This window comes from Massilia cellulosiltytica, assembly GCF_047325105.1.
Taxonomy (GTDB): Bacteria; Pseudomonadota; Gammaproteobacteria; order Burkholderiales; family Burkholderiaceae_D; genus Telluria; species Telluria orientalis.
This window is the reverse complement of the sequence record NZ_CP168562.1, coordinates 5489645-5547315: the sequence shown is the minus strand read 5'-3', so window position 1 is coordinate 5547315 and position 57671 is coordinate 5489645. Positions and strand designations below refer to the sequence as shown.

Genomic DNA, 57671 nt, shown 5'->3' with positions numbered 1-57671 from the left:
GGTCGACGCATTGCCGTCGGCGTTGCCGAACTGGTTGCGCGCGCCGACGAAGGTCGTGAGTGCGGTGGCGCCGGACGTGGCACGGCTGAGGGTGCGGAACAGGTCGGCCACGTACAAGGTGCCGTCGGGATCGACGACCACGCCGCGCGGCACCAGCTGGCTCGTGCCGTAGATGGACGCGACGGCGCCCGTTTCGAGCGTCGTGGCGCGGCCCGGATTCGCGATCGGGATGCGCCGCGTGTCGACGCCCGACGTGACGTACAGGTTGCCGTTGTTGTCGGCGGCGATCCCGGCCGGCATGTTCTGCGGGTCGATGCCGAAATTGCCGAACGAGAGCCGGGTCACGGTGGTGACGGTGCCGTCCGAGGTGATCTTGCGGATCGTCGTGCCGTCCAGGACGTACAGGTCGCCGCTGCCGTCGATCGTGACGGCGGTGGGTTGCGTGAAGCGGGCGCGGTTGCCCTTGCCGTCGGTCGTGCCGCTGGAACCTGCCACGCCGGCGAACGTGCTGACCGTGCCGTCCGGCGCGATCTTGCGGATGGCGGCGTTGCCCTCGTCCGCCACGTACACGTTGCCGTTCGTGTCGACCGCCAGGCCGCGCGGCGTGTTGAACCGGGCGGCCGTGCCTTTCCTGTCCACCGTGCCGCCGGTGGCGGCGTCGCCGGCCAGCACGCTGATGCCCGCGCTCGGGCCGGAATCGCCGTCCTTGCCGTCGTCCGTCTCGCGCTTCGGGCCGCCGGGTCCGCATGCGCACAGCAGCGCCGCGATGCCGGCGCACAGGAGGCGCACGCGCAGGCGGGCAGGGACAGCGGATGGGGTCGTCATGGCTACATCTCCAGGTCAGCAGTGAGCCCGCATGCTAGCACGCGCGCACCGTGGCGAATCTCTGCGATTCTCACGTGCGACCAGGAGGCCGGGCGAAAGTTCAGGCGCCGATCCAGGGCAGGCCGGCCTTGCACCAGCCGCCGACCGTCTTGCGGTGGCCTTCCGGATCGCGATCGCCCTCGAAGCCTTCGAGGATGTCGAACGCATTCTGGTAGCCCAGTTCCGTGGCGGTGCGCGCGGCGTGGCGCGAACGCACGCCGGAACGGCACAGGAACAGCACGACGTCGTCCGGGGTCGCCACGTTTTGCAACTGCGTCGCGAAATCCGGGTTCGGCGCACCACCGGGGTACAACGTCCATTGCACGGCGCCGTGCTGGGTTTCCGGGATCGCGGGGCGGCCGACCCAGTCGCGCTCCGCATTCGTGCGCACGTCGACCAGTTTTACCCTGGGGTCGGCTTGCAGGAGTTCGAACGCTTCCCGGGGCGTGACGGCGCCCGCGTACGGCTGGCCGGGCGTACGGGCCCTGGCGTCTGCGAGGATCTCGTCGGTCGTAGTCATGTCATCAATTCCTTGTAGGGTGGTTGCGCACCGTCGCGGGTCGTTGCTAAGCTAGGGCTCGCACTTTTGGTGCATCGCGCATCAGTTTGGTGCATACTCGAAAAATTGCACTTGTTTGGTGCGTATGGACGAGCTTGCGCCAAGATCGTGCACGTTGAAGGTGTCATTGATTTTAAGGGGCAAATTGAGCGGCCTCAAAGTAATCATTATTTATTTGTTCATGGAAAAATGCTGGCATAATTTCTGCTTAGAAGGTTATGCGCCTGTCGCATGCCCGGTTGGCATCGACACCCCTTTTTGACTTAGGAGATACTGGAATGGCAAGGACCGCCGCAGATGTAATGCAGATGCTGAAGGACAACGAAGTCAAGTTCGTTGATTTGCGTTTCGCCGATACCCGCGGCAAGGAACAGCACGTGACCGTTCCCATCTCGCACTTCGACGAAGACAAGTTCGAATCCGGCCACGCATTCGACGGCTCGTCGATCGCCGGCTGGAAAGGCATCGAAGCATCGGACATGCTGCTGATCCCTGACCCGAACACCGCGAACATCGACCCGTTCTTTGAAGAGACCACCGTGTTCATGCAGTGCGACGTGATCGAACCGTCGGACGGCAAGGGCTACGACCGTGACCCGCGTTCCATCGCCAAGCGCGCCGAAGCGTACCTGAAATCGTCGGGCATCGGCGACACCGCCTACTTCGGTCCGGAACCGGAATTCTTCATTTTCGACTCCGTCCGCTGGAAGATCGACATGTCGGGCTGCTTCGTCAAGATCGATTCGGAAGAAGCTTCCTGGTCGACCGACAAGGAATTCGAAGGCGGCAACAGCGGCCACCGTCCGACCGTCAAGGGCGGCTACTTCCCGGTCCCGCCGGTCGACAGCTTCCAGGACATGCGTTCGGAAATCTCGCTGATCCTCGAATCGATGGGCATCCCGGTCGAAGTGCACCACCATGAAGTGGCGGGCGCGGGCCAGATGGAGCTGGGCACCAAGTTCTCGACCCTGGTCGAGCGCGCCGACTGGACCCAGAACCTGAAGTACGTGATCTGGAACGTGGCCCACAGCTACGGCAAGACCGCCACCTTCATGCCGAAGCCGATGAACGGCGACAACGGCTCGGGCATGCACGTCCACCAGTCGATCTGGAAAGACGGCAAGAACCTGTTCGCGGGCGACGGCTATGCCGGCCTGTCGGAAACCGCGCTGTTCTACATCGGCGGCATCATCAAGCACGCCAAGGCCCTGAACGCCATCACCAACCCGGGTACGAACTCGTACAAGCGCCTGGTGCCGGGCTATGAAGCGCCGGTCAAGCTGGCTTACTCGGCCAAGAACCGTTCGGCATCGATCCGCATCCCGCACGTGGCGAATCCGAAAGGCCGCCGCATCGAGACCCGCTTCCCGGACCCGCTGGCCAACGTCTACCTGTGCTTCGCAGCCCTGCTGATGGCCGGCCTGGACGGTATCCAGAACAAGATCCACCCGGGCGAAGCCGCGACGAAGGACCTGTACCACCTGCCGCCGGAAGAAGACAAGCTGATCCCGACGGTCTGCTCGTCGCTGGAAGAAGCACTGGACGCCCTGAACAAGGACCGCGAGTTCCTGACCCGCGGCGGCGTGTTCAGCGATTCCATGCTCGACGCGTACATCGACCTGAAGATGAACGAAGTCCAGCGTCTGCGCATGACCCCGCACCCGGCCGAATTCGACATGTACTACTCGTCGTAATTCGTTGGCATCACCCGGTGTCGCATTGGAAACGATCGACACCGGAGTGTATCCACACGGTAACGAAAACGCGGGGAAAGCCAGCCGGCTGCCTCGCGTTTTTTACTGGATGGGGTATAGTCGGAAGCTTCCCAACCATGCATCCAGACCGACCTGATGCGAATGACAAGCTGCTTTCTCCTGCGTCTGTTGTTGCTCGCAGGACTTGCCGCGCACGAGGCGCGGGCCGATTCCGTCATCTACAAATGCGTCGACCAGAACGGCCGGGTGGAATTCACCGACATTAATAAACCGGGCTGCAAGGTGCTCGACCTGCCGGGCTATGTCGCGTCCACGCCCGCACCGGCGCCGCGCGCCGCGCCCGCGGTGACGATGCGCCAGGGGGCAGGGCGCCCCGCGGCGGCGAGTCCGAATCCCGCCGGCTTCCCGCGGGTGGACACGGCCACGCAGAAGGCGCGCGACGACGACCGCCGCACGATCCTCGAGGACGAATTGCGTGCCGAGGAGCGCAAGCTGGCGGACCTGAAGCGCGACTATAACAACGGCGAGCCGGAACGCCAGGGCAACGAAAAGAATTACGCGAAGTACCAGGAACGCGTGGCCCAGATGCGCGACAACATCGGCCGCAGCGAAAAGAACGTGGAAGCGCTCAAGCGCGAGATCGCCAACATCAAATGACATGAACGGGACATCGGCCCAACTCCTCCAGCACGACCGTTTCGCAGGCCTCGACATGCTCGCCTCCGCCGTGCTGGTGGCGGATGCCGGTGGGCTGGTTCGCTACGCCAACCCGGCTGCCGAGCACCTGCTCGACATGTCCGCCAAATCGCTGTCGCGCCAGAAGCTGGTCGGGCTGTTCACGAACGGCGACGAACTGGGCGTCCTGTGCGAACAGGCGATCGCCCACAAGTATGCCGACCTGCGCCAGGACCTGACGCTGTTCCGCCCCGCGCGCGACCCGCTGCACGTGCACAGCATCGTCAGCGCGGCGGGCGAGGCCGAGGTCGTCGTCGAGCTGCGCGAGAACGTCCAGCAACTGAAGACCGACCGCGAGGAGCGCCTGCTCGACCAGAGCCTGGCCAACAAGGAACTCATCCGCAATCTCGCCCACGAGATCAAGAACCCGCTGGGCGGCATCCGCGGTGCGGCCCAGCTGCTGGAGCTCGAACTGCCGGCCGTGCACCTGAGTTCGCTGCGCGAATATACGCAGGTGATCATCAAGGAGGCCGACCGGCTGCAGACGCTCGTCGACCGCCTGCTGGCGCCGCACCGCCGCCCGCACATCGTGGGCGACGTCAACATCCACGAAGTGTGCGAGCGCGTGCGCAGCCTCGTGCTGGCCGAATTCCCGTCGGGCCTCGCGATCCGGCGCGACTACGACGCGTCGATTCCCGAGTTCCGCGGCGACAAGGAACAACTGATCCAGGCCGTCCTGAACATCGTCCACAACGCCGCCCAGGCCCTGCGCGCGCGCATCGCGGCAGGCGACGCCGAGATCGTCCTGCGCACCCGCGTTGCGCGCCAGGTGACCCTGGCGAAGGTCCGTTACGGCCTGGCATTAGACTTGCATATCATCGACAACGGACCGGGCATCGCCCCCGATATCCGCGACCGCATCTTCTACCCGCTCGTCTCCGGGCGCGAAGGCGGCAGCGGTCTCGGGCTGACCTTGGCACAGACCTTCGTGCAACAGCACCTGGGCCTGGTCGAGTGCGAGAGCCGGCCTGGATTGACGGATTTCCGCATCCTGATTCCCCTGCCATAAGCGGGTGAAGACGAGGGGCATGTCCGGCAATCCCCCTTGAACCTTCGCGGGAAGTAGAACTACATGAAACCAATCTGGATTGTCGACGACGATGCATCGATCCGCTGGGTGCTGGAAAAGGCCCTGGCGCGCGAGAACCTCGCCACCCGGAGTTTTGCCAGCGGCCGCGAAGCGCTGGCGGCATTCGAAACGGACACGCCGCAGGTGCTGGTGTCCGACATCCGCATGCCGGGCGAATCGGGCCTGGACCTGCTGGCGGCCGTCAAGGAGCGCCATCCCGGCCTGCCGGTCATCGTCATCACCGCCTTTTCCGACCTCGACTCCGCCGTTGCCTCGTTCCAGGGCGGCGCCTTCGAATACCTGGCCAAGCCGTTCGACATCGACAAGGCCGTCGCCCTGATCCGCCGCGCGCTCGAGGAGAGCCTGCGCGAGGCCAGCGTCGACATTGCGCCGTCCGAAACCCCCGAGATCCTGGGCCAGGCGCCCGCGATGCAGGAAGTCTTCCGCGCCATCGGCCGCCTGTCGCAGTCGAACGTGACGGTGCTCATCACCGGCGAGTCGGGCACCGGCAAGGAACTCGTCGCGCGCGCCCTGCACAAGCACAGCCCGCGCGCGCAGCAGCCGTTCATCGCGCTCAACACGGCCGCGATCCCGAAAGACCTGCTGGAATCCGAACTGTTCGGCCACGAGCGCGGCGCGTTCACCGGCGCGCAGGCGATGCGGCGCGGCCGCTTCGAGCAGGCCGAGAACGGCACGCTGTTCCTCGACGAGATCGGCGACATGCCGTTCGACCTGCAGACGCGTTTGCTGCGCGTGCTGTCCGACGGCCATTTTTATCGCGTGGGCGGCCACCAGCCCGTGAAGGCCAACGTACGCGTGATCGCCGCCACGCACCAGAACCTGGAACAGCGCGTGCGCGACGGCCTGTTCCGCGAAGACTTGTATCACCGCCTGAACGTGATCCGCCTGCGCCTGCCCAGCCTGCGCGAGCGGCGCGAAGACATCCCCATTCTGGTGCGCCACTTCCTGGTGCAGAGTGCACGCCAATTGGGCGTCGAGACCAAGCGCATGAGCGACGACGCGCTGCGCTTCCTCACCGGCCTGGAGCTCCCCGGCAACGTGCGCCAGCTGGAAAACCTGTGCAACTGGATCACGGTGATGGCGCCGGGCCAGACCGTCGAAGTCAAGGACCTGCCGCGCGACCTGACCCAGGCGCAACCCGTGCCGGCCGGCGGCAACGGGTTCGCCGTCGGCATCAGTTCGGGCGTGGGCACGGTCTCGCTGGCGTCGCCGTCTTCCAGCAGCGCGCACCACGCCGAACCGGGCGCGCTGCCGAACGGCGCCGACGGCTGGATCGGCCTGCTGGAACTGCAGGCCGCGCGCATGCTGTCGGATGGACAGGTCGAGGTGATGGACGTGCTGGGCCGCCAGTTCGAATCCGCACTGATCCGCACGGCGCTGAAGCACACGCACGGCCGCAAGAACGACGCGGCGATCCGGCTCGGGATCGGGCGCAATACCATCACGCGCAAGATTGCCGAGCTCGGCATCGATGGGGCAAAGGACGAATAAGGTCCGGGGGACCTTATTCGAAAACGCGTAAGGTCCGGGGGACCTTATTCGAAAACGCATACGGTAGCGCCCATGGTGTAAGCTCTGTCATCCTAGCAACAACGTTTCGATGACATGCTGATCAACTGTGTCGCCTACCAGGAAGGCAAGAAGCTGTCCGACATCCCCGTCGAGGACATCAGCGACTACCTCTGCAAACCCGGCTGCTTCGTCTGGGTTGCGCTGCGCGACGCCACCGACGCCGAAATGGCGCAGATGAAGGAAGAGTTCAGCCTGCACGAACTGGCCGTGGAAGATGCCGCGCGCGGCCACCAGCGCCCCAAGATCGAGGAATACGGCGACTGCCTGTTCACCGTCGTGCACATGCTCGACCTCGTCGATGGCGACCACGTTGCCACCGGCGAGCTGGCGATCTTCGCCGGCGCGAACTACGTCCTGTCCGTCCGGCGCGATTCCGCCAAGGGCTTTTTGGGCGTGCGTGCGCGCGCCGAGCGCGAACCGCATCTGCTGAAGATGGGTTCGGCCTTCGTCATGTACGCGCTGATGGACGCCGTCGTCGACCGCTACTTCCCCGTCGTCGACATGCTCGAATCCGAACTCGAAACCGTCGAGGACCGCATCTTCACGCACGGCGCCCAGCGCGAGAACGTCGAGCGCCTGTACCAATTGAAGCGCAAGGGGCTCGTGCTGCGCCACGCCGTGTTCCCGCTCCTGGAAGCGATCGGCCGGCTGCACGGCGGCCGCGTCCCGCCGCTCGTGCAGGGCACCGAGGATTATTTCCGCGACGTGCACGATCACCTGATCCGCATCGCCGGGCGCCTCGACGCGATCCGCGACACGATCAGCACCGCGATCCAGGTGAACCTGTCGATGGTCTCGATCGACGAGAGCGAAGTGAACAAACGCCTGGCCGCGTGGGCCGCGATCTTCGCCGTGTTCACGGCGTTCGCGGGCGTGTGGGGCATGAATTTCAAGTACATGCCCGAGCTGGAATGGAAGTGGGGCTATCCGATGGCGCTCGCCGTCATGGTCGGCGTGTGCGCCTATCTTTATCGGCTCTTCAAGAAGGCCGGCTGGCTATAAAAAAAAGCCCGGTGCGCGCTGCACCGGGCTTTCGATTTGCTGTTCGACTACGTGCTTAGAACGTGTAGTTCACGCGCGCGTAGAAGGTGCGGCCCAGCGGATCCGTGTAACGCGGATCGTAGCCGGCCTGGAACGTGTAGTCCTGGTACGACAGCGGCGGATCCTTGTCCAGCAGGTTGCGCACGCCGACGGTCAGGCCCAGGCCCTTCTTCTGCTGCCATGCGCCGAACAGGTCGAACGTCGTGTAGGAAGCGACATGGTTGGTCGGATCCTGGTCGATGTAGCCGCTCTTGTAGCGGGCGGTCAGGCCGGCCGACCAGGCGTCGCGGTTCCACACCACGTTGTTGGTCGACTGCCAGCGGAACACCGGACCCGTGCCCGAGTACACGCCGACGTTCTGGTGCCACTCGCCGCCTTCCGTGTTCTGGTACTCGTACCTGTGAACGTAGGTCGTGTTCGACGCGAACGAGAACGTGCCGTAGCCGTGGCTGCGCACGCGGTAGTTGGCCGACAGGTCGAGACCGTTGGTGATGATGCCGCCCAGGTTCTCGTTCAGGCGCTCGATGTAGCCGCAGGTCGCCGGGTTCGGGCACTGCGAACCGTCCACCGACAGTTCGCCGGCCGGGTTGCGGTGGTACCGGGTGCCGTACTTGACGTTGTCGGCGAAGATGTCGTCCAGGCTCAGCACGCCGATCTGGTGGTCCAGCTTCAGGGCCCAGAAGTCGACGCCGACGCTCAGGCCTTTCAGCGGCTCGATCATGATGCCCAGCGTGGCGTTCTTCGACTTCTCGGGCTGCAGCGCGGGGTTGCCGCCACCCAGCACCTGGAACTGCTGGCCGCAGTTCGCGGCGCGCGAGTGGCCAGGCAGCGGGGTGCCGCCCGGGCAGTTGACGGGGTCGTCATACGTGCCGGCGCTGTTGGTGAAGGTCTGGGCCGAGTGGATGTCGTACAGCGACGGGGCGCGGAAGCCGGTCGAGTACGAACCGCGCACCAGCACGGCCTGCGTCGGCTGCCAGCGGAACGACACTTTCGGATTCGTCGTGTTGCCGAAGTCGCTGTATTTGTCGTAGCGGACCGAGCCCGTCACGTCCAGGGTCTTGAGGATCGGCACGTTCAGTTCGCCGTAGACGGCGTACGTGTGACGCGAGCCCGAGTTGAGCGTGTTCGGGTCGATACCGGTCGAGGCGACGACCTTCTCGGCGAACTCGGTATTCGCGGCGCTCGTGAACTTGTCGTACGTCGTTTGCGCGCCCAGCGCCACGGCGGCGCCGCGGCCGGCGTTCAGCCAGTCGCCCAGCTCGCGGCTGGCGTGGAAGTCGAGGCCCGTGGTCTGGCCGCGCGCGGTCTGGATGGTGCCCGACAGTGCGGCCGAGTTCAGCAGCGCGGTACCGGCGGCGGACTGTTCGCCGAACGGGTTGATGACGCCGTCCAGGACGCCCTGGGTGATGAGGCCGCCATCGCTGTAGCCGAACAGCTGCTCCTGCACACGGTTCTCGTTCCACGTGACGGCGCCGTCATAGTCCCAGCCGGCCACGTTGCCGTTGAGCGAGACGACCAGGCGTTGCTGGCGGTTCGTGTTCTTGTCCTGGCGCACGCCGTTCGGGATGTCGCGCCATTTCACGTGCGCGAAGCCCGGCTTCACGCCAGCCGGCATGAACGGTTCGGTGTAGGTCGGGTCCAGGCCGGCCGGGTAGTACGGGTTGGCCGTGCCGTCCGGACGCAGGCGGTTCATGTACAGGCCGCCATACGGGACCTGGGCGATCGTGGTGCCCACGACGCTCTGGCTCGTCAGGTACTCGACGCCCAGTTCGTGCTGGCCCAGCTTCAGGGTGCCGCGGATCAGGCCGGAGTCGCGGATGTTGCGCGGGATGTAGTCGACGAACGACGAGGTCGTCATGATGCAGCCGGAACCGCCGTCCGGGATCGTGTGCACGCCGGTCGCGCAGCCCGGGCCGGCCGGGTTGACGCTGTCGCCGCCCTGGTAGTAGTTGGCCGGGAAGGTCGACGTCGACAGGCCGCCCGGGTAGCGGGTGTTGTACGAGCGGTCGGTACCGGTGAGCGGGTACTGTTCCTGGTGGTCGATCACGGCCGAGATGTTCCAGCCCTGCGTATCCAGGTCACCCCAGCCCAGCGCGACGTTCGCGTTGATCGAACGGCCGCCGCCATGCGACGGGACGTCTTCGCCGAAGGTGGCGCTGCCGCCCTGGTAATTTTTCTTCGTGATGAAGTTGATCACGCCGCCCACGGCGTCGGAGCCGTACAGCGACGATGCGCCGTCGCGCAGCACTTCGACGCGCTCGAGCGCGGCGAACGGGATCATGTTCAGGTCCGGTGCCGAGCTGTCGTAGGCGTTGTTCGCCAGGCGGCGGCCGTTCAGCAGCACCAGGGTCTTGTTCTGGCCGATGCCGCGCAGGTTGGCGAACGATGCGCCACCCGTGCTGGAGCCGACCGACTGGCTGGTGCCTTGCTGGGCTTGCGAGACGCTCAGGTTCGACATCACCTGTTCGATGGTGGTGAGACCTTCCTTCTTCAGGTCTTCGACACGAAGCACGGTAACGGGCACGGCCGTTTCCGCATCGATACGCTTGATCGCCGAGCCGGTGATTTCCACACGCGCGATCGGCGCCTGTTGCACTTCCTGGGTTTGTGCCAGGGCGGTGCCGGCAAAACCGAAGCCGGCTGCCAGCGTCGTGCCGGAGAATACGAGGCGCAGGGTCCGCGCCATGGTTTTTTCTGTGAGCATCTCTTGGTTCCTGTTTTTGTAGGTTACAAGTTTGAAATAGTGGATCGCCAATATTTCAAGAACAGTAAACATACACCACAGAAACTAAAATTCGCGCAAATTTGTTGTGTAATTACGTCAAAAACAGACAGATTTGCATTAGCGCTTGTAAAAACCTGAAACAATATTTCTTTGTGAAATTAAATGTGTATTTACGACATGTTAATGTAAATACGTCTCAATTAGAGGAAATGTGTTGTTTCGGCCATGCGGGCGGGCGCCGGCCGTGCGACCGGCGCCGGATGAGGCAGTGAGAAATCAGCCGACCATGGCCAGTGCGACGGCCTCCGCGACGCGGATGCCATCGATCGCAGCCGACATGATGCCGCCTGCGTAGCCGGCCCCTTCGCCCGCCGGATACAGGCCTGCCGTGTTCAGGCTCTGCAGGTTGTCGTCGTGGCGCTTGATGCGGATCGGCGACGACGTGCGGGTCTCGACGCCGGTCAGCACGGCGTCTTCCTTGTAGTAACCCTTGATCTGCTTGTCGAATGCGACGAAGGCTTCGCGCAGCGCGACGGTGGCATAGTCGGGCAGGGCCGGGGCGAGGTCGGTCAGGTGCACGGCCGGCTTGAACGATGGCGTCACACTGCCGAATTCTTTCGACGGCACGCCGCGCACGAAGTCGCCCATCAACTGGCCCGGGGCATCGTAATTGCTGCCGCCCAGCACGAAGGCGCGCGATTCCAGTTCGCGCTGGAAGGCGATGCCGGCCAGCGGATGGCCCGGATAGTCGGCCGGGGTGATGCCGACGACGATCGCGCTGTTGGCATTGCGCTCGGCACGGGAATACTGGCTCATGCCGTTCGTGACGACGCGGCCTTCCTCGGACGAGGCGGCCACGACGGTACCGCCCGGGCACATGCAGAAGCTGTACACGCTGCGGCCGTTGGTGGCGTGGTGGACGATCTTGTAGTCGGCCGCGCCGAGGATCTCGTTGCCGGCGTTCGGGCCGAAGCGGCAGACGTCGATCAGCGATTGCGGGTGCTCGACGCGGAAGCCGATCGAGAACGGTTTTGCTTCGACATACACGCCGCGCTCGTACAGCATCTCGAACGTGTCGCGTGCGCTGTGGCCGACGGCCATCACGAGGTGGCGGGTCGGGATGGTCTCGCCCGTGTGCAGCTTGACGCCCACGACCTGGCGCGCATTGCCTTCACCCTCGATCAGCACGTCTTCCACACGCGTCTGGAAGCGGATTTCCCCGCCCAGCGCGAGGATTTCCGCGCGCATCTGTTCCACCATCTTCACCAGACGGAACGTGCCGATGTGCGGCTTGCTGACGTACAGGATTTCTTCCGGCGCGCCCGACTTCACGAATTCGTTCAGGACCTTGCGGCCATAGTGTTTCGGATCCTTGACCTGGCTGTACAGCTTGCCGTCCGAGAAGGTGCCGGCGCCGCCTTCGCCGAACTGCACGTTCGACTCCGTGTTCAGCTTGCGCTTGCGCCAGAAGCCGAAGGTGTCGACGGTACGCTCGCGCACGATCTTGCCGCGTTCCAGCACGAGCGGCTTGAAGCCCATCTGGGCCAGGATCAGCGCCACGAACAGTCCGCACGGGCCCATGCCCACGATCACCGGCCGCGGCGTGCCCGGTGCGGGCAGGGCCGTCGTCACGAACTTGTAGCCGGTGTCGGGCGCCGGGACGATGTGCGGATCGCGCGCCAGCCGGGCCAGCACGGCCGCCTCGTCGCGGACTTCCACGTCGAGGGCGTAGATCAGGACGATGGCGGTCTTCTTGCGCGCGTCGTAGCTGCGCTTGAAGACCGTGAAATCGATCAGGTCTCCGCTGTCGATGCCAAGCCGGCCGACGATGGCGTCGCGCAGGGCGTGGTCGGGGTGATTCAGGGGCAGTTTGAGTTCGTTAATTCGCAGCATGATGAATGGTGGGCCGGCGCGCGGCGGCGCCGGACGGGCGCCGTGCCGGCGGGGGCAGATCGGTACAGGCGCCAGTATAAGGCATCGGCCACCTGGGCCGGCAGGAAAGGATTGCCACGGTTTGTGTTGTAGGCAAGCAACCGACGTTGGTTTCCCCCATGCATGGTGGCAACCTGAACATCCAGTGTCAGAGGCCGCGTTTCCAGTCGAAATGCGTAACGTTCGGAATTTTCCTGTTGCGGTGCGTCGAGGATATACGGCATCGAAATCAGACTATATGCATGTCAAGTTCTTGCGACTCACTTCAATAGTGCAATATTTGTTCAAAACAAAACCCTTTATGGTGCTGCGGCGCACCAGCAAAAAGCGTGAATTCTTCGGTGTTTTAAATGTGTTGTTTCTACACATTTCGGCAATTGTGTTTTATTGACACTTTTGCTTTTGCTATGGTTTTATCGACAAATCAGTAACGTTTGATATCTAGGAAACGTTAATTGAGAGGGTTCGTCCTACAGGGCGAATGATGAAAAAACACATCGATTAGTGTGGTAGTCACCAGTAGTTCAAACGCACCAGGCCAAAAGCCTTTGCAGGCAACGGGGTGCAAGTTGGGGGCGGCGCAGATTGGCCGCCCCCGCGTGTAAGCGCCGTGTCTGCATTTGGTGAACGTAAGAAACCACTTTGAGAGATACGAGAAGGAGAAGTATTCATGACGTTTAAATTGAAGTCGATGCCATTGGCGATTTCGTGCGTACTGGCCAGCGGTGCTTTGCTGGCAGCACCGGCAATGGCTCAGACGCAAGATGCAGTCAGCGCCCCAACCCCGCAACGCGTGGTGGTCACCGGTTCGCTGATCAGCCGTACCGACACCGAAACCCCGACCCCCGTGCAGGTGTTGACGGCCGCGGACATCCAGAAAAGCGGCAAGACCTCCGTCGCCGAACTGCTGAACGACCTCGCCGCCAACGGCCAGGGCACGCTCGGCACCGGCTTCTCCGGCGCATTCGCGAACGGCGCTTCCGGCATTTCGCTGCGCGGCCTGACGGTCGGCGCGACCCTGGTGCTGGTCGACGGCCACCGCCTCGCCCCGTATCCGCTGTCGGACGACGCCCAGCGCGCCTTCGTCGACGTCTCCTCGATTCCCTTCGATGCCATCGACAGCATCGAAGTCCTGAAAAGCGGCGCTTCGTCGCTGTACGGTTCCGACGCCATCGCCGGCGTCGTCAACATCAAGCTGAAGAAAAACCTGAACGGCACCCGTCTGGCCGCCGAATCCGGCAACACCCAGCACGGCGGCGGCAAGACGCACCGCGCATCGATCAGCACCGGTATCGGCGACCTGGACAACGACGGCTACAACGCCTTCGTCACCGCCGAATGGCGCCGCCAGGGTTCGATCAAGGTATCGGACCGCGACCAGTTCGACTGGGCCAATGCCGACTGGCGTTCGCGCGGCGGCAACAACATCCGCCTGGGCGTCCCGAACGGCCTGAACTCGCGCCTGACCGCGACCAACAGCCCGTTCCTGTACAACCCGGCGGGCACCGGCGGCACCAGCAACCCGGCCAACTTCCAGTTCCTGGATCCGACCAAGTGTAACTACAACCTGTACATGAGCGGCGGTTGCGCGATCCGCGATACCGTCACCAACATCCAGCCGCAGACCGAGAACATCAACCTGCTGGTCGGCATGACCAAGAAGCTGAACCAGGACTGGGAACTGGCCTTCAAGGGCTCGATGTTCCAGCGTAACAGCATCAACAACCGCGGCAGCTACCTGTCGGCCTACTCGCCGACCACGTTCGGCGGCAACAACTCGCTGAGCAATGGCGTCGTGACCTCGGGCAACAGCCGCGTGCCGAGCACCCTGATCCCGGCCACCGCGACGTTCAACCAGCTGGGCGCTCCGGCCCGCCTGTACGGCTTCATCCCGGGCACCGATCCGTTCGCGACCCAGGACAACACCGCGACCACGACCCGCTTCGCGCTCGACCTGCACGGCAGCGCCTACGGCTGGGACATCAACGTCGCCGGCGGCATCACCAAGGTCAAGACCGACATCGACTACAGCGGCTACATCGACCGTGCCGCCCTGTACAACGCGATCTTCAACGGCACCTGGAACCCGGTCGGCGGCAACTCGCCGGCCCTGCTGAATACGGTCTCGCCGCACTTCTCGAACACCCTCGAGTCGAAGCTGAACTACTTCGACGCGGTCGGTTCGCGCGAGCTGATGCAACTGGGCGCCGGTCCGCTGGCCCTGGCAGCCGGCCTGCACTACCACAAGCGCACCCAGAACTCGCCGGCGGCCAGCCTGACCGCGAACGGCCAGGTGGCGCAGACCACGGCATTCGTGATCGGCGACGAGACGAACACGGCAGCCTTCGCCGAACTGCAGGCAACGCCTATCAAGAACCTGGAACTGCACGCGTCGGGTCGTTACGACCACTACAAGAACTTCAACAAGTTCACGCCGGCGGCCAGCTTCAAGTGGGCACCGTCGAACATGTTCGGCGTGCGCGGTACCTACGCGAAGGGCTTCCGCGCGCCGAACCCGGCCGAGGTGGGCAATGCCGGTTCGTTCTTCACCTTCAACGGTATCGACGACCCGGTCCTGTGCGCGAACGGCAACCCCAACACCAAGGGCAACGTGCCGACCGCCTGCGGCCTGAACCCGCCGTACGTCCAGCTGACCACGCCGTCGCTGTCGCCCGAGAAATCGACGTCCTACACCCTGGGCGTGATCCTTGAGCCGGTGCGTGGCCTGAACGCCACCCTCGACTACTACAACATCAAGGTCACCAACCAGATCGTGTCGGCCGCCGGTAACGATCCGAGCTATGTCCCGGCATTCGTGCGCGGCCCGATCACGCCGCTGGACATCGCCAACGGCGACGGCACCACCACCGTCGGCACCCCGGCGCTGGGCCCGATCATCTACGCGACCTCGCCGTACGTGAACCTGGGCGGCACCAAGACGAGCGGTATCGAAGCGGACATCGGCTACCGCTGGCGCCTGCCGAGCGACCTGGGCACCCTGAAGGCGAACCTGAGCGCCGCGCACACGTTCAGCTACATCACGGAAGCGGCCGGTGGCGTGAGCTACCAGCTGGCCGGCACGCAAGGCCCGTCGGCGATCTCCGGCGCGACCGGCAGCCCGAAAGACCGTGCACAGTTCTCGCTGGCCTGGAGCCGTGGTCCGGTGGACGTGAACACGACGGTGAACTACACCAGCGACTTTTCGACCATCGACCCGTCGCTGGGCGTGACCGACTGCTCGGGTCCTGGCGGTACCAGCTTCAACGTGGGTGGCCGCGCGTACTTCCGCAACCTGCCGCAGCCTGAGTACTACTGCCACGTTGCATCGTTCACGTCGGTCAACCTGAACCTGCAATACAGGCTGAGCCAGAACCTGACGCTGAAGGGTTCGATCCTGAACCTGTTCGACCGCCAGCCGCCGGCTGACGTGGCGACCTACGGCAACTCGGGCGCCCAGACGTCGTACAACGCCTCGCTGCACCAGGCAGGCGCCATCGGCCGCTTCTTCAGCCTGGGCCTGGCCTACACGTTCTGATCATGGCGTCCTGAGCCCGGCGTCGCCGGGCCATGACACACCCCGCGCTGGACATCGTCCACCGCGGGGTGTTTTTTTGGGTTGTGTACGTACCGATCGGTGAATTGCTGATATGATGACCATCATGCGAGCAAAACCGAACAGGTCGTCCGTCCAGGAACGCAAGGAAGCCACCCACGAGCGCATCGTCGACGTCGCGGCGCGCGCCATCCGGCGCAGCGGCTACGGCGGTACGGGCGTGGCCGACATCATGAAGGAAGCGGGTCTGACGCACGGCGGCTTTTACGCGCACTTCGCGTCGCGCGATGCGTTGCTGGCGGAAGCCGGCGACCGCGCCGGCGCCGAGTCCGTGGCCCTGGCAGCCGGCATCGCGGCGGCGGCCCCCGCGGGAGAGGCCTTGCAGCACATCATGGAGGCGTACCTGTCCGATGAGCATTTCGGCGCCATCGAGTCGGGCTGTCCGATCGCCGCGCTCGGTTCGGAAATGCCGCGCCAGGCGCCGGAAGTGCGGCACGCGGCGACCAGCCGCATCAAGGAAATGATCGACCTGCTGGCCCGGCAGATGCCGGACTGGGGCCAGCCGGAAGCCCACGAGCGGGCGATGATGCTCGTGTGCGGACTGGTCGGCACAATCATGATCGCCCGGGCCGTGGACGACCCGAAGCTGTCGAAGGCATTGCGGCAGGCGGCGATGAAGCGGCTGATGCCGGACGGCGGCTCCACCTGAGCCGTTTTTTTTGCGCACAGATATGACGATCGTCATATGTATTGATCACTCAGGAGAACTAGCATGGAAAGAAAGATCGCACTGGTCACGGGCGCATCGTCCGGCATCGGGGCCGCCGTGGCGCAACGACTGGCCGGCGCCGGCTACAAGGTCTACGGCACCAGCCGCCGCGGTGCACAGGGCGGGAGCGCCGGCTTCGAGATGATCGCGCTGGACGTCACCAGCGACGCGTCGGTGCGACAAGCGGTCGCGACCGTCGTGCAGCGGGAAGGGCGCATCGACCTGCTGGTGAATAATGCGGGCTTCGGCGTGGCGCCGGCCGGCGCCGAAGAAAGTTCCATGGAGCAGACGCGAGCGATCTTCGATACCAATGTCTTCGGCGTAATGCGCATGACCCGCGCCGTGCTGCCGCAGATGCGCGGGCAACGGGCCGGCCGCATCGTCCACATGGGTTCCGTGCTCGGCTTCCTGCCCATGCCCTACGGCGCGCTGTACGCCGCCACCAAGCACGCGATCGAAGGCTATTCGGAATCGCTGGACCACGAACTGCGCAACTGGGGCATCCGCTCCATCGTCGTCGAGCCGGCCTACACGAAGACCCCGTTCGACGCCAACCTGCTGGAACCCGACGCCGTGCTCGACGCCTACCGCGACGTCCGCGCCGCCGTCACCGGGCGCCTGAAGGAATTGATGCAAGGTGCGGAAGGGCCGGACGTGGTGGCCGACACCGTGCTCGAGGCCGCGCAGGCGCCCCGTCCGAAACTGCGCTACACAGCCGGCAGGCTGGCAAAGCGCCTGCGCCTGCTGCGCACCCTGGCCCCGAGCGCGATGATGGACGCGGGCCTGCGCAAGGACCTGCACCTGGCCTGAGACCGACATGAACGACACCATGCAAGCACTGATACTCGAGCGCTACGGCGCCGACGGGCTGCACATCGCCGACGTTCCCCGCCCGACGATCGGACCGGACGAGATCCTGGTCCGGGTCCATGCCGCCGGCATCAACCCGATCGACAACATGATCCCGAAGGGCATGTTCAAGCCCATCCTCAAGTTCGACCTGCCGGCCGTCATGGGCAGCGACCTCGCCGGCACGGTGGTGGAAGTGGGCGGCCGCGTGAGCCGGTTCCGGGTCGGCGACGCCGTGTACGCCAGCGTCTTCGATCTGGGCAGGGGTAGTTTCGCGGAGTTCGTGGCCGTTCCCGAGCGCGTGGCGGCCCGCAAGCCGGCGAACGTCGGCTTCGTCGAAGCGGCGTCGCTGCCCATGGTCGGCCTGACGGCGTGGCAGGCGTTCAAGGAACGGCTGCGGCTCGAACCGGGGCAGAAGGTGTTCATTCCCGCCGGGTCGGGCGGCATCGGCACCTTTGCGATCCAGCTGGCGAAGCAGCTCGGCGCGACGGTCGGCACCACGACAAGCACGGCCAACGTCGATCTGGTGCGCGCGCTCGGGGCCGACGACGTCGTCGATTACAAGCGCCAGGCGTTCGAGCAGGTCTTGCAAGGCTATGATGCCGTGCTGGGCACGGTCAGGGGCGACGGCCTGGAAAAGGCCTTGCGCATCGTCCGGCCCCATGCCCGGGTCGTCTCGCTGGTCGGCCCGCCGGATGCGGCATTCGCCGCCGCGCGCGGCATGAATGTCGTGATGAAACTCGTGTTCGGCCTGCTGAGCCGCAAGATCCGGCGCCTGGCCAGGCAACGCGACGCCAACTATGCGTTCATGTTCGTGCGCCCCGATGGTGCCCAGCTCGCCGCAATCGGCGACCTGGTGGAAACCGGACGGATCCGCCCCGTGATCGACAAGGTGTTCCCGTTCGCCGACGCCCGGGCCGCACTCGACTATCTCGAGCAGGGGCGGGCGAAAGGCAAGGTCGTGCTCCGGATGAGCGCGGACTGACGCCCCGTCAGATCCCGCCCCAGCCCGCCGCGAGGATCGCCAGCGCGGCCAATCCGGCCGTCTCCGTGCGCAGCACGCGCGGGCCCATCGACAGCGCCAGCGCGCCGGCCGCCCGCGCCGCATCTTCTTCCTGGTCCGTGAAACCGCCTTCCGGCCCGACGAGCAGGGTGACGTCGTGCGCTTGTGTCGCGCGCACCCACTGGGCAAGCGATGCGTCCGCGCGCGGGGAGAGCAGGATGCGCGTGCCGGTGGCTGGCGTCGCGAGCCAGCGGTTCGCGTCCTGCACGGGCGCGACGTCGGCCAGCCGGTTGCGTCCGCACTGCTCGGACGCGCTGACTACGACACCCTGCCAGTGCGCCAGCCGCTTGTCGGCACGGTCTCCGGACAACCGCACGACGGACCGCTGCGCCGCCAGCGGCACGATGCCGGCCGCGCCCAGCTCGACGGCCTTTTCGACGATCCAGTCCATTTTGCTGCCTTCCGGCAAGCCCTGGGCGAGCGTGACGCGGAAAGGGAGCTCCACGTCGACGGCTTCCAGCGCGAGCACCTCGGCGCTGGCGCGGCGCTTTCCGATCTCGGCGAGGCGCGCACGCACCTGGCCGCCCTCGCCATTGAACAGCACAAGCTCGTCGCCGCTCTGCTGGCGCACGACGTGCAGGTGGTGGGCGACCGCTTCCGGCAGGTCGACGACGCTGCCGGGAAGGAGCGGCTGGGGACAGTAAAAACGTGGCATGGATGGCAATCGGAACCGTTAAGGAGCGGGCATTTTAAAGCGAGGTTGTCATGCTCTGGTAAAATACCCGGTTAAGGCCAGCTCGTGCCACCGCTTCCCTATCCTCAGACCCACACATCCATGAAATCTCTGCAAACCACCACCCTGATGGCCAACGCAATTCGTGCGCTGGCGATGGACGCCGTCCAGAAGGCGAATTCCGGCCACCCCGGCATGCCGATGGGCATGGCCGAGATCGCCGTTGCGCTGTGGGACGGCCACTATCGCCACAACCCGGCCAATCCGGGCTGGATGAACCGCGACCGTTTCCTGCTGTCGAACGGCCACGGTTCGATGCTGCACTACGCACTGCTGCACCTGTCGGGTTACGACCTGTCGATGGACGACATCCGCAACTTCCGCCAGATGCATTCGAAGACCCCGGGCCACCCGGAAGTCGGCATCACCCCGGGCGTGGAAACGACCACCGGCCCGCTGGGCCAGGGCATCGCCAACGCCGTCGGCATGGCGCTGGCCGAGTGGCTGCTGGCGAAGGAATTCAACCGTCCGGGCTTCGACATCGTCGACCACCACACGTACGCGTTCCTGGGTGACGGCTGCCTGATGGAAGGCATCTCGCACGAAGTCGCGTCGCTGGCCGGCACGCTGCGCCTGAACAAGCTGATCTGGCTGTACGACGACAACGGCATCTCGATCGACGGCAAGGTGGAAGGCTGGTTCACGGACGACACGCCGCAGCGCTTCGCAGCGTACGGCTGGAACGTGATCCCGGGCGTGGACGGCCACGACGTCGCCGCCGTGGACGCGGCCATCGCGCAGGCCAAGCAGTCGGACCGCCCGACGCTGATCTGCTGCAAGACCATCATCGGCAAGGGCTCGCCGAACCTGCAGGGCGGCGACAAGGTGCACGGCGCCGCGCTGGGCGAGAAGGAAGTCGCCGCGGTGCGCGAACACCTGATCTGGGACGCCGTGCCGTTCGACATCCCGGCTCCGATCTACGAAGCCTGGGACCAGAAGCAGAAGGGCGCCGCCGTCGAAGGCGCGTGGAACGAGCTGTTCGCCGGCTACCGCGCGCAATACCCGGAACTGGCCGCCGAATTCGAGCGCCGCATGAAGGGCGACCTGCCGGGCAAGTTCGAAGAGACGCTGGCCGCCGCCATCGCGCAGACGATCGAGAAGAAGGAAACCATCGCGACCCGCAAGGCGAGCCAGAACGCGATCCAGGCGCTGGCCCCCGTGCTGCCGGAATTCCTGGGCGGCTCGGCCGACCTGACCGGCTCGAACCTGACCAACTGGAAGGAATCGATCCCCGTCCGTTCGGGCACCCCGGGCAACCACATCAACTACGGCGTGCGCGAATTCGGCATGTCCGCCATGATGAACGGCGTCGCCCTGCACGGCGGCTTCATCCCGTTCGGCGCCACGTTCCTGACGTTCTCGGACTACAGCCGCAATGCCCTGCGCATGGCCGCGCTGATGAAGATCCGTTCGCTGTTCGTGTTTACGCACGACTCGATCGGCCTGGGCGAAGACGGCCCGACGCACCAGTCGGTGGAACACGTCTCGTCGCTGCGCCTGATCCCGAACCTGGACAACTGGCGTCCGTGCGACACGACGGAATCGACCGTCGCCTGGGGCGCAGCGGTCAAGCGCAAGGATGGTCCGTCGACCCTGATCTTCTCGCGCCAGAACCTGCCGTTCATGGAGCGTGACGCGGCGACTGTCGCGAACATCGCCAAGGGCGGCTACGTGCTGCGCGATGTGGCGAATCCGGCTGCGGTCCTGATCGCGACGGGTTCGGAAGTGGAACTGGCGGTGAAAGCCGCCGAAACCTTGGCTGGCCAGGGTATCCAGGTGCGTGTGGTGTCGATGCCGTCGACCGACGTGTTCGAGCGCCAGGACGCGGCCTACAAGGCTGCCGTGCTGGGCCGCGGCATCCCGCGCGTGGCCGTCGAGGCTGGTGTGACGGACTTCTGGTACAAGTACGTCGGCCTGGAAGGTGCCGTGGTGGGCATCGATACTTTCGGCGAATCGGCTCCGGCCCCGGTGCTGTTCAAGCACTTCGGCTTCACGGTCGAGAATGTCGTCGCCAAAGTGAAATCGGTCCTCCCGGCTTGAGGGATTGCACCCGCCGGACTGTGCGTACGGCGGGTTTCAAGCTATGCTTCGGTGTTAGGATTTTTTTAATCAGGAGTGAGTAAATGACGATCAAAGTAGCAATCAACGGTTATGGCCGTATCGGCCGCAACGTGCTGCGCGCTTTCTACGAAGGCGGCAAGAAGCAGGACATCCAGATCGTGGCGCTGAACGATCTCGGCAACGTCGAGCACAACGCCCATCTGACCCGTTACGACACGACCCACGGCAAGTTCCCGGGCACCGTCGAAGTGGACGGCGACTACATGATCGTCAATGGCGACCGTATCCGCGTGTACGCGCAGCGCAACCCGGCCGAACTGCCGTGGGGCGAGCTGGGCGTGGACGTCGTGCTGGAGTGCACCGGCTTCTTCACCACCAAGGAAAAAGCCTCGGCCCACCTGAAAGGCGGCGCCAAGAAGGTCATCATCTCTGCACCGGGCGGCAAGGATGTCGACGCCACCATCGTGTTCGGCGTGAACCAGGACGTGCTGAAGGCCACGGACACCGTGATCTCGAACGCATCGTGCACCACCAACTGCCTGGCCCCGCTGGTCAAGCCGCTGAACGACGCCATCGGCCTGGAAAACGGCCTGATGACCACCGTGCACGCCTACACCAATGACCAGGTGCTGACCGACGTGATGCACGAAGACCTGCGCCGCGCCCGTTCGGCCACGCAGTCGATGATTCCGACCAAGACCGGCGCCGCCGCCGCCGTCGGCCTCGTGCTGCCGGAACTGAACGGCAAGCTGGACGGCTACGCGATCCGCGTGCCGACCATCAACGTGTCGATCGTCGACCTGTCGTTCATCGCCAAGCGCGACACGACCGTGGAAGAGATCAACAAGCTGATGAAGGACGCATCGGAAGGCGCGCTGAAAGGCATCCTGACGTACAACACCGAGCCGCTGGTGTCGGTCGACTTCAACCACAACCCGGCCTCGTCGAACTTCGACGCGACCCTGACCAAGGTGTCGGGCCGCCTGGTGAAGGTCTCGTCCTGGTACGACAACGAGTGGGGCTTCAGCAACCGCATGCTGGACACCACCGTGGCGCTGATGAACGCGAAATAATCGGGTTCTGCACCATGAAAAACGCTCCCTCGGGAGCGTTTTTTTATTTCGTCTTCGGCCAGGGCGTCAGGATCTCGAAGCCGTTCTTCGTCACCGCGATCATGTGTTCCCACTGCGCGGACAACGACCGGTCGCGCGTCACGACGGTCCAGCCGTCGTCGAGCTGTTCGACGTCGGCCTCGCCCAGGTTGATCATCGGCTCGACGGTGAAGGTCATGCCTTCCTTGATGAGCATGCCCGTGTTGGGGCGGCCGTAGTGCAGCACCTGCGGGTCTTCGTGATAGACCTTGCCGATGCCGTGGCCGCAGTATTCGCGCACGACGGAATAGCCCTGGGCTTCCGCCAGCTTCTGGATCGCATGGCCCACGTCGCCCAGGCGCGCGCCCGGGCGCACGGCGCGGATGCCGGCCATCATGGCATCGTACGTCGTGTCGACGAGTTTCCTTGCCTCCGGGCTTGGGGTGCCGACGAAGTACATGCGGCTCGTGTCGCCATGCCAGCCGTCCTTGATCACGGTGACGTCGATGTTGACGATGTCGCCGTCCTGCAGGATCTCGGCGGGGGAGGGGATGCCGTGGCAGACGACGCTGTTCACGGACGTGCACAGGGTCTTCGGAAAGCCGTGGTAGCCGACGTTGGCGGGCGTGGCCTTCTGCACCTTGCGGATGTATTCATTGCAGCGGCGGTCGAGTTCTTCCGTGGAGACGCCGGGGACGACGTATTCCGCGATCATTTCCAGCACCTCGGCCGCCAGGCGGCCGGAGACGCGCATCTTGGCGATGTCTTTGTCAGTCTTGAGTTTGATAGGCATGGTTCGTTGAGTGTGCACCGATCGCTCATGATAGCCGATGCACGAAAAAAAATGCCCGCCAGGCGAACCCGGCGGGCATTGTTCAGGCTGTCACTTGCGTGATCAGAAGGCCTGGTTGTAACGCACGTAGATGAAGCGGTCGATCGGCAGGTTGGCGTCCACAGCCGACGAGGACGACGCACCCAGCACGGTGGTACGCGGTTCCTTGTCGAAGATGTTGTTGGCGCCGACCATGATCTGGCCTTTCCACGAGGTCTTGTAGGCGACGCTCACGTCGTTGTAGACCATCGCGCCCTTCTTGTTGTAGCCGGTACCCCAGTTGGCGTGACCTTGCGGGGTCGAGCATTCCACGGTGCTGCTGTAGCACTTGTCGCGCATCGCGCCGAAGTAGCGGGCCGTCCAGGTGGCGCTCCAGTTGCCCAGGCTCCAGTCCAGCGCGACGTTCGACTTCACGCGGTAGTAGGCGACGCCGCCGCTGCCGTCGTATTCGCCCAGCGAGCTTTCCCAGTCGGCCGTGTTGTCGGCCTTGGTGCGGTACTTGGTCACGAAGGTCGAGTCCGAACGCACGCCGAAGGCGCCATAGGCACCACGCTTGAAGCGGTAGGCGAACGACAGGTCGTAGCCTTCGGTTTCCAGCGCGCCCAGGTTGGCGTTGCCGCGCGAGAGGTTCGTGATCTGGCCGGTGATCGGGTCACGCTTGATCGCGTTGCAGAACGACTGGACACCCTGCACGTAGCAGTATTCGGCGACCTGGGTGGCCGAGATGCCGGTGATCAGGTTGTCGACACGGATGTTGTACCAGTCCAGCGAGCCCGACAGACCCGGCAGGAAGGCCGGGCTGTAGACGAAGCCGAAGGTCTTCGTCTTGGCGCGTTCCGGCTGCAGCGAGGCGTTGCCGGCGCCCGACATGAACGGGTTGGCGCTCTGTGCGCCGCCCGCGTCGGTGATCGGGGTGTTGGTCTGGTCGGTCTGGCGGAAGCCCGGACGTGCGCCTTGCGCCGTGCAGCGTGCATCGACGCCCGGCGTGCCGCGCTGGCCGTACAGGCTGTCGCACGGGTCCATGTACGTGTCGTAGGTCTGCTGGCCGCCGCCGAACGTGTCGCCCACGGTCGGAGCGCGGAAGCCCTGTGCCCACGTGCCGCGCACCAGCACGTCCTTGATCGGCTTCCACATGAAGCTGGCTTTGCTGTTGTGGGTGTTGCCGAAGTTGCTGTAGTCCGAGTAGCGGGTTGCCAGGTCGACGCTCAGCAGCTCCGCGAAGCGCACACCCTTCAGGATCGGGATGTTCGTTTCGAGGTAGGCTTCACGCACCGAGTACTTGCCGATGGTCGAGTTGCCGGCCAGGTCGGTCGAGTAGCCCGATTGTTCGAACTGGCCCGGGATGTCGTAGCCGCGTACTTCGCGGTGTTCGACGCCGCCTGCCACGCCCAGCATGCCTGCCGGCAGCTGCAGCAGTTCGCCGCTGATGTTGGCGGTCGCGCTGTTGATGGTCGAGCCATAGGTGGCCTGGCCGGTCGACATCACGTAGTCCAGGGTTTCCTTGTTGGCTGCGCCCGGACCGGCGATGATGTTGAACGGCTTGCATTCCGCCAGCGGGATCGGCGAGGCCGCGTTGCCGCACTGGACGATGCCGCTGGCGTTCAGGAACGACGGACCCAGGGCCTTCTTCAGGTTCAGCAGGTTGACGTTGCCGGTGCCCATGGTCGAGCCGCGGACGGCGCTGTGGTTGTAGCCCACGTCCCAGTTCCAGGCCTTGCCTTGCCAGTCGAAGTTGCCCGACAGGGTGGTGTCGACGTGGAACGTGTTGTTGGTGTTTTCCGTCACGCGCGGCACTTCGACGGTGCGGCGGATGAAGTACAGGTCTTCACCGAACGGGTTGTAGTAGTTGTCCTTGTCGATGTAGACCGGGTAGCTCGGCTGTGCATCGCTGCGCAGCGGATAGCCTGCGACCTGCGCCGACGACTGGCGCTGCGAGTACATCGCGGTCGTGCTCAGCTGCATGTTGTACGGCAGTTCCAGCGTGCCCTTGGTGAACAGCGTGTCCAGGCGGTTCGGCATCTGGAACATCATCTGCGAGGCGCTGTTGAACTTGTCCTCGACGATGCTGCTCTTCCAGTCGTGGTAGTTGGCCGTGTTGCGCGGATCGGAGCCCGTGCCCATGCCGTTGCCGCCGGCGCCGCCGGTGTGGTTCAGCACGTAGTCGAAGGCATCGCCGTTGGCCGGCATGACTTCAGCCCACGGGCCTGCGCCCAGGCCGGCGGTCGGGTGAGCCGGGCCCTTCGGGTATTTGGTGATGTCGCGGTCGCGGGCCCACACGGTGCCCTGTTCGGTGTGCGACAGGCCGACCATCAGCGACGCCTTGTCGGAGCTGGCGCCGTAGGTCAGCGAGAAGTCCTTCGCGCGGCCGTCGGCCTTGTCGTTGGCGCCGCTGTAGATGCTCAGCTGGCCGCCATCCATGCGCTTCTTCAGGATGATGTTGACCACGCCCGAGATCGCGTCCGAGCCGTAGATCGACGAGGCGCCGTCCTTCAGGACTTCGATGCGCTCGATCATGGCCGACGGGATGGTCGACATGTCGGTATAGCCGTCGACGGACTGGGTCCAGCGCTTGCCGTCCACCAGGACCAGCAGGCGGTTCGAGCCCAGGTTGCGCAGGCTGATGTACTGGCCGCCGTTTTCACGGTTCGACGTCAGCGAACCGCCGCGGTCGAAGTCCGGCGTACCGGCGGAAGACAATTGGTTCAGGATGTCGCCGACGGTCACGAGACCCGTCTTTTGAATCTGTTCCTGGGTCATGACCTGGATCGGTTGTGCCGTTTCCAGGTCGACCTGGCGGATGCGCGAGCCGGTCACTTCGACGCGCTGCAGCGGCGCCGGTTGGGTCTCTTGCGCGTAAGCCGCTTGCATCCCGAGCGCGACGCCGCCGAGGCAGATCAGGCGGATCGAGCGGGACAAGACTTTTTCCATCATGGTTACAAAACTCCTAGGTTAGGGCACGGCGAACTGGGTAGCAGCAGCCGTGTGAGGCCGTCGCTGTGAAGCGACTGTTTTGAAAGCAATGTGGTTAACATTTTTTTTCAAGCTGGCAATGGAAGCATCCACCGTGGCAGCCTGTCAATGTTCAAGGATGCATATTTGTGCGTGTTGCGGGTTTGCGTAATTACAAGAAAATCACCAGCGTTGTGCGTATTTACAGAAACAAATATTGTGTACAGACATGAATCTATGCCGAAAACATCAGTTTGGGCGTAGAACCCCCTATAGATCGCTAATTAGGTGCAACATTCTTTTACGGCAGGAATGCACCAGATTGGGGCGAGACGATTCGAATGCTTTTTCGAGTGTTACATTTGTACAACAGGCAAAATTTCTTGAAAGGTCAGAACGACGGGTGATCGCGTACGCAGGCAGCGGACCGATCGGCAGCTGCGGGTCGACGGGCGCGCCACTGCCGGAGCGCGTCGCCAGGGGCACGGCCAATGCGCTTCTCGTTCGTTGTGACATTGAGTCTCCGATATAGACATTGCTGCAGATCATGCAACGTTAGCCATACCGGTCGCCAATGTATTGACGAGAATCAAACTGTAAATATGTTTGCGAGGAAAAGTTAAGGAAAAACAAATTCCCGAGCGAAATAATGCGCTCGGGGTAGCGTCAGACGTGGAAGCAGTCGTGCCACAGCCGCACGACGACGTCGGCATGTTTCGCGACAAGGCTGCGTTCCACGCGAGCATTTTCCTGGCCCTGCAGGCGGACCTGGTGCTGCAGCTTGCGCATGGCGCGGTACGCCGCGGCGGCGCCGTCGGCCAGGCCCATGTCGATGAGGCCCAGCGTGCCGCACAGTTTCAGCAACGCGATGTTGCCGACGTTCGCCGTCAGCTGCGGATACGCGGCCGCATGGCGCAGCACGAGGTATTGCACGATGAATTCGATGTCGATCATGCCGCCTTCGTCGTGCTTCAGGTCGAAACGCTCGTCGCGGGGCGGGTGGGCGTCGCGCATGCGCTGGCGCATCTTGACGACTTCAAGGCGCAGTTCGGCCTCGCGGCCGGACCGGTCCTGGCGCAGCACCTGTTCGCGGATCGCCTCGAAGCGGGCGCCGATGCCGGCGTCGCCCGCGCAGAAGCGGGCCCGCGTGAGGGCCTGGTGCTCCCACAGCCACGCGGAGGATTGCTGGTAGCGTTCGAACGCCCCCACGGACGACACGAGCATGCCGGACGCGCCGTCCGGCCGCAGCGCCGTGTCGATGTCGAACAGGATGCCGGCCGGCGTATGCGTCGTCATCCACGTGATGAAGCGCTGGGCCAGCTTGGCGTAGTTCGAGGGCGCCATGTCGTCCTCGTCGTCGAACAGGAAGATGACGTCCAGGTCGGACACATAGCCCAGTTCCTTGCCGCCCAGCTTGCCGTAGGCGATCACGGCGAAGCGCGGCACCTCCACGTGGCGGGACGCGATCGTGCGCCAGGCGCGGCGCACGACTTCGCACACGATCAGGTCGGCCAGCGCGGACAAGTGGTCGGCCAGGCGTTCGACGGACAATTCTCCCGCCAGGTCCAGCGCGAGCAGGCGGAACATCTGGGCGTGGTGGGCTTCGCGCAGGATGTCGAGCTGGCGCTCGGTATCTCCCGTGGCCGCGTCGAGCTGGGCCGCGAGGCTCGCCGCCAGCGAAGGCAGATCCTCGGCCGCGTTGCCGCGGTCGTCCAGCAGCTCGTCCAGCAGGATCGGGTGCTGGGTGAGGAACGTGGCGGCCCAGCCGGACGCGTTGATCATGCGGAGCACCCGCTCCAGCGTGTGCGGATATTCCGTCAGCAGCGACAAATAGGCGGAGCGGCGCGCAATGGCTTCGAAGAAATCGAGGAGGCGGCCCAGCGTGGCCGCGTGGCTGCCGGCACCCGCTTGCGCGACGACGTTCGGAATCTGCGTCAGCGCCGTGTTGACGAGGGCGACGAGGCGGTGGCGGCTCGCCTCCGGCAACGTCTGCAGCCGGGGCGCCTGCCACGTGGCGACGAGGCGGTTCGCGCCGGCCTGCGGGTCGTCGAAACCGAGGCTCGCGAGGCGGTCGGCGATGGCGTCGCGGTTGTCCGGATCGGTCAGCAGCGCGTCCGGGTCGACGGGCTCGGCGCCGGCGGCCTTGTCGGCGAAGATCGCGTCGAACTGGGCGGCGACGAAGACGCGCCAGGCGTCCAGCCGGGCCAGCAGTCCGGCCTCGTCGGCCATGCCCATCATGCGCGCGACGGTGTTGCGATCCTCCGGCGCGACGGGCATCGTGTGCGTTTGGGCATCTTCCAGGTATTGCAGGCGGTGCTCCAGGTTGCGCAGGAATGTATAAGCTTCGAGCAATTGCTCGACGGTGTCGGCGGCCAGCAGTTCACGTTCGGCCAGCAGGCGCAAGGTCTTGCGCGTGGAACGCTCGCGCAGCGCCGGGTCGCGGCCGCCGCGGATCAATTGAAACACTTGCGCGAGGAACTCGATCTCGCGGATGCCGCCGCGGCCCAGCTTGACGTTCTGGTTGCGCTCCGGATGCAGGCGTTCCTGGCGGTTGACCTCGGCGCGGATCTGGGCGTGCATGGTGCGGATCGCATCGATCACGCCGAAGTCGAGATAGCGCCGGAACACGAACGGCCGCACGATGGCGTCGAGGGCCGCGATGTCGGCCGGGTCGCCGGTGACCGCGCGCGCCTTGACCCAGGCATATCGCTCCCATTCGCGCCCCTGTACGATCAGGTAGTCCTCGACCATGTTCAGGCTCGCCACGAGCGGGCCCGACTTGCCGTTTGGACGCAGCGCCATGTCGACGCGGAACGTAAAACCGTCTTCGGTGATTTCGGACAGCGCGGCGATCAGCTTGCGGCCCAGGCGCCCGAAGAATTCGTGGTTGGACAGGGATTTCTGGCCGGGGCCCGCCTTCGTATCGCCGTCTTCGGGGTAGACGAAGATGAGGTCGATGTCCGACGAGACGTTCAGTTCGCCGCCGCCGTGCTTGCCCATCGCCAGCACGATCATCTGCTGGGGACGGCCGGAATCGGCGCCGACCGGCTCGCCGTGCAGCGCGGTCATCTCCGCCATCAGCTCGGCGAGATGCGTCTGGACGGCGAAATCGGCGAAGCGGCTCATGGCGGTCACGACTTCGTCCAGATCGGCCTGGCCGTCGAGATCGCGCCGGATGATGGTGCAGATGAGCAGGTTGCGCAGCCGGCGCATGGCCCGCGTTGTCGGCAGGACCGTGCCGTTGGGACCAGAGGCGGCCTCGGTCGCCAGCGCTGCGCCGAAATCGAGGGAGGCCAGCGATAATGCGGACAGGGTATCGACGCGCCCGGCACGGGCCGGATCGGCGGCGAGCCAGCGTTGGTAAAAACGCGACATTTGCACGGGACACTGCGGCGAAGCTGGGAAAGGAGAAACATGGAGCATGGGGCGAATTCCAGACGAGTTGTGCGTTTCGGGACGCTTGCTATGGGGTAAAATTGCCCGCCATGCTGCCCTGGGTCAGCACGATGGTAAGGTAGACGCCGCGGATGTTGCAAGCGCTCTCTTAATTTACAGTTAAACAATATTCGGCGACGAGTCTTTGAGCCTTTTGATGCACAACCCGGAACCGCAGACGCAGCGCGAGCCCGACGCGCATGAGCAGGCGCACCCCCAGACGCATGCGCATCAGCATGTGCCTCTGGTGGAGCGCTGGGCCCGCGCGCGCGCCTGCTACCGCTATGCGAACCTCGCGTCGCATCATGTGCTCGGCTTCACGATCAAGACCGTCCTGCTCGTCTACTTCGCGTTCATGGTGCTGTTCCTGGTGCTGCGCTACGCGGTCCTGCCGAACATCGATTATTACAAGCCCGACATCGAACGGGCCGCCAGCCGCGCGCTGGGCAACCAGGTGACGATCGCGCGCGTCTACGCGTCGTGGCGCGGCCTGCGCCCGAACCTGTACCTGGGCGATCTGCGCCTGCACGACCGCGCCGGGCGCCAGTTGCTGGCGCTGCCGTCCGTGTCCGCCACCGTGTCGTGGTGGTCGGTGGTGGCGGCCGAACCCCGGTTCGAGGCGCTGGAAATCAACCGGCCGGAACTGGACGTGCGCCGCGGTACCGACGGCATCGTCGCCGTCGCGGGCGTACGCATCGATCCGAACAAGAAGGAGGAGGGCGGCGGCGCCGACTGGCTGCTGCGCCAGCACGAGGTCGTGATCCGCGAAGGCCGCCTGACGTGGACGGACGAACTGCGCGGCGCGCCCACGCTCGCGCTGTCGGACGTGACGCTCGTGCTGCAGAACCGCTGGACCACGCACCGCTTCGCCCTGAAGGCCGCGCCGCCGGCAGGCGCGGGCGACCCGCTCGACCTGCGCGCGCGCTTCTCGCACCCGCCGTTCGGCGCCAAGCCGTCCGACGCCCGCCGCTGGAAGGGCCAGGTGTATGCCGACCTGCGCAACACCGACCTCGCCGCCTGGAAGCAGTACGTCGATTATCCGTTCACCCTGCAGGAAGGCCGCGGCTCCGTGCGCGCCTGGCTCGACTTCGACCACGCCCGCCTGGCCGGGTTCACGGCCGACCTGGCGCTGGCCGGCGTCAGCGCGCGCCTCGGCCCGGACACGCCGCCGCTGTCCCTGGCGCGCGTAGCGGGCCGGCTGTCGGCCAGCGAGACCATCGCCCCGAACGTGGACGACGGCAAGCCGACCTTCGGCGCGCTGGGCCACGCGATCGGCCTGGAAAATTTCTCCGTCGTCACGGAAGGGGGCGTCGTGCTGCCGCCGGCCACCCTGAACGAATCGTGGCGCCCCGCCACGCGCACCCAGCCGGAACGCTTCGAAGTGCGCGCCGAACAGCTGGACGTGGGCGCGCTGGCCGCGCTGGCGGTGCAACTGCCCATCGCGCCGGCGCACCGCCAGCTGCTGACGGAACTGGCGCCGCGCGGCCGCGTCAACGACGCCGAGGTCGAATGGCAGGGCCGCTTCCCGCACATCGCCGGCTACCGTGTGCGCGGCAATGTCGAGAACCTCGGCATGAATCCGCTGGCGGCGCGCGCCGAGCTCGCCGCAGCCGATGGCCACCCGGCCCAGCCCGCGCGCCCCGCGCTGCCGGGTTTCAAGAATCTGTCGGGCCGCATCGACGCGAGCGACCATGGCGGCAGCGTCGACATCGATTCCGACAAGCTCGTGCTGGCGCTGCCGGCCTGGTTCGCCGATCCGGAAATGCCGTTCGATCAATTTGCGCTGCACGCACGCTGGACGCAGCTGGCGGACGAGCAGCTGGCCGTCGACGTGGACAGCCTGGACCTGACCCAGGGCGCGCTGAAGGCGAGCCTGACGGGCCGCCACGTGCTGTCGTTGAAAGCTGGCCAGGGGCCGGGCAATGCCGACTTCACGGGCACGGTCGACAATTTCGAGATCGCCAGCATCGGCCGCTGGCTGCCGCTCGCGACGCCGGAAGGCCTGCGCGAATGGCTGACCGGCGCGCTCCAGGGCGGCATGCTGCACGACGCGCGCCTGCGCCTGCGCGGCGACCTGGCCCAGTTCCCGTTCCGCGCCGAGAATGCCGTCCAGCGCGCCAAGGGCGAGTTCCGCGTCGGCGGCCGCATCGAGGACGGCAAGCTCGAGTACTCGCCCGGCCACAAGGCTGCCGACGGCAAGGCGCCGCTGTGGCCGCTGCTGGAAAACATCAACGGGACCATCGTGTTCGACCGCGCCCGCATGGACATCCACGCCAACACGGCGCGCACGCAGGGCATCGGCCTGTCGAACGTGCGGGCCGTGATCCCCGAGCTGGGCATTCACGAGATGATGCTCGACATCGACGGCACCGCCGCCGGCCCGTTGCCCGACTTCCTGCGCTACGTGGCGGCCAGCCCCGTGCTCGAATGGATCGGCCATTTCACCGAGGACACCAAAGGGACCGGCCCGGCGAAGCTGGGCCTGAAACTGCACCTGCCGCTCGCCAGCCTGCACGACGCGAAGGTGCAGGGCGCGCTGCAGCTGCAGAGCAACGACGTCGTGCTGTTCCCCGACCTGCCGCCGATCGAGGCCGCGCTGGGCCGCATCGACTTTTCCGAACACGGCGTGAACCTGAACGGCGTGGGCGCCAGCTTCCTCGGCGGACCGCTGCAATTGTCCGGCGGCACCCAGCGCGACGGCAGCATCCAGATCCGCATGGCCGGCAGCGCCACGGCCGAGGGCATGCGCCAGACGCGTTCCCTGCCGGCGCTGCAGCGCCTGGGCAATAAACTGTCCGGCGGCGCGCGCTTCGGCGGCACCGTCACGGTGAAGGACCGCCAGACCCAGGTCATCCTCGACACCAACCTGGCCGGCCTCGGCATCGAACTGCCCGCGCCGCTGAACAAGCCCGCGCCGGACGCGCTGCCGCTGCACTTCGTCCTCATGGGCCAGCCGACAGGCGTGGATGGCGTGGGCCACGACGACATCCGCATCCAGCTCGGCAATCTCGCGGCCGCGAAATACGTGCGCGAGCGCCAGCCCCACGGCCCGTGGATCGTCAAGCGGGGCGGCATCGGCGTCAACGTGCCCGCGCCCGAACCCGACAGCGGCATGATGATCAACGTGAACATGAAGGCGCTGAACGTGGACCGCTGGCTCGCGGCGGCCGCCGACATCGCCGGGCCGGGCGAGGCCGCGCCGGCTTCCGGCCCGTCCGCGGAAGGCGGCATGGGCCAGTACGTCGTGCCGGACATCGTGGCCGCCCGTGCCGGCGAACTGGTCATCGGCGAGCGGGCGCTGCGCGACGTCGTCGTCGGCGCCACGCACCAGAACAATACGTGGCAGGCCAGCATCGATTCGCGCCAGGTCGTCGGCTACGTCACGTGGGCCGAATCGGGCCAGGGCCTGGGCAAGGTGACGGCGCGCCTGGCGTCGCTCGTGATCCCGGAATCGTCCGCGAACGAAGTCAAGGACCTGCTCGAATCGAACAAGGGCGCCAGCGCCAGCATCCCGGCCCTCGACATCGTGGCCGATCGTTTCGAGCTGTTCAACAAGCAGTTTGGCCGCCTGGAACTCGTGGCCAGCAATGCGCAGGCGCTGGCCGGACGCGAATGGCGCATCGAGAAGCTGGCGCTGACGAATCCGGACGGCCAGCTGAAGGCGAACGGCCGCTGGCTCACGCGCGACGGCAAGAGCAACACGGCGCTCAATTTCACGCTCGACATCAGCGACGCCGGCCGCCTGCTGGACCGCCTGGGCTTCCCGGAGACGCTGCGCCATGGCAAGGGCTCGCTGTCCGGCGACATCTCGTGGGCCGGCCTGCCGTACTCGCTCGACATTCCGAGCCTGTCGGGCCAGATCCAGATGAATGTCGAGGATGGCCAATTCCTCAAGCAGGATCCGGGCGCCGCCAAACTGCTGGGCGTGCTGAGCCTGCAGATGCTGCCGCGCATGCTGAAGCTCGACTTCCACGACGTGTTCTCGGAAGGCCTCGCCTTCGACGGCATCACGGCGAACGCGATGATCACGCGCGGCGTCGTGCGTACGGATAATCTCAAGATGCACGGCGTGGCGGCGACGGTGCTGATGGACGGCACGGCCGACATCGCGCACGAATCGACGAACTTGCACGTCGTCGTGATCCCGGAATTCAATCTCGGCACCAGCTCGCTCGTGTACGGCCTCGCGGTGAACCCCGTGATCGGCCTCGGCAGCTTCCTGGCCCAGCTGTTCCTGCGCGCGCCCGTCATGAAGGCGTTGACTTACCACATGCAGGTGACGGGACCGTGGAAGTCGCCGCACATCGTCAAGCTGGAGAATTCGCCGGCCGTGACCGCCGCCGCCGAGAACGCGGCCGCGCAGGACCGCAACAAGGACAAGAAGGGAACCAAATGAAGACGACCGTTGCTGCAATCCAGATGGTGTCCACGCCGAACGTGGACGAGAACATCGCCACCGCGCGCCGCCTGATCGCGGACGCCGCCGCGCGCGGCGCGCGACTGGTCACGCTGCCGGAATACTGGCCCATCATGGGCATGACGGACACGGACAAGGTCGCCCACGCGGAACAGCCGGGCCACGGCCCCATCCAGGATTTCCTGGCCGGCCAGGCGCGCGCGCACGGCATCTGGCTCATCGGCGGTACCTTGCCGTTGGTCTCCGGCGACGCGGGTCGCGTGCTGAACACGACGCTCGTCTATGATCCGGCCGGGCAGCATGTCGGCCGCTACGACAAGATCCACTTGTTCGGTTTTAATAAAGGCACAGAATCGTACGACGAGGCCCGCACCATCGTCCCGGGCGAGACGGTCGGCGGCTTCGACGCCCCGTTCGGCAAGGTCGGCCTGGCCATCTGCTACGACCTGCGTTTCCCGGAACTGTTCCGCGCGATGGGCGAGTGCGCGCTGATCATCGTGCCGGCCGCGTTCACGCACACGACGGGCCTCGCGCACTGGGAAGTGCTGCTGCGCGCCCGCGCCATCGAGAACCAGTGCTACGTGCTGGCGTCGGCCCAGGGCGGTACGCACACGAATGGCCGCCGCACGTTCGGCCACAGCATGCTGATCGATCCGTGGGGCGAAGTGAAGGACGTGTTGCCGGAAGGCGAGGGCGTCGTCAGCGGCGAGATCGATCCCGACTACATCGCGAAGGTGCGCGAGAGTTTGCCGGCACTGAAACACCGCAAACTTTAAGGTATGGCACAATGCCCCATCCCTATCAGAAAGACCTGACGCAATGACTCCATTCGAACCGAATCTCTCCTCCCTCGCTGTCGCGCGCGACGTCCTGTTGACGCCATTCGGCCTCGACGAAGGCAAGCTGATCACGACGCTGGGGACGATGTTCACGCACAAGGTCGATTATGCCGACCTGTATTTCCAGTTCACCAAGAGCGAAGGCTGGAGCCTGGAAGAGGGCATCGTCAAGAGCGGCAGTTTTTCGATCGACCAGGGCGTCGGCGTGCGCGCCGTGTCGGGCGACAAGACGGCTTTCGCTTACTCCGACGAAATTTCGCAGGCCGCCCTGCTGGACGCCGCCGCGGCCACGCGCACGATCGCGCGCGCGGGCGCCGGCCGCGTGAAGGTTGCAGCGAACGTCCAGCCGTCCGGCGGCCGCTCGCTGTATCTGCCGCATGACCCGCTGGCCTCGCTCGACGCGACCGCGAAAGTCGCGCTGCTGGAGCGTGTCGAAAAAATCGCGCGTGCAAAAGACCCGCGCGTCGTGCAGGTGATGGCCGGCCTGGCCGGCGAGTACGACGTCGTGCTCGTCGTCCGCAGCGACGGCGTGCTGGCGGCCGATATCCGTCCGCTCGTGCGCGTCTCCGTCACCGTCATCGCCGAGCAGAACGGCCGGCGCGAGATGGGCTCGTCGGGTGGCGGCGGCCGTTACGATTACAACTATTTCAGCGACGAACTGCTGGAAAAATACGCCAGCGAAGCCGTGCAGTCGGCGCTCGTGAACCTGGAAGCGCGTCCGGCCCCGGCCGGTCCGATGACCATCGTGCTCGGCCCGGGCTGGCCCGGCGTGCTGCTGCACGAAGCCGTCGGCCACGGCCTTGAAGGCGACTTCAACCGCAAGGGCTCGTCCGCGTATGCCGGCATGATCGGCCAGCGCGTCGCCGCGAAGGGCGTGACCGTCGTCGACGACGGTACCCTGCAGGACCGCCGCGGTTCGCTGAACATGGACGACGAGGGCAACCCGACGCAGTGCACGACCTTGATCGAAGACGGCATCCTGAAGGGCTATATCCAGGACACGATGAACGCGCGCCTGATGAAGATGCCGGTGACGGGCAATGCGCGCCGCGAATCGTTCGCCCACCTGCCGATGCCGCGCATGACGAACACGTACATGCTGGCCGGCGACAAGGACCCGGCCGAGATCCTGGCCTCGGTCAAGAACGGCCTGTATGCGGTGAACTTCGGCGGCGGCCAGGTCGACATCACGAACGGCAAGTTCGTGTTCTCGGCCAGCGAAGCCTACATGATCGAGGACGGTAAAGTGACGTACCCGGTGAAGGGCGCGACCCTGATCGGCAACGGTCCGGACACGATGAACCGCATCTCGATGATCGGCAACGACATGCGCCTGGACTCGGGCGTGGGTGTGTGCGGCAAGGAAGGCCAGAGCGTCCCGGTGGGCGTGGGCCAGCCCACGCTGCGCATCGACGGCGTGACCGTCGGCGGCACGGCGTAAGGCCTCGCCGCACCGCGATGGCCTCCGCCTTCGCCGCCTTCTTTACCATAGCGCCCGCCCCGTGCGGGCGTTTGTTCTTCCGGGCTGCCTTGATCACGCTCGCCGTTGCGACGCACCCGTGGTGCGCCGCGGCCGACGAACACACGAACGTCGCCACCCGCTTCGGGCCGGTGGAGACGCAGCCCGGCGCCGACCGCTCCGACATCCGCTTCCGCGGCGCATCGCTGGGGCAGGTCGACGGCAATGCGAGCCTCGTCAAGCTGACCGTGCAGGACGATGCGGACTACGTGCTCGTCGATGCGGCGTTGCCCGATCCGCAGTGCCGGCACCGCTTTACCCTGCTGCAGATCGGGCCGGGCGACGACGCGACGATGTCGCAACCGTTCGGCGATTGCCTGACCGGGTTCGGCGCCCGCCGTGCAGGCGACAAGCTGGTCGTCCAGCTGGCGCAGGAGGGCACGGGACAGGTGCACGAGTTCGTCTGGATGCAGGATCGCATGAAGGAACTCACCAACGTGCTCACCCGCTGCGAAGCGGCCCAGGTCACGGCCGCGTCGCGCTGGCTTCCGGTGGCCGCCGGGCAGGCCGGCCGCGTCATCACCGGCACCGGCCGCGCCTGGTTCCACACGGCGCCGCTGGACGAGTGCAAGCTGCCACAGTTGTTCGTGATCCCGGGCGACGTGCTGACCGTCCTCCACACGTATGGCGATTACGCGGACGTCGCGTACCGCAATCCGCGCACGGGCCGCGAGGCCAGCGGCTGGATCAGGCTCGATCGGCTCGCGCCGATGCGGACGCCACCGGAGCCGGCCTTGTGACACACTGGCTCCGACCGATCATCATCGCAAGGAGCCCGACATGGCCAACGATCAAGCACGGCAACCAGGCGCACAGCCGCCTCAGACCAACGCACAGCAGCCCAACGCGGCGGTACCGGCACCGCAGCAACCTCCCGACTTCGACGGCCTCGAGGGCAAGAAGCCCGAAGAGCTGACGCCGGAAGAGCTGCGGCTGATGGCCGACACGATGCCCGGTGAAGGGCCCGGGGACTAGAACGAGTAGCGCGCCCCCAGCGTATAAAAGCGTCCGCGGGCACCCTCGTAGTCGAGCGGGTTGTACGCCTGCGCGCCATAGGTCAGCGGGTCGAGCGGTGCGATCTTGTCGAACAGGTTCTGGACCGAGCCGAACACTTCCCAGCGCTGCTGCGGCTTCCAGCGCACCACCAGGTCGACCGTCGTGAACGACGCCAGTTCGCAACCGTTCGGGGCGTCGGCGCCGTTGGCGAAGGTCACGGCGCAACCGCTCGGGTCGCCCCGGAAGAAGCGGTTTTCCAGCACGCCGCGGTAGTTCACGTTGGCCGATACGCGCAGGTTGTTGCGGTCCCAGCCGAACCGCATGTTGACGCGGTCGGCCGGCGTGCCCGTGCAGTTCGTCACGTCGCAGTTGCCGTGCGTGCCCGCGAATTCGCGCGATGTGCCGTCCTGTTCGGTGCGCAGCCATTCGAAGATGTGCGTGTACTTCACGTCGAACGTGGCATTGCCCCAGGCGTCCGGCAGGCGGTGGTTGTAGCGCGCGTCCACGTCGAGGCCGCGCACCTTGCTCTGGGCGGAGTTGACGTAGCGGGTCAGCACGGCGGTGATCTGGCCCGGGTCGCCCGGGATGCCGCTCACGCTGCCAGGATCGCGCGCCACGCTGCCGGCGGCGATGGCAGCGTCGACCTGTTCCTGGTTGATCTCGTTCTTGCGCTTGATCTTCCAGTAGTCCACGGAGATGCTCGTGCGCGGCAGCGGGTCCCAGATGACGCCCAGCGTGTAGCTCTTCGACCGTTCCGGCGACAGGTTCGGGTTGGGCGACGTGATCAGCGCCACCGATGCCGGGTTGCAGGCGTTCGTCACACCCAGCGCGCAGCGCACGGGGTCGGCCGCGGTGGAGAAGGCGGCCAGGCCGCCGACGCCGTTCTCGGCCGGACTCGGCGCGCGGAAGCCCCGCGCGAACGTGCCGCGCAGCGCGAATTGCCGCACCGGCGTCCACTTCAGGCCGAACTTCGGCGTCCAGGAACTGCCGACGTCGGTGAAGTGGTCGTAACGCAGCGCGGCCGACGCTTCCACGTTGAACGGCAGCGGCGCCAGGCCTTCGCCGTACAGCGCGAACACGTTGCGGGCGCCGGAATAGGCGGAATAGCCCAGGCCGATGATATTGCCCCGCTCCGTGCCGGTGGTGGGCCGCAGTTCCGTCATCTCGTGGCGGAATTCCGTGCCCAGCGCCAGGCCCAGGTTGCCGGCCAGGTAGGGGATGCCGGCGAACTCGCGCGTGCCCTTGAAGTCGACCTGCGCAACCTTGGTGTTGGCCGCGTTGCCGATGGCCGGCGACAGGGCGGCATACAGCGCCGGCGAATTCAGGGGCGCGTTTTCGGCGATGCGCCAGACGGTACCCAGCGGCAGCGCCGCATAGGCGGGGCTGTTCGCCGCCGCCGCCGCGATGTTGGCAGGGGTGGGATCGAGCAGGGCGAAGGCGACGTCGCGCTGCAGGAAGCCGTTCTGCGTGTTGTTGACGTGGTTGTGCGAGAACAGCAGGGCCGAGTCCCAGTCCCAGCCGTAGTGCGTGCCCTTGGCGCCGCCGAGCCAGCGCAGGAAGTTGGAATCGATGTTGGACTTGCGCGGCCCGACGTCGGCAGCCAGGTAGCGGATCCGCGCGGCCGTGCCGAAATACGGGTTGTCCGGATGGTTCGCACCGAGCTGGACGACGGCATTGTTCACGGGCCCGCCGGGGAAGCCCACGGAGGCGCTGACGGAGGAGGGCGTCGTGGCGGTGTCCGTCTGGCTCGTGTACCAGTTGAACTCGCTGTACAGTTGGAGCGACGGGTCCAGCTGCAGCGTGCCGCGCAGGAAGAAGCTCAGGTTTTCCTGCTTCGGCTCGATCTGGTTGTACTGCATCGAGGCGTCAATCAGGCAGCCGCCGCCGGGATCGCCCTGCGGGTGGTTCGTGAAGTTGGAGCAGGCCGCGCCCGGGAAGGTGCGGGTGAAGCCGGGGCCCGCCAGGTTGCCGCGGTTGTAGTAATTGGTCGGGTCGGCCGGATTGCGCACGTTGCCATTGATGGCGTTGCCGGCCGTGCCGGTGCCGGGCAGGATGGCGCCGGTACCGCCGAGCGCCTGGTCGGCCGAATAGCCCCAGCGGCGCAGGTCGTTGCGGCCGATCCACTCGCGGTCCGCGCGGTCGCGGTACCAGATCTCGTCGAACTTCTTGTACTCGATGCTGAACAGGACGTTGTAGCGGTCGGTGTCGAGGCTGCCGACGCCCTTGGTGAACGCGACGTTCGTGCGCTTGCCGTCCCAGTCGTCGCTGGCGCCGCGCGAGAAGCGCACCGTGTTGCCCTGGAAGTCGCGGCGCAGGATGATGTTGACGACGCCGGCGATGGCGTCCGAACCGTAGATGGCGGACGCGCCGTCCTTCAGCACCTCGACGCGCTCGACGGCATCCGTCGGGATCACGTTCAGGTCCGTGAACTGCTTCTGGCCGTCGTCGGCGAGGCCGTACGGGGCCATGCGGCGGCCATTCAGCAGCACGAGCGTGGACGCCGCGCCCAGGCCGCGCAGCGAGATGCCCGAGGCGCCGGCGGCGAAGCCGTTGCCGAAGGTGGTGGGCACGGAACCCTGGTTGTCGACGGCCAGCGTCTGCAGCAGCTCGGCCACGGTGGCCTTGCCGGAACGCTCGATGTCGGCGCGGTTGACGGTGATCACGGAGGACGCCGTTTCGGCCTCGGAGCGGCGGATGTTCGAGCCGGTGATCTCGACGCGCGGGACGGGTTTCGGTGCGACTTCCTGGGCCGGCGCCGGCAGTGCGAGGATCGTGAGGCCGATGGCGCCCCCGCCCGCGAACAGGCGTCGGATCGTTCGGGATATCGGGGTTTCAGTCATGTCCAGACTCCAATGCGATGAGGGATGGTCGACCCGGTGCGCATCAATCCGGGGCTCGTTGCGACTTTTGCATCTTGCATAAAGCGGCAACTGACATCTCTCAAGCGTGTCCGGCACAGCGGAAAAGATGTCGGGTTGATGCAACCGATCGCCTGTATAGGCAACCGTAACCGACAGATCACAGGCCAAATAAAGTCTTGCCAACGTCGCAGCAATGTTGTTATAGTCAATCGACTACTTCGGAATCTCTCCATGCGCCACGCCGTTTTCTTTACCTTTTATTTTTGGTTTAGCCATTCCAGCCCGACGGCGGTGGAGTAGCGGCAGGTTCACGCAGCAACAGAACAGAGTCCGACACAAGAATCCAAAAGACCGCCGAGCTGGCGGTCTTTTTTTTTTACGCCCCAGAATTTAACCAGATCAAGAACGGAGAACCGCAATGCCTCGCACCGACGATTTACGCATCCGCGAAATGAAGGAACTGACGCCGCCCTCGCACCTGATCCGCGAATTCCCGGTGACCCCGGAAGCGGAACAGGTCGCGTCGCAGGCGCGCATGGCGCTGCATCGCATCCTGCACGGGCAGGACGACCGCCTGATGGTCGTGATCGGCCCGTGCTCGATCCACGATCCGAACGCCGCGATGGAATACGCCCGCCGCCTCGTCGAGCAGCGCCACCGCTTTGCCGGCGAGCTGGAAGTGATCATGCGCGTGTACTTCGAGAAGCCGCGCACGACGGTCGGCTGGAAGGGCATGATCAACGACCCGTACATGGACAACAGCTTCCGCATCAACGACGGCCTGCGCATGGCGCGCGAACTGCTGCGCGACATTAACGAACTGGGACTGCCGGCCGGCACCGAATTCCTCGACGTGATCAGTCCGCAATACATCGCCGACCTGATCAGCTGGGGCGCGATCGGTGCCCGCACGACGGAATCGCAGGTGCACCGCGAGCTGGCGTCGGGCCTGTCCTGCCCGGTCGGCTTCAAGAACGGCACCGACGGCAACATCAAGATCGCGGCCGATGCAATCAAGGCCGCGTCGCAGCCGCACCACTTCCTGTCCGTGACGAAGGGTGGCCACTCGGCGATCGTGTCGACCGCGGGCAACGAGGACTGCCACATCATCCTGCGCGGCGGCAAGGCGCCGAACTACGACGCGGCCAGCGTCGAGGACGCCTGCAAGCAGCTCGCCGCCAACGGCCTCGCGAGCCGCCTGATGATCGACGCGTCGCACGCCAACAGCAGCAAGAACCCGCAGAACCAGGTGCCCGTATGCGCGGACATCGGCAGCCAGATCGCGGCGGGCGATACGCGCATCGTCGGCGTGATGGTCGAGTCGCACCTCGTCGGCGGCCGCCAGGACCTCGTGCCGGGCAAGGAACTGACGTACGGCCAGTCCGTCACCGACGGCTGCATCGACTGGGAGACCAGCATCGCCGTGCTGGAAAACCTCGCGGCCAGCGTGCGCGCACGCCGCCTGCGCGACGACGCGTAATAGTTCTTGCCAACCGGAAGCGCCCACTCCAGAATCGTATGTAAGTGTACATACTTGAAGGGGTGGCATGGCTTCCAACGAAGGTGAAATCGCCGCCTGGGAACGCGCGGCACAGGCGGCGCTGAAGGGCGCCAATCCACGCCTGGCGGCGCAGCTGTGGCAGCGCATCCTGGAACAGGTGCCGACGCACGGACCGGCGCTGCTCGGCATGGCGCAGCTGCACTACCGGTCCGGCGCGCTGCCCGAGGCCCGCGCGCTGCTCGAGCGTCTCGTCGCGGCGGACGGGCGCGACAAGCAGCAGTGGATCAACCTCGCCGTCGTCTGCATGGCCCAGCACGACGAGGCGCGCGAGGAAGAGGCGATCCGGCGCGCGCTCGTGCTGGAGCCGACCGACCTCGTGGCGCTGATCCTGCGCGCCGGTCTGCTCACGCGCCAGGGCAAGCGCCACGCGGCCGCGCGCGCGCATGGCGCCGTCGCCGCGGTGGCGCCGCCGCTGCAGCAACTGCCGCCCGAACTGCGCCCGGCCGTGCAGGAAGCCATGGCCTACCGCGCACAGTACGACACCGATTTCGGCCGCTTCCTCGACGACCACATGGCGCCCCTGTTGCGCGACCTGCGCGGCGAGCGCGTGCAACGCTTCACGACATCCCTCGACATCATGCTGGGCCGCAAGCGCCGCTACGAGCCGCAGCCCGCGCTGTTCCACTTCCAGGGCCTGGCGCCCATCACCTTTTTCGACCGCGCGGACTTTCCGTGGCTCGACGCGTTCGAGCGCGAGCTTGACGCGATCCGCGCGGAATTCCTCGCCGCGCAGGCTGGCGCCGAAGGTTTTACGCCTTACATGCAGTATGGCGACGACCAGCCGCTGCGCCAGTGGGTCGAGCTGAACAACTCGCTGCGCTGGAGCGCCTTCCACCTCGTCGAAGCGGGCAAGGTCAACGAGGCCAACGCAGCGCGCTGCCCGCGCACGATGGCCTTGCTGGCCGGTGCGCCGCAGCCGGACCAGCCGGGCCGCACGCCCGTCGCGATGTTTTCCGTGCTGAAGCCGAAGACGCGCATCCCGCCGCACTGCGGCGTCAGCAACGTCCGCCTCGTCACGCACGTACCGCTCGTCGTGCCGCCGGGCTGCGGCTTCCGCGTCGGCAACGACGTGCGCACGTGGGAAGAGGGCAAGGCGTGGGTGTTCGACGACACCATCGAGCACGAGGCGTGGAACGACAGCGACGCTCCCCGCGCGATCCTGATGTTCGACATCTGGCATCCGCACCTGACGGGGCCCGAGCGCGCGCTCGTGACGGCCATGAGCGACGGCATGAATGCATTCTCGGCAGACGAAGGCAGCTTCGGGCTGTAATAGTCGGCAGGACAAATGAAAACCGCCGCCGGCCTCGCAGCCGGCGGCGGTTTTTTTACGGCTCCGGATCAGACGATCAGAAGCGGTAAGTCACGTTGGCGTAGATGAAGCGGCCATACGCGTCGTACACCTGCGGGAACGTATTGCCGTTGCCGTAGGTACCCGTCACCGAGCTCGACGAAGCGATCGGCGGATCCTTGTCCAGCAGGTTGTTGATGCCGAAGCTCAGGGCCAGCTTGCGGCTGAAGCGGTACACGCCGTTCAGGTCGAAGTAGCTGCGCGAAGCCAGGTACGCGTCGCGCTGCGTGTCCAGTTCGCCGGCCAGCTGCGTGTTCGAATCGAGCATGTCGTTCTTCACGCGGTCGATGTAGCGCCAGGTGAGCGACAAGTCGAGGTTGTACGGGCTCGACCAGGTCGTGCGCAGCTTGTGGCGCCATTTCGGCATCGCCGGCGCGGAAATGCCGCAGGTCGGGCCGTACAGGCCGGCGCAGTCGTAGCTGCCCGTCCCCGGCAGGTTTTCCACCGTGTAGCTCTTCAGGTAGGTGCCGTTCAGCGTGAAGTCCAGGTTGCCGTAGCTCTGCGGCAGGCGGGTGCGGTAGCTGGCGCCCACGTCCAGGCCCGAGGTGCCCTGCGAACCGATGTTCGTGGTGCCGGCTTCGACGTAGCCGGTCGGCAGCAGCCACAGTGAGCCCAGCGAGTCGCGGTGGATCATGTTGCAGTACAGCGCATTGCCGGTCTGCAGGCACTGCGTGAACACGCTCTGGGCGTTGACGGCCTGGATCGCGTCCTTGATCTTCAGCTTGAATGCGTCCAGCGTGATGGTCAGGTTCTTGATCGGGTCGATCACGATACCGATCGTGTACGTGTTCGCGGTTTCCGGCTTGACGTTCGGGTTGCCGCCGGTACGGCCGTTGTACTGGTTGGTCGAGTTTTCCGCGACCTTGCCGTACAGCGAAGCCGGCAGGCCCGTGTTGGCGCACTGGGCTTGCGTGGCTTTCGGGCTCTCGCCGCCGCACGGATCGTCGTTCGGACCGGCCAGCACCACGGCTTGCGGCGTGTACAGTTCATAGATGTTCGGTGCGCGGACGGCGCGCTGGGCGGAACCGCGCACGCGCACCTGGTCGATCGGCTGCCAGTCGAGGCCCAGGCCGAACGTGTTGGTCTTCGCGTCCGTGCTGTAGTTCGAACGGCGGTACGAGCCCGACAGGTCCATGTGCTTCGAGAAGGGCATGTTGTCCAGCAGCGGCAGCTTGAATTCGCCGAAGGCTTCCTTCACGTTGTACGCGCCCGTGACGGCCGGGGAGGCGCCGCCGGCGCCGGACAGGTCGCCGGTCTGGTTTTCGTAGTCGGGCTGGAACGACAGCTTCTCCATGCGCTGCTCGTAGCCGAACGACACGCCGGCGCCGCTTTCGGCGGTCGGCAGCTTCAGGCCGAAGCGGGTCAGGTCGGTGCCGAAGTTCAGGCCGAACACGGATTGCTGCGTGAAGCCGCCGTTCGAGCCGGTGGCGTTCAGGTAGTCCAGCGCGGCCTGGGTGACGCCGCCCTGCTTGAACAGGTTGTACGGCACGCAGGCGGGGTCGGAACCGTTGACGACCGAGCGGCACACGGCCTTGCCCGTGGTCGGGTCGGCGACGACGTCCAGCGCGTTGGCGATCAGGCGGGTCGAGAAGTAGCCGGTCGCGCGGTCGCTGTGGTTGACGCGTGCGAACTGGCCGAACACGTCGTACGACCAGTCGCCGATCATGCCTTTCACGCCCAGCACTTCGCGGAACGACGAATCGGTGATGTTGGTCGAGCGCGGGCCGCCTTCGACGTTACGCTTGCCGACGGAGACGGTCGTGGTGTCGCCCGGTGCCTTCAGGCCCAGCGCGGCGCGCCAGGCATCGTTCAGCAGCGGGTTGTCGTAGCCGATCGTCGCCTGCTGGCCGTAGAAGATGCCGCCCGGCGCGATCTGGGCGTCGGTCGTGTAGTTGTGGAAGTTGAATTCGCTGTACAGGCGCGCGTTCTCGTTGATGTCGTAGTGCAGCATCGAGTTGACGTTGTACTCGTCCGACGGGCGCTGGAAGAAGTTCAGGGGGCCGAAGTTGTAGGCATCGGTGGCCGACACGTACTTGCGCGGATTGCCGTTCGCATCCGGGGTGAACGTGCCGACACGGGCGATCGACGTGCCGGAGCCCGAGCAGGCGAAGCCCGGATCGGACGCGCCCAGCGAGCAGGCCGAGAAGTCGCGCTGCGATTGCAGCAGGGCGTCGGCGTGGCGGTGCGACACGAAGAACGTCGCGTTGCCCTTGTTGTCGGCGAAGTTCGAGCCGGCCAGCAGGCTGAAGTCGTACTTCTTGGCGTCGAAGGTGTGGTTGCCCGGCAGCGGGAAGCCCTTCTTGTTGACGACGCCCTGGATCTCGTCGTTGTGCTGCTTGTGGTTGGCGCCGGAGATATTGGCTTCCAGTTCCACGCCTTCGTAGTTGTCCTTCAGGATGAAGTTGACGACGCCCGACACGGCGCCCGAGCCGTACACGGCGCCGGCGCCGCCGGTCAGCACGTCGACACGTCGGATCAGTTCACTCGGGATCTGGTTCAGGTCGGCTGCGACACTGAGCACGCTGCCGGAAGGCAAACGCTTGCCGTTGACGAGCACCAGGGTACGCTGCGAGCCCATGCCGCGCAGGTCGACGGTGGCGGTGCCGCTGGCGCCGTTCGAGATGGCCGCACCCTGCGACGCGAACACCTGGGGCAGGTTGTTCAGCAGGTCTTCGGTATTGCGCACGCCATCGATCTTGATGTCCTTGGCGCTCAGGGTGGTGATGGGGCTGGAGCCTTCCGTGTTCAGCGATGGAATGCGCGAACCCGTCACTTCCACGCGCTGCATCGACGCGGCGGGTGCCGCGGCATTGTCCTGTGCATGAACGATGGACGCGCCGAGCGCCATGCCGCCGGCAAACATCAATCGAACCGATCGAGATAAAACTTTTTCCGACATCATTTGTCTTGAGTCCCTTCTGAGCTGGACCGGTGCGGACTACGCGCCGGCTCGCAGATCCTGTTATTGATCTTCATCCATCCTTTTGGGAGGGAATGTTTATTTGCTACAAGACAATGAAATCATTGCTAATAAACAAAGTCAACGTGTAAATATGCATATATGCATAAATACTGTAAATACCAAACCAAATTTTTTGAAATGAAAAAATGGCTAATAGAAATTCTGCTTTAAATGTTGTATTTAGTTTTTTATTCGGAATTTTATAGGCACGTAATTACAACTCTTTGCCCCATTGTGGTGCGGCGCTGCACCAAAAACAAACGGGACAGTGAGTGCTCACTGTCCCGTTCGTCATCGTCCGACGATCAGCCGGCGAACCGGCTGTCTGTCATCAGAACTGGTAACGCACGCCGGCCTTGAAGAAGCGGCCGATGGCGCCGCTCGCGTCCATCGGGTTGTAGCTCATGCCGCCGTAGGTCAGCGGATCCAGCGGTGCGATCTTGTCGAACAGGTTCGTGATCGAGCCGTAGACCTGCAGTTGCTGCGTGACCTGGTAACGGGCCGACAGGTCGATCGTCGTGAACGACGCCAGGCGGCAGTTGCCCGGTGCCGGCGAGCCGTTCGCGTACTGCGAGGCGCACTTGTCGCCCGCGAAGTACACGTTCTGCATGTCGGCGCGGTAGTTCGCGGTCGCCGTCACGTTCAGGTCCTGGCGGTCCCAGGACACGGTCGTGCTGATCTTGTCCTTCGGCGTACCTGCGCAGTCCGACGTATCGCAGTTGCCGTGCGTGCCGGCGTACTGGAAGCGCGTGCCGTTCTTCTCGGCGCGCACCCACGATGCGACGTGCGTCCAGGTCAGGCCCACGGTGGCGCGGCCGTAGTCGCCCAGGCGGAAGCGCTGCTTGACGTCCAGGTCGACACCCTTGACTTCCGTGAAGCTGGAGTTCTGGTACGGCGCCTTCGACAGCAGCAGCGTGCCAGTGTTCGGGATCGCGACGCCATTCACGACGAGGTTGTTGTCGTTGCGGATCGCGGTCGGCAGGGCGGCGGCTTCCACGTACGACAGCGGGTTGATCTCGTTGGAGCGCTTGATCTTGAAGGCGTCCAGCGACAGCGCGGTGCCGTCGAACGGATCCCATACCATGCCCAGCGTGTAGCCCTTCGATTTTTCCGGCTGCAGGCTCGGGTTGCCGACCTTGACGGCGCCGATCGTGATCGAGCAGTCGGCCTGGGTAGCGCCGCCGGCGGCCGGCGTGCCGCCCGGGCAGCGGATCGGGTCACGCACGGCCGAGTTGCCGGTGCTCTGCGAGGCCGGGCTGAACTCCGCCGGGCCCGGAGCGCGGAAGCCTTCCGTGTAGGTCGTGCGCAGCGCGAAGGTCTTCAGCGGGGTCCACTTGGCGCCGAACTTCGGCGTGGTCGACGAGAAGTCCTTGTACTTGTCGTAGCGGACGGCGGCGTTCAGCTCGACCGTCTTGACGATCGGCGCAGCCACTTCGAAGAACACGGCCGACACGTTCTGGGAGCCCTGGGCAGCCACGTACGACGAGTTGATCGAGCCGTCCGACGTGCCCGACAGCGACGGGTTGTCCAGCGACTGGTGGCGGTATTCGCCGCCGACCGCGAGACCCAGCGCGCCGCCCGGCAGTTGCATCAGTTCGCGCGACGCCTTGAAGTCGAGGACGTCCAGCTTGGTGGTCGAGTGCGACGTGGCGTTCGTGGCCAGCGCGGCGTACAGCGCCGCCGGGTTCTTGCCGGCCTGCGCGCCGATGTAGTACGGGAACAGGGCGTTCGTCGGATCGCCCAGCGCGGCCTGCAGCACCTTCATGTTCAGCATGTTGCTGTAGTTCAGGTCGAGTGCCGACTGCGAGTGCGTGAGGCCGGTGTCGAAGTCCCAGCCCGCCACGGTGCCTTTCAGGCCGAACACGAAGCGCGAGAATTCGTTGTCGGCCGAGCGGGTGCTGGGGCCGACGTCGAACAGGGAGTAGCGCAGGCGCACGGGGACGCCGTACGGGTTCTGCGGATGGGTGGCGCCCATCAGGATCGCGTTGCCGTAGTTGATGATGCCGGTCGGGTTGGCGGCGTTCGGCGGGAACGCGATGGTGCCGCTGGTCGACGGCGGGATCAGCGTGAATTCGGTGTCGCGCTTCGAGTAGCCGGCTTCGGCGTAGAACTGCAGGTCGTTGCTCAGGTTCTTGGTGAAGCGGGTGTAGAAGTTCATGCCGCCGATCTTCGGCTGCATCGAACGGAACTGGTCGGCGTACCACAGGCAGCCGCCGGCCGGGTCTTGCGCCGCGGTGACGGAGAACTGCGAGCAGCCCGGCAGCGACACGTAGTTGCCGGTCTTCGGATCGCGCAGCGCGCCGGTCGGCGTCGGCTGGGACGCGCCCGACGTGATGTAGCCGTAGCCGAACTGGGTGTTGGCGGCATAGCCCCACGGACGGATGTCGCCATGGCCGATCCATTCGCGGCCCGCGCGGTCCTTGTTCAGCAGCGACTGGTTGCCGTAGAACTCGGCGTTGACCATGACGTTGTAGCCGTCTTCGTCCAGGCGGCCCTTGCCCCAGGTGAGCGCGGCCTTGCCGGTGCCGGCGTCGTGGTAGCGCGATTCGCCGACTTCGGCCTTGAAGGTCGTGCCGACGAAGTCCTTGCGCAGGATGATGTTGACCACGCCCGCGATCGCGTCGGCGCCGTAGGTCGACGAGGCGCCGTCCTTCAGGATCTCGATGCGCTCGACGGCTTCCATCGGCACGGTCGACAGGTCGGTGAAGCTCTTCTGGCCGTCGTCGGCGCGCGCGAACGGTGCCATGCGGCGGCCGTTCAGCAGGACCAGGGTCGAGGTGGCGCCCAGGCCGCGCAGCGAGATGGCGGTGGAACCGGCGGCGAAGCCGTTGCCGAAACCGGTCGGCAGCGAACCGGCGCCATCCGACGTCAAGGTCTGCAGGTATTCCGCGACGGTGCCCTTGCCGGACTTGGCGAGGTCTTCGCGGCTGACCACCTGCACGGGCGAAGCCGTTTCGGCGGTCGCGCGCTTGATGCTGGAACCGGTGATTTCGACACGCTGGATCGGACCCTGGGCGTCTTGCGCCACGGCCGGTGCAGCGCCCAGCGCCGCATAGGCGAGGGCGAGCGTGACTGCTTGTGCGATAGCTTTCTTTTGATACATTACAACTCCAAATGGGGCTTCGATGGCAAGGCTAAACATCGACGCATTCCAGATTCGGAACATTCATGGTATGTATATGCCGGACTGGAAAATCTAATGATGTAAGCTCTCTCTCATTGTCCAAAAATCTAGAATTCATTTTTTGGCAACGCATCAGACCACCGCAGCGTGCAATGTGTCAATACGATGACAATGCATATTGCGTAAACACCACAACAGCCCATCCATTTGGTTATGGCCTCATGACATCTTTTCCCGGCAGGGGCGGCGCAATCTGGTCTATAGTTCCGAACGCGTTCGAAGACTCACCCGGGAATCCCGATGTTTGCTTATATCCTGCGGCGCCTGTGGCAGATGCTGCCGACGATGGCCGGCGTCGTCGTGCTGGTGTTCGTGCTGTTCAATTGGGTCGGCGGCGACCCCTCGTACCTGTTGGCGGGCAAGATGGCCGACGCGCGCGCCATCGCAAACATCCGCGCCCAGCTGGGGCTCGATGCGCCGTGGTACGTCCAGCTCGGCATCTTCGTGAAGCAGATCGTCACGTTCGACTTCGGCAACGCGTGGGCGACGGGCGAGCCCGTGTCGCACATCATCGCCAGCCGCCTGGGGCCATCGCTGACGGTGCTCGTGCCGCTGACGGTGCTGGAGACCACGATCGGCATCGCGCTGGCGCTCGCCGTCGCCTTCGTGCGCGGCTCGCTGACGGACCGCATCGTGATGGTCGCGTGCACGGTCGGCATGTCGATCTCGATCCTCGTCTACATCATCGTGTTCCAGTATGGTCTCGCCTATAAGCTCGGGTTGTTCCCCGTGCAGGGGTGGGGCGAGCATTTCACGGAAAACCTGCTGCGCTACGCCACCCTGCCGATCCTGATCGGCCTCACTGTGTCGCTGGCGCCGACGTTGCGCCTGTTCCGCAGCTTCGTGCTGGACGAAGTCGGGCAGGACTACGTGCGCACGGCGCGCGCGAAAGGCTTGCCGGAGCGGCGCATCGTCTGGGTGCACGTGCTGCGCAACGCCGCCATTCCCATCATCACATACGTCATGGCCAACCTGCCGGCGCTCCTGATCGGCGCCTTCCTGCTCGAGCGCTTCTTCGGCATCCCCGGCATCGGGCGCGAAGTGATCCTCGCCGTCGAGCGCAGCGACTTCCCCGTGATCAAGGCGATCACCGTGTACGTCGCCGCCGCCACGATGGTGTTCAACCTGCTGGCGGACCTGATGTACCAGGCCGTCGACCCGCGCGTGCAGCTCAAATGACGGTTCAAGAGCTGACCCTTCCCGCAACGCCTGTCGGCCTGTGGGGTCTGGCCTGGCGCCGCCTGTGTGCCGACCGCGTCGCGATGGTCTCGCTGGCCGTCGTGGGCCTGTTCCTGTTGTCCGTCGTGCTGGCGGCGACGGGTCTCGTCGCGGCCGACTGGGAAGACGAAGTGGCCGTCAATTACGCGCCGCCTTCCTTCGTCGGCCCGGATCCAGCGCTGGCCGCGCTCGCGCTGCCGCCGCGGCCGGCGCCGCCGAATGCGCTCGATCCGCTCGCGGGCGACATCGCCGAGCTACGGGCGCAACTGGCACGCCAGGGCCATGCCGCGCATGCGGCCAAACGCACCACGCTGCCGTTCGGCGCCGACAAATGGGGCCACGACATCGTGAGGAAGACGATCAAGGGCGGCCAGACGTCGATCGTCGTGGGCCTCGTCGCCGCGTTCGTCGCCGTCGCGCTGGGCACGCTGTTCGGCGCGCTGTCCGGCTTCTATGGCGGGCTGGTCGACGATTTGTTCAACTGGTTCTACAACGTGTTCACGGCGATCCCCTCGATCCTGATGATCCTCACCGTGGCCGCCGTGCTGCAGACAAAGGGCGTGCTGACGATCGTGCTGATCCTCGGCCTCACCGGCTGGACGGGGCCGTACCGCCTGATCCGCGCCGAGTACATCAAGCACAAGGCGCGGGAATACGTGATGGCGGCCGACGCGATCGGCGCGTCCGGCTGGCGCAAGATGTTCGTGCACATCTTCCCGAACGTGTCGCACGTGGCGCTCGTGCAGATGTCGATCCTCGTCGTCGGCTTCATCAAGGCCGAAGTGATCCTGTCGTTCCTCGGCTTCGGCGTGCCGGTGGGCGTCGTCTCGTGGGGCAGCATGCTGAACGAGGCGCAGAATGAACTCATCCTCGGCAAATGGTGGCAACTGACGGCGGCCGCCAGCGCCATGGCCATCCTGGTCACGGCGTTCTCGCTGTTCGCCGATGCGCTGCGCGATGCGCTGGATCCGAAACTCAAATGAGCACCATGAATCTTCTCGAGGTCCATGATCTGCGCGTGTCCTTCCGGACCGACAGGAAGAACACGTTCGAGGCCGTGAAGGGCATCTCGTTCAGCCTGCCGCTCGATGCGACCGTCGCGCTGGTCGGCGAATCGGGCAGCGGCAAGTCCGTCAGCTCGCTCGCCGTGATGGGCCTGTTGCCGGCCGAGACGACGATCATCCATCCCGGCTCGTCGATCCGTTTCGAAGGCCGCGAGCTGCTCGACCTCCCGATCGCGGAACGCCGGCGCCTGTGCGGCAAGGACATCGCGATGATCTTCCAGGAACCGATGTCGTCGCTGAATCCCGTGTTCACGGTCGGCTTCCAGATCGGTGAAGTGCTGCGCCTGCACCTCGGCATGGACAAGCGCCAGGCGCGCGCCCGCACGCTCGAACTGCTGGAGGAAGTGGGCATTCCCGATCCCGCGCAAAAGATCGACGCCTATCCGAGCCAGATGTCGGGCGGCCAGCAGCAGCGCGTGATGATCGCGATGGCCATCGCGTGCGAACCGAAGCTGCTGATCGCGGACGAGCCGACGACGGCGCTGGACGTGACGATCCAGAAGCAGATCATGGACCTGATCGCGGCGCTCCAGCGACGCCGCCGCATGGCCGTGCTCTTCATCACGCACGACCTGGGCCTGGTGGGCGAGATCGCGGACCGCGTGATCGTCATGCGCCACGGCGAGGTGCGGGAAGAGGGCGCTGCCGCGCAGGTGCTGGGCGCCCCGCGCGACGCGTACACGCGCGCGCTGCTGCACTGCCGCCCGCCGCTGGATGCGCGGCCCGTGCGGCTGCCCGTCATCGACGATTACCTGAGCGGACGCGCGCAGCCCGGCGACACGCTGCCCCAGCGCGCGCGCGGCTATGCGCCGGGCGACGAGGACATCCTCGTGGTCAAGGGGCTGGCGAAGAGTTTCTACGTGCGCGAAGGCCTGTTCGGCAAGCGCGAATTCCAGGCCGTGAAGGACGTGTCGTTCACGCTCCCGCGCGGGAAAACGCTGGGCGTCGTGGGAGAATCGGGATCGGGCAAGACGACGGTCGGCCTCACGCTGCTGCGCCTGCACCGCGCGACCGGCGGCAGCGCGCTGTTCGACGGCCGCGACCTCGTCGCGATGAGCGATGCCGAGTTCCAGGCGTACAAGCGGCGCATCCAGATCGTGTTCCAGAATCCGTACGCGTCGCTGAACCCGCGCTTCACCGTCGGCCAGATCCTGCTGGAGCCGATGCGCATCCACCGCATCGGCGCGAACGATGCGGAGCGCACGGAACATGCGCGCCATCTGCTGCAGAGAGTGGGTCTCCCTGTGCAGGCGTTCGACCGCTATCCGCACGAATTCTCCGGCGGCCAGAGACAACGCATCGCCATCGCGCGCTGCCTGACGATGAAGCCGGAGATCCTCGTGTGCGACGAATCCGTGTCCGCGCTCGACGTGTCCGTGCAGGCGCAGGTGCTGAACCTGCTGCAGGACCTGCAGGACGAGTACAGGATGAGCTACATCTTCATCTCGCACGATCTGTCCGTGGTGAAGTACATCTCGGACCGCGTGATGGTGATGCACCACGGCAGCGTCGTCGAGATGGCCGATGCGGACGAGCTCTATCGCAATCCGCAGCATCCGTACACACAGCAACTGCTGGCCGCAATCCCGCGCGGCGCCTGAAAAATTCGGGGTCAGAGCACATTTCGGACCAAATTCGGGGTCAGAGTGAGATGCACCGGTTTGGTGGACAGGTTAAATCAGGTACACCTGTGCATTTTTTCGACTTCGGCCGGCGTACGGTAGCCGAGCGTCTGATGAAGGCGTTGCTGATTGTAGTACACGTCGATGTAGGCGGTGATGGCGGCTAGTGCCGACTGCTGATCTTCATAGACCGTGTGGTGCGTCACTTCGTTCTTCAGGTTCGAAAAGAAGCTCTCTGCCACGGCGTTGTCGTGGCAGTTTCCTCTGCGGCTCATGCTCGGGCATATTTGGTTGTCTTGCAAGTGATTGCGAAACATGGCCGAGGCAAACTGCGAGCCCTGATCCGTATGACAGATTAGCCCGCCGACAGGCTTTTGCTGTTCAATACCTGCTTGCAGTGCTGTCACGGCCAGCCTGGCTGTCTGGCTCGTTGCAGTGGCCCAGCCGATGACGCGACGTGTGCACAGGTCGATGAAGGCGGCAAGATGCAACGGCCCTTTTCTTGTCGCGATCTGCGTCATATCGCCGACCCAGACCCGGTTGGGCAACTTTACGGCAAATTCGCGTTTGACCAAATCTTCTGCGGGTGGCTCGCTCTTTTGATACGTCCGCATTTTTTTAAACCGCGCCATGCGTCGCGTCTCGATACCAGCAATCCGGCGTATCCTGGCCACGCGGTTACGGCTGCAGTTCACTCCGTCAGCCTGCAGCAGGCGCCAAGTCTTGATGACGCCTGGCGCGCGCCACTGTTTTGCATGCAATTCTTCGATGCGAATACGTAGCGCGACGTCTTCACGACTGCGTATGCTCGGCTCACGCCTGTGCGAGGCATAACAGCCGCTTCGGCTTACCTGCAGCAGCCGACACATCATCGCAATTGGAAACTCTTTGCAGTGCTGATGAACAAAGGCGTACTTCACGGCTTGCGTTTCGCAAAGTACGCGTCCGCCTTTTTTAAGATGGCATTCTCCATCTTTAACCGCTCATTTTCCCGCCGCAGTCGGGTCAACTCATCTTCGTCCTGTGCCAGCGGCCGCCCCGGGCCATTAAACGCCTTCTCCGCGCCAGCTTTCTCGAGCGCCTCAGCCCATTTGTAGAGCAAGTTGCGCCGCACGCCAAGTTCCAGCGCCAGAGCCGTCGCGTTATCAGTTTTCTTCAGACGTGCGACTGCTTCTTGCTTGAAAGCCTTCGTGAAGCTTTTGCGTCCGGTAGCGTCGGGTTTAGTCTTATCCATGGGAACGTATTGTCCTCTATTTGGGATGTCCACTAAACCCGGTACGTCTCAGAGCACATTTTGTGTCAATGGCTTGCGGAAAAGTTCGACTGAGACGATCGCGCCGGCGCGGCTTGGCGTGATCGGCTTTACCGAGAAATTTGTGATCACGAGCCATTGTTCAAAAATGTGCTCTGACCCCGAATTTCGAAATAAATGTGCTCTGACCCCGAATTTTGGGTGTTGCGCGCGGGCTGCGCGCGTTGCCGCTTTCGCCACGCCGGTGCCGGTTTTCCGCTACCATATGAGGATGGCCCAGCTCTCCCACCTGATTCACGTATATGGCGTCCTCATCGTGTTCGGCATCGTCCTGCTCGAACAGATCGGACTGCCCATTCCCGCGTTTCCGGTGCTGATCATCGCCGGTGCGTTGGCCGTCGACGGCGGGGCCAATTGGCCGCTGTACCTGGCCGCGGCCGTGCTGGCTTGCCTCATCAGCGATTATTTCTGGTTCCGCGCCGGCCGCTACTACGGCAAGCGCATCCTGCGCCTGCTGTGCAAGATTTCGCTGTCGCCCGATTCCTGCGTCAGCCAGACCGAGGACAATTTCAGCCGCTGGGGCGCGAAATCCCTCGTCGTCGCCAAGTTCATTCCCGGCTTCAATACGATCGCGCCGCCGCTCGCCGGCGCCATGGGCACGACGCCGCCGCAGTTCGTCTGGCTGTCCGTCGCCGGCGGCCTGCTGTGGAGCGGCGTGGGCATGGGCCTCGGTGCCTGGTTCCACAACAGCGTGGACGACGTCATCGCCTGGTTCGAGACCCTGGGCAGCACGGCGCTGATGGTGGTCGGCTTCCTGCTCGTGCTGTTCGTGGCGTTCAAGTACATCGAGCGCAAGCGCAACCTCGGCGGGGCCAACCTGCCGCGCATCACGATGGACGAGCTCAAGACCCTGGTCGAGGCGGGACACGATCCGCTGATCGTCGACGCCCGCGGCGTCACCGCGCGCCAGCTGGAAGCAGGCATTCCCGGCGCGCTGGTCTATGGCGACCATGTGCCGGAGCGCCTGATGGCCACGCTCGACAAGGACCGCCACATCGTCATCTATTGCTCCTGCCCGAACGACGTCACGGCGGCGCAGGTGGCGAAGGAATTCGTCAAGAACGGTTTTCATCGCGCCCGTCCGCTGCACGGCGGTCTGGATGCGTGGAACGACCACTGCGCGGCCGCCCAGGCCGACGCCGAGCTCAACCCCAAGCACGGTTGATCACTATCCCGTTTTCCGATCACGCGGCGCCGGCCCGGCGCCGGCGCTCGCCCGTGCTTTCGATAAATCCCGTGCATTGGTAGCTGGACTACTCGTCACCGTACAGGGGTTTTACACAGATTCGCCAGTGTGTTGGGTCGGATGTACCTAAACTACAATAAAAGCTTGCGCTGCAGCCAAGAAATCCTTAAGCTTCGAGGAATCTGTTTCTTACGGCCTGCCATGATCGTTTCGCCCGTTGCCATCGTCGATCCGTCCACCGAACCGCGCCTCGACAGCGCCCGATACGCGAGCCCGCGCCTGCTGGCCGACATCGGCGGGACCAATGCGCGCTTCGCGCTGGAAACCGGACCAGGCACGGCCGGGCTGATCGAAGTCCTGCCCTGCGCCGCGTACGCGACCCTCGCCGACGCACTGCGTGCCTACCTCGCGCTGCCGCACGTGGCCGCCGTGGGCGCCGTCCGCCATGGCGCGATCGCGATCGCGAATCCCATCGTCGGCGACTTCGTGCGCATGACCAATCATCACTGGGAATTCTCGATCGAGACGCTGCGCCGCGAGTGCGGATTCGACGCGCTGGCCGTCGTCAACGATTTCTACGCGCTGGCGATGGCGCTGCCGCACCTGGCGGACGGCGAGAAGCGCCAGATCGGCGGCGGCGCGCCCGTCGCGGGCAGTCCGATCGGCCTGCTGGGGGCGGGGACGGGCCTGGGCGTGTCCGGCCTGGTGCCGGCGGAAAACCTGCCGGCCGGCGCCAAGCCCGCCTGGACGGCACTGCGCAGCGAAGGCGGCCACGTGACGTTTTCCCCGGCCAACGAGACGGAAGTCGCCATCCTGCAATTCGCCTGGCGCGAATTCGAACACGTGTCGGCCGAGCGCTTCCTGTCCGGTTCCGGTCTGGAACTGATCTACCGCGCGCTGGCAAACCTGCGCGGCGGCGCGGTGGAGGCGCTGGATGCCCCCGAGATCACGCGCCGCGGCCTGGCCGGCACCTGCGTCGTGTGCGACGAGGTCATCGAGGTTTTCTGCGGCATGCTGGGCACCATCGCCGGCAACCTGGCCGTCACGCTGGGTGCCCAGGGTGGCGTCTACATCGGCGGCGGCATCGTGCCGCGCCTGGGCGAGCGCTTCGCCGCCTCGTGCTTCCGCGCCCGCTTCGAGCAGAAAGGCCGCTTCGCCGGCTATCTGGCGCAGGTGCCGACCTATGTGATCACGGCCGACTACCCCGCCTTCGTGGGCGTTTCGGCTATCCTCGCGGACCATCCGGGCGTGTGATCCGCGCCCGCGGTGTCGCTTCCGATGCATGGCAATGTTCTTTTCCCGGTTTTATCGGGTACAATGGCCGTCAGTTGGAAGAAACGATGTCGTTCGCTTAGCCCGGCGCCAGGAGCCTCGCCTCCAGAGCCCAGTCTCCCGATGGAGCCGGCAGCCCCGTTTCTCTTGAAAATCAACCGTTTGCGGTCCACTTTCCGGTGAGCCGCCCCGTGGCAGGGCGCAAACCCTCACGGTATCCCGTCCGGTACGCCAATCCGGGCGATGGAACCCCGTTTCAAAGCATGAAGTCTCAGTCTGGCGGCTGCCGCGCAGCTGGTGGAACGGGTTATGTTTGATGATTCTTAGCATCCAGAGTTGCACACTCCGCTGACGACATCGTTATGAACACTGATGAGGCCAAGAAGGTCCTCGAGACCGCCTTGCTGTGCGCGCGCGAGCCGATGACGATCCACGCCATGAAGAAGCTCTTCGTCGACGTGGACAAGGACGGCCAGTCGGACGGCCAGCCGCTCGGCGCCGGCGTCGGGTCGGATACGATCAAGATCCTGCTCGAAGAATTGCGCCAGGATTGGCAGGATCGCGGCATCGAGATCGTCAGCCTGGCATCGGGCTGGCGTTTCCAGAGCCGCCCGGAAATGAAGCCTTACCTGGACCGGATCGCGCCGGAAAAACCGCCGAAGTACTCGCGCGCGACGCTGGAAACCCTGGCGATCATCGCCTACCGCCAGCCGGTGACGCGCGGCGACATCGAGGAAAT

Annotated in this window: 36 protein-coding genes and 1 pseudogene (2 of these 37 running past the window's edge); 24 read left to right on the top strand and 13 right to left on the bottom strand. The window is 65.2% G+C overall.

Translation table 11 applies throughout. The features are described 5' to 3' along the window. Together ACEN9H_RS24185 and ACEN9H_RS24180 are read right to left on the bottom strand one after the other, a co-directional pair. Positions 1-825: the 5' portion of a hypothetical protein gene (locus ACEN9H_RS24185; protein WP_413672366.1), read on the bottom strand. 264 nt of this gene lie to the left of the window's left edge; 825 of the gene's 1089 nt are visible here — the first part of the coding sequence; its start codon is at positions 823-825; its stop codon lies off the left edge, out of view. 100 nt (positions 826-925) lie between these two features. Beyond that, entirely contained in the window at positions 926-1384 is a 459-nt protein-coding gene (locus ACEN9H_RS24180) for a rhodanese-like domain-containing protein (protein WP_160409577.1), read from the bottom strand. Between the two features lie 317 nt (positions 1385-1701). On the opposite strand from ACEN9H_RS24180, the gene glnA reads away from it, so the two are divergent. The 5 genes from glnA (at position 1702) to corA (ending at position 7537) form a co-directional block, all read left to right on the top strand. Next, on the top strand, positions 1702-3117 hold the full coding sequence (glnA, locus tag ACEN9H_RS24175) for a type I glutamate--ammonia ligase (RefSeq protein ID WP_056123213.1): 1416 nt from the start codon (positions 1702-1704) through the stop codon (positions 3115-3117). Positions 3118-3279: 162 nt separating this feature from the next. After that, positions 3280-3795, top strand: a complete 516-nt coding sequence (locus ACEN9H_RS24170) for a DUF4124 domain-containing protein (protein ID WP_371768587.1) — start codon at positions 3280-3282, stop codon at positions 3793-3795. Position 3796: 1 nt separating this feature from the next. Then, positions 3797-4882: a nitrogen regulation protein NR(II) gene (gene glnL, locus ACEN9H_RS24165; protein WP_413672365.1), complete on the top strand. Its 1086-nt coding sequence runs from the start codon at positions 3797-3799 to the stop codon at positions 4880-4882. A 63-nt stretch (positions 4883-4945) separates the two neighbouring features. Continuing rightward, on the top strand, positions 4946-6454 hold the full coding sequence (gene ntrC / locus ACEN9H_RS24160; RefSeq protein WP_413672364.1) for a nitrogen regulation protein NR(I): 1509 nt from the start codon (positions 4946-4948) through the stop codon (positions 6452-6454). Positions 6455-6568: 114 nt separating this feature from the next. Then, positions 6569-7537, top strand: a complete 969-nt coding sequence (gene corA / locus ACEN9H_RS24155) for a magnesium/cobalt transporter CorA (RefSeq protein ID WP_056123225.1) — start codon at positions 6569-6571, stop codon at positions 7535-7537. 55 nt (positions 7538-7592) lie between these two features. Here the strand turns inward: corA and ACEN9H_RS24150 are convergent, their stop codons facing one another. Both ACEN9H_RS24150 and ACEN9H_RS24145 read right to left on the bottom strand, forming a co-directional pair. Then, positions 7593-10262: a TonB-dependent receptor gene (locus ACEN9H_RS24150; RefSeq protein ID WP_413672363.1), complete on the bottom strand. Its 2670-nt coding sequence runs from the start codon at positions 10260-10262 to the stop codon at positions 7593-7595. A gap of 315 nt (positions 10263-10577) precedes the next feature. Next, the gene (locus tag ACEN9H_RS24145; RefSeq protein WP_413672362.1) at positions 10578-12194 is read right to left on the bottom strand and encodes an NAD(P)/FAD-dependent oxidoreductase; all 1617 of its coding nucleotides are present in this window, start codon (positions 12192-12194) and stop codon (positions 10578-10580) included. Between the two features lie 787 nt (positions 12195-12981). On the opposite strand from ACEN9H_RS24145, the gene ACEN9H_RS24140 reads away from it, so the two are divergent. The 4 genes from ACEN9H_RS24140 to ACEN9H_RS24125 all read left to right on the top strand — a co-directional run bounded on the left by ACEN9H_RS24140 (position 12982) and on the right by ACEN9H_RS24125 (position 18389). Then, entirely contained in the window at positions 12982-15768 is a 2787-nt protein-coding gene (locus ACEN9H_RS24140; RefSeq protein ID WP_371763659.1) for a TonB-dependent receptor, read from the top strand. A 112-nt stretch (positions 15769-15880) separates the two neighbouring features. Beyond that, on the top strand, positions 15881-16495 hold the full coding sequence (locus ACEN9H_RS24135; protein ID WP_413672361.1) for a TetR/AcrR family transcriptional regulator: 615 nt from the start codon (positions 15881-15883) through the stop codon (positions 16493-16495). A gap of 63 nt (positions 16496-16558) precedes the next feature. Further along, a complete protein-coding gene (locus ACEN9H_RS24130) occupies positions 16559-17365 on the top strand; it encodes an oxidoreductase (RefSeq protein WP_413672360.1) in 807 nt (268 codons plus the stop codon). Positions 17366-17384: 19 nt separating this feature from the next. Then, positions 17385-18389 carry an NADP-dependent oxidoreductase gene (locus ACEN9H_RS24125; protein WP_413675628.1) on the top strand — a complete coding sequence of 335 codons (1005 nt, stop codon included), beginning with the start codon at positions 17385-17387 and terminating at the stop codon, positions 18387-18389. Between the two features lie 7 nt (positions 18390-18396). On the opposite strand, the gene ACEN9H_RS24120 is transcribed toward ACEN9H_RS24125, so the two are convergent. Then, positions 18397-19122 carry a 16S rRNA (uracil(1498)-N(3))-methyltransferase gene (locus ACEN9H_RS24120; RefSeq protein WP_413672359.1) on the bottom strand — a complete coding sequence of 242 codons (726 nt, stop codon included), beginning with the start codon at positions 19120-19122 and terminating at the stop codon, positions 18397-18399. An 84-nt stretch (positions 19123-19206) separates the two neighbouring features. Between ACEN9H_RS24120 and tkt the strand changes: the two genes are divergently transcribed. Both tkt and gap read left to right on the top strand, forming a co-directional pair. Further along, complete coding sequence (gene tkt / locus ACEN9H_RS24115) at positions 19207-21240, top strand: transketolase (RefSeq protein WP_413672358.1); 2034 nt, start codon at positions 19207-19209, stop codon at positions 21238-21240. Positions 21241-21323: 83 nt separating this feature from the next. Continuing rightward, a complete protein-coding gene (gene gap / locus ACEN9H_RS24110; protein WP_036235159.1) occupies positions 21324-22334 on the top strand; it encodes a type I glyceraldehyde-3-phosphate dehydrogenase in 1011 nt (336 codons plus the stop codon). A gap of 43 nt (positions 22335-22377) precedes the next feature. Here gap and map read toward each other — a convergent pair whose 3' ends face one another. From map to glnE, 3 genes are all read right to left on the bottom strand, one after another. Next, positions 22378-23145 carry a type I methionyl aminopeptidase gene (gene map / locus ACEN9H_RS24105; RefSeq protein ID WP_413340618.1) on the bottom strand — a complete coding sequence of 256 codons (768 nt, stop codon included), beginning with the start codon at positions 23143-23145 and terminating at the stop codon, positions 22378-22380. 102 nt (positions 23146-23247) lie between these two features. Then, positions 23248-26115 carry a TonB-dependent receptor plug domain-containing protein gene (locus ACEN9H_RS24100; RefSeq protein ID WP_413672357.1) on the bottom strand — a complete coding sequence of 956 codons (2868 nt, stop codon included), beginning with the start codon at positions 26113-26115 and terminating at the stop codon, positions 23248-23250. Between the two features lie 684 nt (positions 26116-26799). Next, complete coding sequence (gene glnE, locus ACEN9H_RS24095; protein WP_413672356.1) at positions 26800-29508, bottom strand: bifunctional [glutamate--ammonia ligase]-adenylyl-L-tyrosine phosphorylase/[glutamate--ammonia-ligase] adenylyltransferase; 2709 nt, start codon at positions 29506-29508, stop codon at positions 26800-26802. A 217-nt stretch (positions 29509-29725) separates the two neighbouring features. Between glnE and ACEN9H_RS24090 the strand changes: the two genes are divergently transcribed. The 5 genes from ACEN9H_RS24090 to ACEN9H_RS24070 all read left to right on the top strand — a co-directional run bounded on the left by ACEN9H_RS24090 (position 29726) and on the right by ACEN9H_RS24070 (position 37318). Further along, positions 29726-33964 carry a YhdP family protein gene (locus tag ACEN9H_RS24090; protein ID WP_413672355.1) on the top strand — a complete coding sequence of 1413 codons (4239 nt, stop codon included), beginning with the start codon at positions 29726-29728 and terminating at the stop codon, positions 33962-33964. Further along, positions 33961-34761: a carbon-nitrogen hydrolase family protein gene (locus ACEN9H_RS24085; protein ID WP_413672354.1), complete on the top strand. Its 801-nt coding sequence runs from the start codon at positions 33961-33963 to the stop codon at positions 34759-34761. The genes ACEN9H_RS24090 and ACEN9H_RS24085 overlap by 4 nt, the downstream gene beginning before the upstream one ends. Positions 34762-34804: 43 nt before the next feature. After that, positions 34805-36265 carry a metalloprotease TldD gene (gene tldD / locus ACEN9H_RS24080; protein WP_056123277.1) on the top strand — a complete coding sequence of 487 codons (1461 nt, stop codon included), beginning with the start codon at positions 34805-34807 and terminating at the stop codon, positions 36263-36265. A gap of 89 nt (positions 36266-36354) precedes the next feature. After that, entirely contained in the window at positions 36355-37083 is a 729-nt protein-coding gene (locus ACEN9H_RS24075; protein WP_413672353.1) for a hypothetical protein, read from the top strand. A 40-nt stretch (positions 37084-37123) separates the two neighbouring features. Then, a complete protein-coding gene (locus ACEN9H_RS24070; RefSeq protein ID WP_413672352.1) occupies positions 37124-37318 on the top strand; it encodes a hypothetical protein in 195 nt (64 codons plus the stop codon). Here the strand turns inward: ACEN9H_RS24070 and ACEN9H_RS24065 are convergent. Beyond that, a complete protein-coding gene (locus ACEN9H_RS24065; protein ID WP_413672351.1) occupies positions 37315-40179 on the bottom strand; it encodes a TonB-dependent receptor in 2865 nt (954 codons plus the stop codon). The genes ACEN9H_RS24070 and ACEN9H_RS24065 overlap by 4 nt on opposite strands. A gap of 439 nt (positions 40180-40618) precedes the next feature. Between ACEN9H_RS24065 and aroG the strand changes: the two genes are divergently transcribed. Both aroG and ACEN9H_RS24055 read left to right on the top strand, forming a co-directional pair. Continuing rightward, positions 40619-41680: a 3-deoxy-7-phosphoheptulonate synthase AroG gene (gene aroG, locus ACEN9H_RS24060; RefSeq protein WP_056123286.1), complete on the top strand. Its 1062-nt coding sequence runs from the start codon at positions 40619-40621 to the stop codon at positions 41678-41680. A 67-nt stretch (positions 41681-41747) separates the two neighbouring features. Next, a complete protein-coding gene (locus ACEN9H_RS24055; RefSeq protein WP_413672350.1) occupies positions 41748-43034 on the top strand; it encodes an aspartyl/asparaginyl beta-hydroxylase domain-containing protein in 1287 nt (428 codons plus the stop codon). A 76-nt stretch (positions 43035-43110) separates the two neighbouring features. On the opposite strand, the gene ACEN9H_RS24050 is transcribed toward ACEN9H_RS24055, so the two are convergent. Beyond that, the gene (locus ACEN9H_RS24050; protein ID WP_413672349.1) at positions 43111-45975 is read right to left on the bottom strand and encodes a TonB-dependent receptor; all 2865 of its coding nucleotides are present in this window, start codon (positions 45973-45975) and stop codon (positions 43111-43113) included. A gap of 430 nt (positions 45976-46405) precedes the next feature. Continuing rightward, positions 46406-49177 carry a TonB-dependent receptor gene (locus ACEN9H_RS24045; RefSeq protein ID WP_413672348.1) on the bottom strand — a complete coding sequence of 924 codons (2772 nt, stop codon included), beginning with the start codon at positions 49175-49177 and terminating at the stop codon, positions 46406-46408. Between the two features lie 321 nt (positions 49178-49498). Between ACEN9H_RS24045 and ACEN9H_RS24040 the strand changes: the two genes are divergently transcribed. Genes ACEN9H_RS24040 through ACEN9H_RS24030 form a run of 3 tightly spaced genes read left to right on the top strand, consistent with a single transcriptional unit; the run spans position 49499 to position 53141 of the window. Further along, a complete protein-coding gene (locus ACEN9H_RS24040) occupies positions 49499-50437 on the top strand; it encodes an ABC transporter permease (protein WP_413672347.1) in 939 nt (312 codons plus the stop codon). Then, complete coding sequence (locus tag ACEN9H_RS24035) at positions 50434-51459, top strand: ABC transporter permease (RefSeq protein WP_413672346.1); 1026 nt, start codon at positions 50434-50436, stop codon at positions 51457-51459. Before ACEN9H_RS24040 ends, ACEN9H_RS24035 begins: the two co-directional genes overlap by 4 nt. Then, positions 51456-53141, top strand: a complete 1686-nt coding sequence (locus ACEN9H_RS24030; protein WP_413672345.1) for an ABC transporter ATP-binding protein — start codon at positions 51456-51458, stop codon at positions 53139-53141. The genes ACEN9H_RS24035 and ACEN9H_RS24030 overlap by 4 nt, the downstream gene beginning before the upstream one ends. A gap of 77 nt (positions 53142-53218) precedes the next feature. On the opposite strand, the gene ACEN9H_RS24025 is transcribed toward ACEN9H_RS24030, so the two are convergent. Together ACEN9H_RS24025 and ACEN9H_RS24020 are read right to left on the bottom strand one after the other, a co-directional pair. Next, positions 53219-54082, bottom strand: coding sequence for an IS3 family transposase (locus tag ACEN9H_RS24025; RefSeq protein ID WP_056132588.1), 864 nt, complete (start codon positions 54080-54082; stop codon positions 53219-53221). Then, on the bottom strand, positions 54079-54396 hold the full coding sequence (locus tag ACEN9H_RS24020) for a transposase (RefSeq protein ID WP_056132584.1): 318 nt from the start codon (positions 54394-54396) through the stop codon (positions 54079-54081). The genes ACEN9H_RS24025 and ACEN9H_RS24020 overlap by 4 nt, the downstream gene beginning before the upstream one ends. 289 nt (positions 54397-54685) lie before the next feature. On the opposite strand from ACEN9H_RS24020, the gene ACEN9H_RS24015 reads away from it, so the two are divergent. The 3 genes and pseudogenes from ACEN9H_RS24015 to scpB form a co-directional block, all read left to right on the top strand. After that, positions 54686-55639 (top strand): VTT domain-containing protein, encoded by a 954-nt coding sequence (locus tag ACEN9H_RS24015; protein WP_413672344.1) that lies wholly within the window; start codon positions 54686-54688, stop codon positions 55637-55639. Between the two features lie 222 nt (positions 55640-55861). Further along, the gene (locus ACEN9H_RS24010; protein ID WP_413672343.1) at positions 55862-56914 is read left to right on the top strand and encodes a glucokinase; all 1053 of its coding nucleotides are present in this window, start codon (positions 55862-55864) and stop codon (positions 56912-56914) included. 380 nt (positions 56915-57294) lie between these two features. Continuing rightward, positions 57295-57671, top strand: a pseudogene (gene scpB, locus ACEN9H_RS24005) (SMC-Scp complex subunit ScpB) (its annotated part continues 235 nt past the right edge of the window); the annotation flags it as partial.

Bases quoted from the DNA above. Each gene is read 5' to 3' on its own strand.
- ACEN9H_RS24180 (WP_160409577.1), bottom strand. From the start codon at position 1,384: ATGACTACGACCGACGAGATCCTCGCAGACGCCAGGGCCCGTACGCCC.
- ACEN9H_RS24150 (WP_413672363.1), bottom strand. From the start codon at position 10,262: ATGGCGCGGACCCTGCGCCTCGTATTCTCCGGCACGACGCTGGCAGCC.
- glnL (WP_413672365.1), top strand. From the start codon at position 3,797: ATGAACGGGACATCGGCCCAACTCCTCCAGCACGACCGTTTCGCAGGC.
- glnA (WP_056123213.1), top strand. From the start codon at position 1,702: ATGGCAAGGACCGCCGCAGATGTAATGCAGATGCTGAAGGACAACGAA.
- ACEN9H_RS24065 (WP_413672351.1), bottom strand. From the start codon at position 40,179: ATGACTGAAACCCCGATATCCCGAACGATCCGACGCCTGTTCGCGGGC.
- ACEN9H_RS24140 (WP_371763659.1), top strand. From the start codon at position 12,982: ATGGCTCAGACGCAAGATGCAGTCAGCGCCCCAACCCCGCAACGCGTG.
- ACEN9H_RS24050 (WP_413672349.1), bottom strand. From the start codon at position 45,975: ATGTTTGCCGGCGGCATGGCGCTCGGCGCGTCCATCGTTCATGCACAG.
- ACEN9H_RS24015 (WP_413672344.1), top strand. From the start codon at position 54,686: ATGGCCCAGCTCTCCCACCTGATTCACGTATATGGCGTCCTCATCGTG.
- ACEN9H_RS24125 (WP_413675628.1), top strand. From the start codon at position 17,385: ATGCAAGCACTGATACTCGAGCGCTACGGCGCCGACGGGCTGCACATC.
- ACEN9H_RS24035 (WP_413672346.1), top strand. From the start codon at position 50,434: ATGACGGTTCAAGAGCTGACCCTTCCCGCAACGCCTGTCGGCCTGTGG.
- ACEN9H_RS24040 (WP_413672347.1), top strand. From the start codon at position 49,499: ATGTTTGCTTATATCCTGCGGCGCCTGTGGCAGATGCTGCCGACGATG.
- ACEN9H_RS24070 (WP_413672352.1), top strand. From the start codon at position 37,124: ATGGCCAACGATCAAGCACGGCAACCAGGCGCACAGCCGCCTCAGACC.
- gap (WP_036235159.1), top strand. From the start codon at position 21,324: ATGACGATCAAAGTAGCAATCAACGGTTATGGCCGTATCGGCCGCAAC.
- ACEN9H_RS24130 (WP_413672360.1), top strand. From the start codon at position 16,559: ATGGAAAGAAAGATCGCACTGGTCACGGGCGCATCGTCCGGCATCGGG.
- ntrC (WP_413672364.1), top strand. From the start codon at position 4,946: ATGAAACCAATCTGGATTGTCGACGACGATGCATCGATCCGCTGGGTG.
- ACEN9H_RS24145 (WP_413672362.1), bottom strand. From the start codon at position 12,194: ATGCTGCGAATTAACGAACTCAAACTGCCCCTGAATCACCCCGACCAC.
- ACEN9H_RS24045 (WP_413672348.1), bottom strand. From the start codon at position 49,177: ATGTATCAAAAGAAAGCTATCGCACAAGCAGTCACGCTCGCCCTCGCC.
- ACEN9H_RS24170 (WP_371768587.1), top strand. From the start codon at position 3,280: ATGACAAGCTGCTTTCTCCTGCGTCTGTTGTTGCTCGCAGGACTTGCC.
- map (WP_413340618.1), bottom strand. From the start codon at position 23,145: ATGCCTATCAAACTCAAGACTGACAAAGACATCGCCAAGATGCGCGTC.
- tldD (WP_056123277.1), top strand. From the start codon at position 34,805: ATGACTCCATTCGAACCGAATCTCTCCTCCCTCGCTGTCGCGCGCGAC.
- ACEN9H_RS24010 (WP_413672343.1), top strand. From the start codon at position 55,862: ATGATCGTTTCGCCCGTTGCCATCGTCGATCCGTCCACCGAACCGCGC.
- ACEN9H_RS24090 (WP_413672355.1), top strand. From the start codon at position 29,726: ATGCACAACCCGGAACCGCAGACGCAGCGCGAGCCCGACGCGCATGAG.
- ACEN9H_RS24120 (WP_413672359.1), bottom strand. From the start codon at position 19,122: ATGCCACGTTTTTACTGTCCCCAGCCGCTCCTTCCCGGCAGCGTCGTC.
- ACEN9H_RS24135 (WP_413672361.1), top strand. From the start codon at position 15,881: ATGATGACCATCATGCGAGCAAAACCGAACAGGTCGTCCGTCCAGGAA.
- ACEN9H_RS24020 (WP_056132584.1), bottom strand. From the start codon at position 54,396: ATGGATAAGACTAAACCCGACGCTACCGGACGCAAAAGCTTCACGAAG.
- aroG (WP_056123286.1), top strand. From the start codon at position 40,619: ATGCCTCGCACCGACGATTTACGCATCCGCGAAATGAAGGAACTGACG.
- ACEN9H_RS24030 (WP_413672345.1), top strand. From the start codon at position 51,456: ATGAGCACCATGAATCTTCTCGAGGTCCATGATCTGCGCGTGTCCTTC.
- ACEN9H_RS24100 (WP_413672357.1), bottom strand. From the start codon at position 26,115: ATGATGGAAAAAGTCTTGTCCCGCTCGATCCGCCTGATCTGCCTCGGC.
- ACEN9H_RS24085 (WP_413672354.1), top strand. From the start codon at position 33,961: ATGAAGACGACCGTTGCTGCAATCCAGATGGTGTCCACGCCGAACGTG.
- glnE (WP_413672356.1), bottom strand. From the start codon at position 29,508: ATGTCGCGTTTTTACCAACGCTGGCTCGCCGCCGATCCGGCCCGTGCC.
- corA (WP_056123225.1), top strand. From the start codon at position 6,569: ATGCTGATCAACTGTGTCGCCTACCAGGAAGGCAAGAAGCTGTCCGAC.
- ACEN9H_RS24055 (WP_413672350.1), top strand. From the start codon at position 41,748: ATGGCTTCCAACGAAGGTGAAATCGCCGCCTGGGAACGCGCGGCACAG.